The organism is Gelidibacter pelagius (genome assembly GCF_017581925.1).
Lineage (GTDB): Bacteria > Bacteroidota > Bacteroidia > Flavobacteriales > Flavobacteriaceae > Gelidibacter > Gelidibacter pelagius.
In genome coordinates, this window is the sequence record NZ_JAGEVG010000026.1 from 1 (window position 1) to 51855 (window position 51855).

Annotated in this window: 37 protein-coding genes; 13 read left to right on the forward strand and 24 right to left on the reverse strand. The window is 38.3% G+C overall.

Annotated elements, in window-relative coordinates; genetic code table 11:
* Positions 1-428: 428 nt before the first annotated feature.
* The 8 genes from rpe to rpsO all read right to left on the reverse strand — a co-directional run bounded on the left by rpe (position 429) and on the right by rpsO (position 9547).
* A complete protein-coding gene (gene rpe / locus J4051_RS17025) occupies positions 429-1091 on the reverse strand; it encodes a ribulose-phosphate 3-epimerase (RefSeq protein WP_208235084.1) in 663 nt (220 codons plus the stop codon).
* 624 nt (positions 1092-1715) lie between these two features.
* Positions 1716-2579, reverse strand: coding sequence for a sigma-70 family RNA polymerase sigma factor (locus J4051_RS17030; RefSeq protein ID WP_066433750.1), 864 nt, complete (start codon positions 2577-2579; stop codon positions 1716-1718).
* Positions 2580-2815: 236 nt separating this feature from the next.
* Positions 2816-3190 (reverse strand): hypothetical protein, encoded by a 375-nt coding sequence (locus J4051_RS17035; RefSeq protein ID WP_208235085.1) that lies wholly within the window; start codon positions 3188-3190, stop codon positions 2816-2818.
* 201 nt (positions 3191-3391) lie between these two features.
* A complete protein-coding gene (locus tag J4051_RS17040; RefSeq protein WP_208235086.1) occupies positions 3392-4591 on the reverse strand; it encodes a glutamate-5-semialdehyde dehydrogenase in 1200 nt (399 codons plus the stop codon).
* Positions 4592-4886: 295 nt separating this feature from the next.
* On the reverse strand, positions 4887-5657 hold the full coding sequence (gene proB / locus J4051_RS17045) for a glutamate 5-kinase (RefSeq protein ID WP_208235087.1): 771 nt from the start codon (positions 5655-5657) through the stop codon (positions 4887-4889).
* Between the two features lie 2 nt (positions 5658-5659).
* Positions 5660-6463: a pyrroline-5-carboxylate reductase gene (gene proC / locus J4051_RS17050; RefSeq protein ID WP_208235088.1), complete on the reverse strand. Its 804-nt coding sequence runs from the start codon at positions 6461-6463 to the stop codon at positions 5660-5662.
* A 303-nt stretch (positions 6464-6766) separates the two neighbouring features.
* The gene (locus tag J4051_RS17055; protein WP_208235089.1) at positions 6767-9031 is read right to left on the reverse strand and encodes a polyribonucleotide nucleotidyltransferase; all 2265 of its coding nucleotides are present in this window, start codon (positions 9029-9031) and stop codon (positions 6767-6769) included.
* Positions 9032-9277: 246 nt separating this feature from the next.
* Positions 9278-9547 (reverse strand): 30S ribosomal protein S15, encoded by a 270-nt coding sequence (gene rpsO, locus J4051_RS17060; RefSeq protein ID WP_208235090.1) that lies wholly within the window; start codon positions 9545-9547, stop codon positions 9278-9280.
* Positions 9548-9885: 338 nt separating this feature from the next.
* On the opposite strand from rpsO, the gene J4051_RS17065 reads away from it, so the two are divergent.
* Positions 9886-10980, forward strand: coding sequence for a sensor histidine kinase (locus J4051_RS17065; RefSeq protein ID WP_208235091.1), 1095 nt, complete (start codon positions 9886-9888; stop codon positions 10978-10980).
* Positions 10981-11127: 147 nt separating this feature from the next.
* Here J4051_RS17065 and accD read toward each other — a convergent pair whose 3' ends face one another.
* From accD to tamL, 3 genes are all read right to left on the reverse strand, one after another.
* Entirely contained in the window at positions 11128-11985 is an 858-nt protein-coding gene (gene accD, locus J4051_RS17070) for an acetyl-CoA carboxylase, carboxyltransferase subunit beta (RefSeq protein ID WP_208235092.1), read from the reverse strand.
* Positions 11986-12197: 212 nt separating this feature from the next.
* Positions 12198-13265, reverse strand: a complete 1068-nt coding sequence (gene fbaA, locus J4051_RS17075; RefSeq protein WP_208235093.1) for a class II fructose-bisphosphate aldolase — start codon at positions 13263-13265, stop codon at positions 12198-12200.
* Between the two features lie 203 nt (positions 13266-13468).
* A complete protein-coding gene (gene tamL / locus J4051_RS17080; RefSeq protein WP_236027572.1) occupies positions 13469-15982 on the reverse strand; it encodes a translocation and assembly module lipoprotein TamL in 2514 nt (837 codons plus the stop codon).
* Positions 15983-16132: 150 nt separating this feature from the next.
* On the opposite strand from tamL, the gene J4051_RS17085 reads away from it, so the two are divergent.
* Positions 16133-16858: a TrmH family RNA methyltransferase gene (locus tag J4051_RS17085; RefSeq protein ID WP_208235095.1), complete on the forward strand. Its 726-nt coding sequence runs from the start codon at positions 16133-16135 to the stop codon at positions 16856-16858.
* Between the two features lie 675 nt (positions 16859-17533).
* Here J4051_RS17085 and porT read toward each other — a convergent pair.
* On the reverse strand, positions 17534-18229 hold the full coding sequence (gene porT, locus J4051_RS17090; RefSeq protein ID WP_208235096.1) for a type IX secretion/gliding motility protein PorT/SprT: 696 nt from the start codon (positions 18227-18229) through the stop codon (positions 17534-17536).
* A 35-nt stretch (positions 18230-18264) separates the two neighbouring features.
* The gene (gene ubiE, locus J4051_RS17095) at positions 18265-18993 is read right to left on the reverse strand and encodes a bifunctional demethylmenaquinone methyltransferase/2-methoxy-6-polyprenyl-1,4-benzoquinol methylase UbiE (protein WP_208235097.1); all 729 of its coding nucleotides are present in this window, start codon (positions 18991-18993) and stop codon (positions 18265-18267) included.
* Positions 18994-19294: 301 nt separating this feature from the next.
* Here ubiE and trkA point away from each other — a divergent pair, with 301 nt between their 5' ends.
* Positions 19295-20644, forward strand: a complete 1350-nt coding sequence (gene trkA / locus J4051_RS17100) for a Trk system potassium transporter TrkA (RefSeq protein ID WP_208235098.1) — start codon at positions 19295-19297, stop codon at positions 20642-20644.
* Positions 20645-20732: 88 nt separating this feature from the next.
* Positions 20733-22226: a TrkH family potassium uptake protein gene (locus J4051_RS17105; RefSeq protein WP_208235099.1), complete on the forward strand. Its 1494-nt coding sequence runs from the start codon at positions 20733-20735 to the stop codon at positions 22224-22226.
* Here the strand turns inward: J4051_RS17105 and J4051_RS17110 are convergent, their stop codons facing one another.
* The 5 genes from J4051_RS17110 to J4051_RS17130 form a co-directional block, all read right to left on the reverse strand.
* Positions 22227-24863 carry a T9SS type B sorting domain-containing protein gene (locus J4051_RS17110; RefSeq protein WP_208235100.1) on the reverse strand — a complete coding sequence of 879 codons (2637 nt, stop codon included), beginning with the start codon at positions 24861-24863 and terminating at the stop codon, positions 22227-22229.
* Between the two features lie 781 nt (positions 24864-25644).
* Positions 25645-27180, reverse strand: a complete 1536-nt coding sequence (locus J4051_RS17115; protein ID WP_208235101.1) for a RagB/SusD family nutrient uptake outer membrane protein — start codon at positions 27178-27180, stop codon at positions 25645-25647.
* Between the two features lie 11 nt (positions 27181-27191).
* Positions 27192-30422 (reverse strand): SusC/RagA family TonB-linked outer membrane protein, encoded by a 3231-nt coding sequence (locus tag J4051_RS17120; protein WP_208235102.1) that lies wholly within the window; start codon positions 30420-30422, stop codon positions 27192-27194.
* Between the two features lie 930 nt (positions 30423-31352).
* The gene (locus J4051_RS17125; protein ID WP_208235103.1) at positions 31353-32537 is read right to left on the reverse strand and encodes a pyridoxal phosphate-dependent aminotransferase; all 1185 of its coding nucleotides are present in this window, start codon (positions 32535-32537) and stop codon (positions 31353-31355) included.
* A gap of 14 nt (positions 32538-32551) precedes the next feature.
* Positions 32552-33652 carry a fatty acid desaturase family protein gene (locus tag J4051_RS17130; protein WP_208235104.1) on the reverse strand — a complete coding sequence of 367 codons (1101 nt, stop codon included), beginning with the start codon at positions 33650-33652 and terminating at the stop codon, positions 32552-32554.
* Between the two features lie 145 nt (positions 33653-33797).
* Between J4051_RS17130 and rsmG the strand changes: the two genes are divergently transcribed.
* Positions 33798-34427 carry a 16S rRNA (guanine(527)-N(7))-methyltransferase RsmG gene (gene rsmG / locus J4051_RS17135; RefSeq protein ID WP_208235105.1) on the forward strand — a complete coding sequence of 210 codons (630 nt, stop codon included), beginning with the start codon at positions 33798-33800 and terminating at the stop codon, positions 34425-34427.
* Between the two features lie 41 nt (positions 34428-34468).
* On the opposite strand, the gene J4051_RS17140 is transcribed toward rsmG, so the two are convergent.
* The 4 genes from J4051_RS17140 to J4051_RS17155 all read right to left on the reverse strand — a co-directional run bounded on the left by J4051_RS17140 (position 34469) and on the right by J4051_RS17155 (position 40137).
* On the reverse strand, positions 34469-36133 hold the full coding sequence (locus tag J4051_RS17140; RefSeq protein ID WP_208235106.1) for a T9SS type A sorting domain-containing protein: 1665 nt from the start codon (positions 36131-36133) through the stop codon (positions 34469-34471).
* Between the two features lie 132 nt (positions 36134-36265).
* A complete protein-coding gene (pruA, locus tag J4051_RS17145) occupies positions 36266-37891 on the reverse strand; it encodes an L-glutamate gamma-semialdehyde dehydrogenase (protein WP_208235107.1) in 1626 nt (541 codons plus the stop codon).
* 416 nt (positions 37892-38307) lie between these two features.
* Positions 38308-38694 carry a Co2+/Mg2+ efflux protein ApaG gene (gene apaG, locus J4051_RS17150; protein WP_208235108.1) on the reverse strand — a complete coding sequence of 129 codons (387 nt, stop codon included), beginning with the start codon at positions 38692-38694 and terminating at the stop codon, positions 38308-38310.
* Between the two features lie 192 nt (positions 38695-38886).
* A complete protein-coding gene (locus tag J4051_RS17155) occupies positions 38887-40137 on the reverse strand; it encodes a type IX secretion system plug protein (RefSeq protein WP_208235109.1) in 1251 nt (416 codons plus the stop codon).
* Positions 40138-40315: 178 nt separating this feature from the next.
* On the opposite strand from J4051_RS17155, the gene J4051_RS17160 reads away from it, so the two are divergent.
* The 6 genes from J4051_RS17160 (at position 40316) to nqrF (ending at position 46444) form a co-directional block, all read left to right on the forward strand.
* Positions 40316-41671, forward strand: a complete 1356-nt coding sequence (locus J4051_RS17160; RefSeq protein ID WP_208235110.1) for a Na(+)-translocating NADH-quinone reductase subunit A — start codon at positions 40316-40318, stop codon at positions 41669-41671.
* 10 nt (positions 41672-41681) lie between these two features.
* Positions 41682-42908: an NADH:ubiquinone reductase (Na(+)-transporting) subunit B gene (locus J4051_RS17165; RefSeq protein ID WP_208235111.1), complete on the forward strand. Its 1227-nt coding sequence runs from the start codon at positions 41682-41684 to the stop codon at positions 42906-42908.
* A gap of 3 nt (positions 42909-42911) precedes the next feature.
* Positions 42912-43661, forward strand: coding sequence for a Na(+)-translocating NADH-quinone reductase subunit C (locus tag J4051_RS17170; RefSeq protein WP_208235112.1), 750 nt, complete (start codon positions 42912-42914; stop codon positions 43659-43661).
* 6 nt (positions 43662-43667) lie between these two features.
* On the forward strand, positions 43668-44312 hold the full coding sequence (locus J4051_RS17175) for an NADH:ubiquinone reductase (Na(+)-transporting) subunit D (protein WP_208235113.1): 645 nt from the start codon (positions 43668-43670) through the stop codon (positions 44310-44312).
* An 84-nt stretch (positions 44313-44396) separates the two neighbouring features.
* Positions 44397-45128, forward strand: a complete 732-nt coding sequence (gene nqrE, locus J4051_RS17180) for an NADH:ubiquinone reductase (Na(+)-transporting) subunit E (RefSeq protein WP_208235114.1) — start codon at positions 44397-44399, stop codon at positions 45126-45128.
* Positions 45129-45136: 8 nt separating this feature from the next.
* A complete protein-coding gene (nqrF, locus tag J4051_RS17185; RefSeq protein ID WP_208235115.1) occupies positions 45137-46444 on the forward strand; it encodes an NADH:ubiquinone reductase (Na(+)-transporting) subunit F in 1308 nt (435 codons plus the stop codon).
* 180 nt (positions 46445-46624) lie between these two features.
* Here nqrF and J4051_RS17190 read toward each other — a convergent pair whose 3' ends face one another.
* Together J4051_RS17190 and J4051_RS17195 are read right to left on the reverse strand one after the other, a co-directional pair.
* Complete coding sequence (locus J4051_RS17190; RefSeq protein WP_208235119.1) at positions 46625-47347, reverse strand: YggS family pyridoxal phosphate-dependent enzyme; 723 nt, start codon at positions 47345-47347, stop codon at positions 46625-46627.
* Between the two features lies 1 nt (position 47348).
* Positions 47349-48395, reverse strand: coding sequence for an AAA family ATPase (locus tag J4051_RS17195; RefSeq protein ID WP_208235116.1), 1047 nt, complete (start codon positions 48393-48395; stop codon positions 47349-47351).
* 435 nt (positions 48396-48830) lie between these two features.
* Here J4051_RS17195 and J4051_RS17200 point away from each other — a divergent pair, with 435 nt between their 5' ends.
* A complete protein-coding gene (locus J4051_RS17200; protein WP_208235117.1) occupies positions 48831-50606 on the forward strand; it encodes an OmpA family protein in 1776 nt (591 codons plus the stop codon).
* Positions 50607-50809: 203 nt separating this feature from the next.
* The gene (locus J4051_RS17205; RefSeq protein ID WP_208235118.1) at positions 50810-51733 is read left to right on the forward strand and encodes a hypothetical protein; all 924 of its coding nucleotides are present in this window, start codon (positions 50810-50812) and stop codon (positions 51731-51733) included.
* The last annotated feature ends 122 nt before the right edge of the window (positions 51734-51855 follow it).

Below are 51855 nucleotides of genomic sequence, written 5' to 3' on the forward strand. Positions count from 1 at the left end.
GTTCTGTTTTCAGTCTGTTCATATTTCATGATTCGTGCTTTAAAAACTTACAACCTTTTCCAATTGATGAGATTGCCGGGTCATTCGTTATTCATGACCACCTATCGTCGGGCAGGCTTGCAATGACACTTACAATGGGATTCGACTGTTTTTATGTCATTCAATGGGTTCACTTCAACAGGCTCAGTGGTCGGAGCCATAGATAGTGTTCAGTATTCGGTCTGTTCATATTTCATGATTCGTGCTTTAAAAACTTACAACCTTTTCCAATTGATGAGATTGCCGCGTCATTCGTTCCTCATGACTCGCAATGACGCTTATATTGGGATTCGACTATTCAACGGGTTCACTATGACAAGCTCAGTGACCGGTGTTTGTTGATTGGTATTTGTAAATAATAGGTCGTTGCTAGGATAGTATTAACCACTTTATGAATTGGCCAATTCCCGCAAGATTTTTATCGTTGCTGTTGGATTGTCGCTTCCAAAGACATGACTTCCGGCCACAAAAGTATCTGCGCCTGCTTCAACCAATTTCTGGATGTTTTTGTCCGTGACACCACCATCAATTTCAATCCGCGTGTCCAAGCCTTGCGCATCGATCATCTTGCGAAGGTTTTTTATGCGTTTGTAAGTGACGTCTTCAAATTTCTGACCGCCAAATCCGGGGTTAATGGACATTAACAAGACCATATAGCATTCTGGTAGGATATCTTCCAAAACAACAAGAGGGGTCGTTATATTAAGCACCACGCCCGCTTTACAGCCTGCATCTTTGATTTGTCTTAATGTTCTATGCAAATGAACTGTTGATTCATAATGCACCGTTATGATATCTGCTCCAACTTTCGCGAATTCTTCAATATAGCGCTCTGGTTTTTCAATCATTAAATGCACATCCAACGGTTTGGTGGCATGTTTCTTAATGGCTGAAATTACAGGCATTCCGTACGATATATTGGGTACAAAGTGACCGTCCATCACGTCAATATGAAACCAATCGGCGTCACTATTATTGACCATTTCGATATCTCGTTGAAGGTTGGCAAAATCTGCTGCTAAAATTGAAGGGGCGATAAGTTTTGAAGACATAGAATGTTGTTGTAAAGTTTTTGCAAAGATAGAGAAAATAAGTTGTCAGTTGGCAGTATTTAGTTGGCAGTCGTCAGTCGGCAGTTTGCAGTTTCCCGCCTCCTTGAAATACTTCAGAGGGGCAAGCTGGCAAGCGGACGGCAAGCAGGTTTTTGGATTCAACTGCAATTTCCCGCCTCCACTAAAGCTACGGACGGGCAAGCAACTTCAATTTCGATTTTGATTTCAACTTCAATTATCCTCCTCCGATTAATCTGCCCACGGACAGGATAGCAATTTCTTATCAGCGAAAATCTGCATGATTTGACGAAAGTTCATGAAAGCTAAATAGACCTCAGATCTAAAATGTTTCTCAATAAATTATAATAATTAGATGGGGCTGGTCCCTTCCCCTCGGGAAGGGATTTAGGGATGGGCCCCAAAAAACAAACCCCCGGTAATCAGCCGAGGGTTCTTTCATCAATCAAAAAACGAACAGCTTTAGTACCTGCGAAGGCAGGTATCTCATTTAAGAGAATATGCCGTTTGTTGCTGTTTAACCACAATTGTTAAGCGCTAAATTCCAAAACGTTTAGTTGCAATTTGGCTCTTTTCAATTGAAATTTTAATAATGGGAATTTAAACCTATCCTAGATAAGTTTTCAATATTTTGCTTCGCGAGGTGTGTTTCAACCTACGAATTGCTTTCTCTTTAATCTGACGGACACGTTCACGTGTTAAATCGAATGTTTCACCAATCTCTTCCAAGGTCATAGGGTGTTGATCTCCCAGGCCAAAGTACAAACGGATCACATCGGCTTCACGAGGCGTCAATGTTTCCAGCGCACGTTCGATTTCTGTACGCAAAGATTCGTGCAACAAATCCTTATCCGGATTTGGAGATTCCCCAGAGCGTAAAACGTCATAAAGGTTTGAATCTTCCCCTTCTACCAAAGGTGCATCCATGGATACGTGACGGCCAGAGTTTTTCATGGACTCTTTCACATCATTGATGGTCATGTCCAATTCTTTGGCAATCTCTTCTGCACTTGGTGGACGCTCATGACTTTGCTCTAAAAAAGCAAAAGTCTTGTTGATTTTGTTGATGGAGCCAATTTTATTCAGTGGCAATCGTACGATACGGGATTGCTCAGCTAAGGCTTGTAAAATGGATTGACGAATCCACCATACAGCATAGGAAATGAATTTGAACCCACGCGTTTCATCAAAACGTTGTGCCGCTTTAATAAGTCCTAAGTTACCTTCATTGATCAAATCTGGTAAGGTCAAGCCTTGATTTTGATATTGTTTTGCTACCGAAACAACAAAACGTAAATTGGCCTTGGTCAATTTCTCTAAAGCCAGTTGATCTCCAGCTTTGATACGTTGTGCCAACTCTACTTCTTCGTCTGCGGTAATTAAGTCAACTTTTCCAATTTCTTGGAGATACTTGTCTAGCGAAGCCGTTTCCCTATTGGTAACTTGCTTCGTAATTTTGAGTTGTCTCATTTAAATGTGCCTCTCTTATTAATAATAGTGAATAATCCTTTCGTAAGTAGTTATACGTAAAAGATACTCAAAATGTTACAAGAAAGTCGAAATATATTTTAATCTAAAGAATTTTCCGCTGGATTTAGTCGGTTGTGAGGATGCGATGGACCTCTATATCAGCCAAATTTGTATCCCTTTTGGCTGGGACAAAATAAAAATGGTTTTTAGCTGAGAAGCCAAAAACCATTTTTCGATTAAAGTTTAATCAATTTTTTATCTGTCAAATTGATGTCTTCAAGCATCTCATTTGTAAACTTGTAATGTCCGCGTGTTGTAATAATTTTAAAACGGGAAGCACTCATTGCACTTAGAGTGTTTAAGAACAACCATTTTGATTTTAATAATCGTGTTTTATCCGATTTTAAACTCAGTTCAAAATAGTGCTTTCTCCCTTCCTTTTCAGCTACAATATCAGGTGTAATGTTAATATCACTACCTCTTTTGAGATATGATTTTGGGGTTTCGTAACCCTCTGCGTCTGCTTTGATATTCTCAAAACCAATGTTCTCTAAGTACTCTAATGATGTACTTAAAACTTCCGAATATTTTTCTTTATCTGTATGAACCATAGGCAATAAGATAGTTTAATTTTTGACAAATACAAGTTTTTAGGACTCTTTAACTTTTTTAGTCGGCAGTCGGCAGTCGGCAGTCGGCAGTCGGCAGTCAGCAGTCAGCAGTCAGCAGTCGGCAGTCGGCAGTCAGCAGTCGGCAGTCGGCAGTTACTAATCCCTAATGCCTCATCCCTAATACCTCATCCCTCAAACCGTCTACACCCTCACATGTCCATCACCAAACACATAATACTTATTGGTGACCAATTGCTTTAATCCCAATGGGCCTCTGTGGTGCAATTTATCGGTGCTGATGGCCAGCTCTGCGCCAACACCCATTTGTCCACCGTCCGTAAAACGTGTGGATGCGTTATGGTAAACGGCCGCACTATCTACTTGCTCCATGAATTTCTTTGCCAGTTGATGGTCTTCGGTTAGAATGGAAGATGAATGTCCACCAGAATAGGTATTGATCATCTCAATAGCAATATCTTCATTCTCAGCTTCTGCAATTAGAAGCTTCATGGCCAAAAATTCTTCGTACCAAGTGTCCTCGTTTTCGATTTTGGCTTCGTCGGTTAGAATTTCCCCAACCTTGTCATCAACAAGCAGTTCGACGTCCAAATTGTGTAAAATGGCTTGAAGATCTTTCAGCTTCGTTTCGTAATTTGGAATGTTTTTGTCAATTAAGACTTTATCCAAAGCGTTACATCCTGAGATTTTATCAGTTTTCGCATTGACAATCACTTTGACAGTTTTTTCCCAATCCGCATCTTTGGCAACATATAGGAAGTTATTCCCTCTGCCGCTGATCAACACAGCACAAGTGGCATGGTCTTTTACGAATTTAATCAAACGTTCGCCACCTCTTGGGACGATCAAGTCAATCTTTTCTGTAGGATTCTTTAAAAACTCCTGTGTTTCTTCACGTTGAAGATGCAATAGCTTGATCCAATCTTTGGAAAGACCATTTTCCTCTAAAGCTTGGTGCCAGCATTTTTCGAGAATAAGATTACTGTTCAATGCCTCTTTCCCGCCTTTTAAAAGGATTTTATTGTTCGCTTTAAAGGCTAATACCGCAGCTTCAATAGTCACATCCGGTCGTGATTCATAAATGATCATGATGGTGCCAAAAGGAGCGGTCTTGTTAGTGATCTGCAATCCGCTATCTAAGGTTAGATCTGAGATCACCTGACCTACAGGATCTTCTTGAGCTTCTACTTCTGATATGGCAGTAATCATTCCGTCAATTTTGGAATCATCGACAACCAATCGGTCGTAAAGTGCTCGATCGCTTTTGCCAAAGGCATCCAAATCTTTTTGGTTTGCTTTTAAAATGTTGTTTCGCTCTTTATCAATAATTGTCATCATTGATTGTAGCACTTTATTTTTTATATCTGTTTTTAATAGTTTCATAATTTGTGTTTAATTTAAATAATATTACCTGTTTAAGGTTTGTTGCCAATCCATTTTCTTGGCTATTTAAAAGATTGCCAAAATTGGAAATCTTCCTGGGGTTAAAACTTGTAACCCTTCCGTCTTCATCCCGTTTCCGCGGGTAACCCTTCCGTCTTCATCCCGTCTCCGCGGGATGAAGCCACCTTCCCTTGAAAAAAGGGAAGGAATTTTTAATTTAGGCGTGTTTAATTTTTTTTTGAATTTTAAACTTCCCGCTTCCCGCTTCCCGCTTCAAGCTTCAAGCTTTCCGCATTTAATGAATAAATTTTGTACCCACCTCTTTATTGTCAATGATATCGACAATCACATTTTCCCGTTTTCCGTTCGCGATGTATGTTGGAATATCCTTTTCGGCTGTGCCCTTGGCAATCTTTAATTTAGAAGCCATGCCGCCGCGACCTTCGCCTTCTTTTTTTCCGGAAGCCATGACATATTGTTCTACGGCTTGATTCACTGAAACTTCCTTCAATTGTCTGGAATTTTCATCATCGGGATGACCAGTATATAAACCATTGGTGTCCGAGAGAATGATCAATCGGTCAACATCCAATAATTCTGCTACCAGACTTGCCAGTTCATCATTATCAGAGAACATGGACATCGTCAGTGATGTAGCATCATCCTCATTAGCGATAGGTGTAATTCCTTCTGACAGAAGACCTTCATAGCAGTTGATCATGTTTTCACGGTGTTTGCCAGGATCAAAATCACGTTTGGTGGCCAAAACCTGTGCGCATCGCATCCCGTAATCATGAAACAGACTATAATAATGGCGCATCATCCGTGGTTGTCCTACCGAAGAATACACTTGTCTTCTGATGGACGGGTCTTGGATACTTGTCTCGCCAAGGATTTCCTTGCCGGCAATGGCCGATCCGGAAGACACTAAAATCACCTCAATGTCTCTTTCGTTCAATACAGATATTTGTCTTACCAATTCCCTTAAAACGGGACCTAAAATTCTATTATCTTTATTGGTCAGTACGTTGGTACCAACTTTTACTACTATTCGTTTTGTTTTCATTATTATTTTTTTCCCAATTCAACGGCTCTGTCAAATGCTGCGTAGGCCGCGTCCTGAATGAGTTGTTTTACATTATTATCGTCCATGCAATCAATAGCTGCTTGCGTTGTACCTCCTTTTGAAGCTACTTTCTCAATCCATGATTTTGGTGATATATCATTCTGATTAAAGAGTTCAATAGCCCCTTCAAAGGTGTTGCTGACCAGAACCTTGGAATCATATTGTGAGAAACCCATTTTTAAGGCGGCGTCCAACATCGATTGCATAAAGTAGAACACATAAGCCGGTCCACTTCCAGAAATTCCTGTAGAGGCGTCAATAAAATTCTCAGTACTGACATGTATAGATGTTCCCGTGGTGTCCAATAGATTTCTCACCATGAGTAATTCTACCCTTGAAACCGATTTTGATGCTGTGTAAGAGGTGACACCTTTTCCAACTTGAGCTGGAAGATTCGGCATGGTTCTTACCACTTTACTTTTGTCCAATTGTTGCTGGATGGTTTCTATAGTCACACCCGCCATTAACGATACAAAAATCTGACCGTCGTTGAGCATAGGTTTCATGATCTTAAATAAATCCTCACTATGATAAGGTTTCACGGCTATAAATACGAGGTCTGATTTTGGCAGACAATCGTCAAGCGTGTCGTAAACATCAAACTGAGGTTGTTGTCTTAATGTTTCGATCTTTTTTGGATCCGTGTCAAAAATCCGGAGTTTATGTTTACTGAGCAAGGGTGAGTTGGCCATGCCTTCTGCATAGGTCAATCCCATATTTCCTGCTCCAATGACTAATACTTTCATTCTTTAAGTTATTGATTATCAATATTAATTTCAACTATAACTGCAAGGATTGTACGGAAGACCGGTTTTATTTGATCAATTTGGGAGATTCATCAATTTCATAATTTTCAATGGCGAGCGTCACGTTTTTCTGAATTAGAGAGGTTGAAGCTTGTCATATTCTCAATTGTTAAAATTTGGGAGGGTGACAGGTTGTCGGGATTTTGCAAGTTTGTCGGGTTTTAACTAAAATTAGGGCATAAAAAAACCTCACAGGTTTTGAAAACCTGTGAGGTTTGGTGTATCAAGAATATAAATCAGAAATTAATCCTCTTTTTTATTTTCTCTTGGTTTACGGTCATCACGACGATCATCACGACCTCTATTGTCGCGAGATCCACGATTATCGCGTCCTCCGCTTCTATTATCTCTATTATTATCTCTTGGTGGTCTTGCTACATAACCTTCTGGTTTATCCAACAATGCCTTACGAGATACTTTTTCCTTACGCGTCTTAGGATCGACTCCGAAGTATTTCACTTCAAAAACATCACCCATATTAACGACGTCCGAAACATTTTCTGTACGTTCCCAAGCCAATTCACTAACGTGCAATAACACTTCGTTTCCTGGAGCATCTTCATATTCTACAACCGCACCAAAATCAAGCATCTTAATGACTTTTACCAAGTAAGAGCCACCAACGCTTGGTTTGAACAATATCGAATCGATTTTTGCCAATACCGCATCAATCCCTTCTTGGTTGGTACCTAAAATCTCCACAATACCTTCTTCAGTAACAGGATCTTCGTTGATAACAATCGTAGTCTTGGTCTCTTTTTGCAACTCTTGAATGACTTTTCCACCAGGTCCAATCAACGCACCAATGAATTCGTTAGGAATCACACGGGTAACCATTTTTGGAGCATGAGCTTTAACATCAGCATTTGGTTCAGCAATAGTTTCTACCAATTTGTCAAGGATGTGCAAACGACCATCTCGTGCTTGCTTTAAGGCATTCACTAAAATTTCGTAAGATAAACCTTTAACCTTGATGTCCATTTGACAAGCAGTAATACCATCAGCAGTACCAGTCACTTTAAAGTCCATATCACCTAAGTGATCTTCATCACCAAGAATATCAGACAATACAGCATATTTTCCAGAATCTGAATCAGAAATCAAGCCCATAGCAATTCCAGATACAGGTTTCTTTAACTGAACCCCAGCATCCATCAAAGCCATAGTACCAGCACAAACCGTTGCCATAGAAGACGAACCGTTAGATTCCAATACTTCTGAAACAACACGTACTGTGTATGGACACTCATCAGGTACCATTCCTTTTAAGGCACGTTGTGCCAAGTTTCCGTGTCCTACTTCACGACGAGACGTTCCACGGATTGGACGTGCTTCACCAGTTGAAAAAGGAGGGAAGTTATAATGTAAATAGAAACGCTCTTCACCTTCAAAAGATGGCATGTCAATTTGGTTGGCTTCTCTTGAAGTTCCCAAAGTAACCGTTGCCAACGCTTGAGTTTCCCCACGCGTAAAAAGTGCAGAACCGTGTGTAGATGGTAGATAATCGATTTCACACCAAATTGGTCTGATCTCATCTGTTTTTCTTCCATCCAAACGCAAACCTTCATTTAAGGTGAGGTCACGGATAGCATCCTTTTCTGCTTTATAATAATAAGTAGATACCATGCCGCCATAATCTTCTAATTCTTCTTCAGAAAAACTAGCTTTTATGTCTTCTTTAATGGCATCAAATGCAGCACTTCTTTCATGTTTAGCCGATCCAGCTTTTGCTATTGCATACACTTTGTCGTATGCCATATCGTGAATTTTCTTCGCTAAATCTTCATCAGTTCTTTCTGGCTCATATTCACGAACCGCTTTCTTTCCAACGGCCTCGGCCAATCTTACCTGAGCAGCACATTGAACTTTAATCGCTTCGTGGGCAAATTTAATGGCTTCTGCCATTTCCTCTTCAGAAATTTCATCCATTTCACCTTCCACCATCATCACTGAATCCGCTGAAGCACCAATCATCATATCGATGTCAGATTCTTCTAATTGCGCGCGTGTAGGATTGATGATAAACTCACCATTGATACGACCGACTCTGGCTTCAGAGATGGCACATTCAAAAGGGAAATCAGATAATTGGATAGCAGCAGATGCGGCTAATCCAGCCATAGCATCAGGCATCACGTCTTCGTCATGAGACATCAATTGAATCATCACTTGAGTTTCAGCGTGGTAATCACTTGGGAATAATGGACGCAATACACGATCCACCAAACGCATGGTCAATACTTCGCCGTCACTTGGTCTTGCTTCTCTTTTGAAGAAACCACCAGGATAACGTCCTGCAGCAGCAAATTTCTCTCTATAGTCTACTGTTAACGGTAAAAAGTCAACATCACTTTGTTTGTAATTGGAAACAACCGTACATAATAACATACATTTTCCTGATTGCACAACAACCGAACCATGAGCTTGTTTAGCCAATTTTCCGGTTTCGATGGAGATTGTACGTCCATCACCAAGGTCAATGACCTCTTTAAAAACTTTTGGAATCATAAATTTTTTAATTCTAATTAAACAATGGTCTCCGCCTTACTGGACGGACAGTTGTGTTGTTGTGTAGTGTTGTGTGTTGACCAATGAAAAACTTTTTATCCCGTCCCGAGCTATCGGGATGATTTGGGATTTCGCTTCTTTTAATTTGAGCCTAAAAGGCTTTTTAATATTACAAGGTCGTTCAGACCTTGTAGGTAATATTGATTTAACAAAAAACCACGCTGAAAGGCGTGGTCTTTATAGTGATTATTTTCTTAATCCTAATTCTTTTACGATGGCACGATATCTTAAGACATCTTTTTTGGTTAGGTAATCGAGCAGTGCTCGACGCTTACCAACTAATTTTACCAAAGAACGCTCTGTGTTAAAATCTTTACGATTTTGTTTTAAGTGTCCTGTCAAATGATTGATTCTGTAAGTAAACAAAGCAATTTGCCCTTCTGCAGAACCTGTGTCTTTTGCACCTTTACCGTGTTTTGTAAAGATGGCTTCTTTTTCTTTTTGATCTAAATACATGCTAATATTATTGTAAATGATTGTTATGTACGAGACTCGATTTTCGAATCACGGTGCAAAGATAGTGATTAATATAACATGAATAATGCCGCAGATGAAAATTTCTTTAATTTCCACCACTGGGTTTTAATGCCGAGTCTTGTCTCGGTAAATAAGATGATTTTTTATTCATACCTCGTGGGCCCGCCTGCCCGTATTGGTCGGACGAGCCCCGAGATTATTGATTGATGTTTCGTTGTGATTAGGGTATAAATATTTGTTAATAGGTCAGCTTTTTGAACTGTTAACAGTTATTTTTGATATTCATTATTAGTTCAGTCAATCATTTAATTAATAGGATGCCAACACATTTAGTAAATATAAAAGATAAGCTTTTTGAAAATATATTCGAAAATGCTCCAAACGGAATTGCCATTGTAGGTTTAGATTACAGATGGGTTTTGGTCAATCATAGTATGACTGAGCTTTTAGGGTTTTCCGAGACCGAGTTTTCTGCGATGAAATTTTCTGATATCACCCACAAAGATGATTTAGATGAGGATATTGAGCAGCTCAACAAATTGTTGAATGGAGACATAGAAAGTTATCAAATTGAAAAACGCTATTTTCATAAAAATGGAAATGTTGTGTGGACCTTGTTATCGGTTTCCATGGAACGCCACCTCGATGGAAGTCCACTTTATTTCATCTCTCAAGTGGTGGACATCACCAAGCAAAAGGAGATGATTTGGGAAATGAATTCTATTAAAGAAATTGCAAAGAATCAAAATGACAAGTTGGTGAATTTCGCACATATTGCAACTCATGATATCAGAAGCCACATTGGTAATCTAGGCATGATCATAGATTTTATGGAAGAAGAGACTGAAGGGATCAAAGATGACGAGAATTTTAAGATGCTCAAAGAGTCATTGTCCCAGCTGGAAGTCACTATTTCCAATCTTAATGAGGTTAGGAGGGATGATTTTTATCAACATGGAAATCTGACTCCAAAAAAATTAAGTGCTTTTGTAGAGAATGCTATCTATAATATGAATGCCATAGCTAAAAACGAACAATGCAAGATCATCAATGAGGTTGATGATATCAATGTGATGGGAGTTTCTGTTTATTTAGACAGTATTATTCTCAACTTCCTGACCAATGCCATCAAATACAGTTCAAAAGATCGAGACTCCTATGTGCGGTTACGATCAGTAATTGAAGGTGATTTTGTTGTGTTGGAAATTAAAGACAATGGTTTGGGCATTGATTTGGCGGCGCATGAGAAAGATTTGTTTCAATTTAGAAAAACTTTCCACCAATTAAAAGATTCAAAAGGTGTGGGATTATTCATCACTAAAAACCATGTTGAAAGTATGGGAGGACGAATAGAGGTTGAAAGCGAAGTTGATGTTGGCTCCACCTTTAAGGTGTATTTTCAGAAAGCTTAATTCCTACCAGTAAGTTTTTTTAATACTTCGTTGGCTTGCCCGCCCGTGCCCCGAGGTTCTTGATTAGCTTCTTATCTTAATGTAAAATGCCACGAATGCACAGATATTTAATAAAATATCATGAATTCGTGGCAAGTTTATTTTTGATTATACTCTTAACGGTTGATTGGTAATCAAATCGATATAAAGATTGATCTTATTCTTTAAATCCTTGCGTTCTGTAATAAAATCCAAGAATCCGTGCTCCAATAAAAACTCGGCAGTTTGGAAATTTTCAGGTAATTCCTGTCCTGTGGTATCTCTAACGACGCGTGGTCCTGCAAACCCAATTAATGCGCCAGGTTCACTAATGTTGATATCGCCCAACATGGCAAAAGAGGCGGTTGTGCCTCCGGTTGTTGGATCTGTGCTTAGAGAAATATAAGGAATGCCTGCATCGGCCAACTGCGCTAATTTGGCAGCAGTTTTTGCCAATTGCATCAACGATAATGCAGCTTCCTGCATCCGTGCGCCTCCTGATTTAGAAATGATTACGAACGGCAGTTTTTTCTTTAAGGCATATTCTCCTGCCCGTGCAATCTTTTCGCCTACAACGCTACCCATGGAGCCACCAATAAAAGCAAAGTCCATACAGGCCACAACAATGTTCTTGCCTTTTGATTTTCCTACGGCACAGCGTACGGCATCTTTAAGTTTGGTTTTTTCTTCGGCAGCCTTCAAACGATCGGGATAGGTTTTGGTATCCACAAATTTTAAGGGGTCTTTTGAGGACAAATTCGCATCCAATTCCTTGAATTTGTTATCATCAAATAGAATCTGAAAATACTCCTTGCTGCCAATTCTTACGTGGTATCCGTCTTCGGGGCTGACAAAAAAGTTCTTCTCAAGTTCATCTGTATCAATAATTTTACCCGTTGGAGATTTATACCACAAACCTTTTGGCGTGTCTTTCTTCTCCTCTGTAGTAGTGGTGATACCTTTTGTTTTTCTTTTAAACCAAGACATATTGATTTTAGATTTATATTCCTGCGAAGGCAGGAATCTTGTGATTAAAAATTATCTTTTATTTATTTCGAATGATTATGAGAAATACATCCCAACCACATCCTCCGCAACCATATTCCTGCGATAGCTATCGGGAAGGAATCTTATGATTAAAATTATCTTATAATTATTTCGAGTTATCGGATAAAATAGCCCAACAACCGTCCGCAAAGTTATAAAGTATTTACATTATTTAAATCTTCAAACGCCTTTTTCAATCGTTCAACAAAGGTTTCCTCACCTTTTCTCAGCCACACACGTGGATCATAGTACTTTTTGTTAGGGGAATCCGCTCCGTCAGGACTTCCAATCTGAGATTGTAAATAAGCCTCTTTCTCTTTGAAATAATCACGAATACCACCCATAAAAGCATATTGCATATCGGTGTCAATATTCATTTTTATCACGCCATAACCAATAGCTTCTCTTATTTCTTCAACGCTTGATCCCGATCCGCCATGGAATACAAAATCGATATGGTTGTGTGGTAAATTATGTTTTTTGGATAAAAATTCTTGAGAGTTCTTAAGGATTTTTGGCGTTAATTTTACGTTTCCAGGCTTGTAAACCCCGTGCACGTTTCCGAAAGCTGCGGCGATTGTAAATTGATCGCTCACCTTGCTCAATTCCTCATAGGCATACGCTACTTCATCAGGCTGTGTATACAATTTAGAAACATCAACATCAGTGTTGTCAACACCATCTTCCTCACCACCGGTAATGCCCAACTCAATTTCTAAGGTCATTCCCATTTTGCTCATGCGCTCTAAGTAAGTCTTACAGATTTCGATATTTTCTTCAAGAGGCTCTTCAGAAAGATCAATCATGTGAGAGCTGTACAATGGCTTTCCAGTTTCTTTGAAATGCTGTTCACTAGCATCTAAAAGTCCGTCGATCCAAGGCAAAAGCTTTTTTGCAGCATGATCTGTATGTAAAATTACCGGTACACCGTAAGCTTCAGCCATTAGATGTACGTGTTTTGCACCAGCAATGGCACCTGCAATAGCTGCTTTCTGTCCATCATTACTCAATCCTTTCCCTGCATTAAAAACAGCACCACCATTAGAAAACTGGATGATTACTGGTGCGTTTAGTGCAGCTGCAGTTTCCAATACCCCATTGATGGTATTAGATCCAATAACATTGACTGCTGGTAATGCGAAGTTTTTTTCTTTTGCGAGTTTAAAAATAGCTTGCACCTCTTTGCCGGTAGCAACACCTGGTTTTATGTTGTGACTCATAATGATTTTATTGTTATAATTAGTTTCAAAAATAATGAAATTAAAGTAAAATTAAGGATTTGGCCATATTGTTTTTTGTGAACAGAGAATGTGCTTCCAACGATAACCTTGTAGTGTGGTGGCTTATTACAAATATCACCGAGAAACGAGATTAGCCTTTCAGTATAAAGAGTGATTCTTAAAAAGAATACCTAAACTTAGCCCTAAAAAGGGTAGTTAATACCAATATTGTAAACGGCATTTCCAAAGTTATAATCCTTAAACCATCGATTTCCTAAGTTGTAGGAGGGATCATAGGTTTTAAAGCCGACATCTAAACGAAGAACAAAAAAGCTAAAATCATATCGCAAACCAAACCCTGAACCCACCGCTATATCCTTTAGAGAGCTGAAGTTGTCAAAGGTTTGTTCGGGATCTGTAACATCATCAAACACGTTCCAAATATTTCCAGCATCCACAAAAAAGGCACCGTAAACCGATCCGAAAAGGTTAAAGCGTTGTTCTGCGCTAAAATGGAGCTTAAAGTTGGCTTCATTGAACTCATTGGTTGATTTGGTCCGTCCTGGGCCGAGATTGTACGCCGTCCAAGCACGATTGTCATTAGGTCCGCCACCAAAGAAACTTTTTGAAAATGGGATGTTGTCTGAATTACCGTAAGGCACGGCAATCCCGACATAGCTTCGAACCGCGAAAACACTCTTTTTTCCTAAATCCCAATATTTAACATAATCAACTTCTGCTTTGGAATATTGTGAATAAGCGACCCCGAAAATATCATAACGACCATTCGCATTTTTTTCTACCCCAGCTAATTTTGAAATACTGGCGAGAATATTTCCGGCGAATTCCACTCTAAATCGTATCGTTGAGAAATCATTATCAAAAATATTTTCCCTTCTTGTTTTGACATAGTTGAAACTTGAAGAAATGATGAGGTTGTTCTCTGTGAGTCGATCTTGACGTTGGGAGATGTTTCTAACGGTAGAAAGTTCGTTTTTAGAAAGGTTTAAACCAGAACCGGGATTTAGGGCATCGTCAATAAAAGCATCGGCACCACTTGGAATTATGAGGTTTCCGTTTTCGTCAAAGAAATCTTGATTTGTATTGTGGTCTTTAGCAATAGAATTCAGACTTTTATATGAATTTTGATACACCCCAAAATAATTATCCGAATTAAGGTTTTTTACGTATTGTGCGTTAAAGAGATCAAGTGTATTGGTCACTTTATTATTTGGGTACCAATTGTAGCTTAAGTTTCCCGTAAAGGTTTGCTTGTCCAAACCAATATTGCGCTGGCTTGTGGCGGCAGCACTAATCCTGGTACTTGGCGACATGTATTTTGGAATCACCTTGTCAGTGTTTAATGGGAAAAACAAACGTGGAATGGTAAGTTTGACCGTAGAGCCCACTTCAGTAATATCAAAAAATACATCATTCTTTCTTCCGGACTCTCTTGAAGAGCCAATAGCCGCAAGTCCCGAGACCTCCAATGTTTCGGCGCCCCTAAAAACATTCCTGATCAGTAGTCCACCACTAAATCCAAGCCCAATGGTTTGAATGTTGCTTTGTGAGACTTCAGTATTGAAATTCAGTCCGAATTTCTTCTTGGGAATTAAATAGATATTAGTGGTTAACGTGCTGTCTTGTTCGTTTTCCACATATTCAATATTTGGATATTTAAAAGTCTGTAATTCACTTAAATAACGATAGGTCCGGGTGCGATTGATATCTTTGAAGATATCCCCTTTCGTAATGAAAATAGCATCGGTTAAGGCTTTTGCCCTGTATTTGGATTTTCCGTAGCTATAAATATTAAAACCTTTATAATTTATGGTGTCTGTAGGCGTAAGGTTTATGTTTTGATAGGCGTCATCCGTAAAGATATTGACATCCTTGATGGTGTAGATCTTAAATGGTCTTACCTGAGTGGAATCGTCATATCTGATCATCCGATTTTGGATAATAAGATCGGTATTTACTTTTTTGTTGGTGCCAATGGTATCAATTTCAAAAGTAATATAATCTTGAGCGAAATGATATAGCCCTGAATTTCGCAATTCTGTTGTTAAACGCTCTCGCTCATTGGTTAGATTGGCTTCCTTGAATTGCTCTCCTTTGACGAGCAAGGAGTTCCTTTTTAAGGATTTGTAAAGCGTGTCTATAACCGGAGACGCTATTCTGGTCCTAATGGAATCCATGAAATAAGGGCTCCCAGTGGTTATATAATAGCTCATTTTTGCCCGTTGTGTGTCTATTGTGTCAATTTTGTAGGACGCATCAGCGTTAAACCAACCGTTTTTATAATAGTAAGTTTTAAGATTGGTTGCTGATTTTTGAGTCTTTAACGTATTGATAGTGACAGGCGGTTCCCCTGTCTTTTTTAGCCAAGTATTAAAGTTTTTTCTTGAGTTAATGAGTGCTTCATATTGTTTTAGGGAAATGAAATTTTTGAGACCGGTTTTCGGGTCTTCAGGATTTCTATATTTGGCGTTTAGGATAGAATCTATATTTGGTCTTGCCAGATTATAAATATGAAGTCTTATGGGTATTCCGAATAATGGAAACCTGCCATTTGGTTTTTGAAACAGTAAACTGTTGAGGGCGTCTGTGTTGTTCTTTTTATCGTTGACATAAACGGTATTGTCCATGAGCAAATGTTCATCTTTGCTAACACGTTTTACGGCATTACAAGACGCTAGCAATACGAATATTGCCATAATAAGTGATATTTTTGCTACCTTAACTTTCAAGAGGAAATTGACATAAGTATTGATGGGCTCAAATTTACTGTTTTTATGGGTGGTAAAACAAACATTACAAAAATCGTTGATAGGAATCCGTAACGTAACAAAAGTAAATAGATTTTGATGTTGACAAAGAATGAAATAAAATTAATTACAAGTTTAGGACAAAAGAAACAGCGATTAAAACATCGGCTATTTATCGTCGAAGGAAAAAAAACTGTGGATGAGTTTTTAAAGTCCCAGTTTAAGCTCCACCATATCTACGGCCTTAGTGACGATTATGATGGTGCTCCCGAAAAATTTAGTCGGATAACTGAAGCTGAACTCAAAAAAATTAGTGCTTTGACGACGCCCCAACAAGTTGTAGCTGTTTTTGAAATTCCGAATGCAGAAAAAGTAGCTACGGATAAATTGGTTCTCGCCTTGGATGCCGTACGTGATCCAGGAAATTTGGGGACTATAATCAGACTGTGCGACTGGTTTGGAATCGAGCATTTGGTATGTAGCGAGACCACGGTAGATTGCTACAACCCAAAGGTAGTTCAAGCTACCATGGGATCTTTGACACGGGTCAATGTCAGTTACCTGAACTTGGAAGCGTTTTTAAAAACATCAAAGGTTCAAAAGTTTGGAGCTTTTATGGACGGCAACAACATTTATGAAACTGCATTGCCAAAACAAGGTGTATTGATTATGGGCAATGAGGCTAACGGAATTTCTTCAGAAATTGAAGTTCTTATTGAGAATAGACTTGGCATTCCGCACTTTAGTAAACATCAAGAGACGGAAAGTTTGAACGTCGCAACAGCTACGGCTATTTTATTGAGTGAGTTTAAGAGGCGGACGTAGCGTAGGTATTAGGTATTAGGCATTAGGTATTAGGTATTAGGTATTAGGTATTAGGTGTTAGGTGAGTACAGAGTGGTGAGAGGTGAGTGGTGAGACGTGAGTTGGTGAGGCGTGAGAGGTGAGAGGTGAGTGGTGAGGCGTTGGTGAGGCGTGAGTGGTGAGTGGTGAGTGGTGAGAGGTGAGTGGTGAGACGTGAGTGGTGAGAATTAAGGAAATCCATTAATCTATATCAATTATTATTCTGCAAAATTCGCGAAATCTGTGGGAAACCATAAATCAGAAGTCTGGTCGAGTCAGTTGGTGACCTAAATAAAAGCTATTAAACAAAGGTAACACAAAGGGAGGCACACAGTTTCGCAAAGGTGATTATAAAAAGAGTTTTATCAATAATTCTCCGTGGATCTCCGTGTTAGCTCTGCGCAACTCTGAGTAATTGTTTCTCGCAGAGGCATAGGAGGCGCAGAGAGCAGGTGGGCCAGTGGCGTTTTAAGATAAAAGCTATTACCCAAAGGGTTGCGAAGTAGATGTGAAGTTGCTTGAAGAAGATTAATATAATTCATAATTCTGCGAAAATCTGCGAAATCTGCGAAATCTGCGGGGAAACTCGAAACAAGAAACTCGAAACCAGCCTGCCCGTCCGTTGCAAAGCGAAGGCGGGAAACTCGAAACCGGAATCTACTGAAACGTGAAATTTATAAAAACGCCACGTGTTTTCATGGATGCAATATTATCTGTCCATGGACTATTCGGTTCTCGATCTCTAACCAATTCATCATTAATGGCAAAAACACCTCTTATGGACGGCGTAAACTTAAACCACTCCAAGTAAAAGTCGATCCCAAAACCAACTTCATAAAAGAGCATGCTTTTTTTGGTTCGGAACTTTCCTGCGCTGTTGTCATCACCATCTTGGTTGCTGGACAAATTTAAGGCGGTTGAAAGACCTCCTACAATAAAAGGTTTAAAATTATTGATGCGTTTAGTGCTTGCTTTTAATAATAATGGAAAATGGATATAGGTGGAATTCACTTCTCGAAATAAATCAGAGGGATTAGTGGTGGCAAAATCATATTGTAGGTTTCTTTTGGAAATGTATAAACCCGGTTCAAGACGTAAATTGAAATAGTCGTTGATGCGTAAATCCCCAATTAGTCCAACGTTAAATCCGAGAGTTGTTTGCACCATGACATCTTTTAAATCCTCTTCGTATTCAAACTTAAAATCATAACTGTTAAAACCTAAAAAATAGCCCCAGGTCAAAAGGTCCTTATCAAAATTCTCTTGATTTTTAACTCTTTCTTTAGTGAATAATTGTGCTGATGCAGAATTGCAGATCAGTAAAAGTAGAATGATGATACCAGTTCTTTTCATTGTATTGAGGTTCTAGGTCAATTAATTTGGGATTATTACTTGGTTGCCGTATAAATGGTAGCCACGCCAAAGGTTTGAGGCAAATCCTTAACATTGTTAAACCCAATTTGTCTTAAAATATTGTTTAAGGCTTCACCATAAGGAAAAACAGATGCCGATTCGCTTAAATAAGAATAGGCTACTCGATCTTTTGAAAACACCTTTCCAATGGTTGGTAAAATATACTTTGAATAGAATTTGTAACCTTGCTTAAACGGTGTTTTGATTGGGACAGATGTTTCCAAAATCACAAAAGTTCCGTTGGGTTTTAAGACACGAAAAATCTCGGAAAGGCCTTTCTCTAAATCCTCAAAGTTCCGAACGCCGAAAGCGACGGTAATCGCATCAAAACTGTTGTCGTCAAAAGGGAGGTTTTCAGAATCGCCAAGCGTCATCTTTATCTTGTCGTTCAGTTTTTTCTCTGCAATTTTTTTCCGGCCTACTTCAAGCATGCCATCGCTTATGTCCAACCCGATAATTTCTTGTGCATCAGTTTGTGCGAGGTTTATGGCTAAGTCACCAGTTCCAGTGGCAATATCAAGAATGCGTTTGGGGTGGGTTTTTGCAATGATGTCCACTACTTTTTTACGCCATTTTATATCGATCCCAAAGGAAATCACGCGGTTTAGGCCATCATATTCCTTTGAGATAGTATCGAACATTTTGGTCACTTGTTCCTTCTTGTTCTCTTGACTATCCTTGTATGGTTTTACTTTTTCTGACATTGCAATATTTTTGGCAAAACTACATATTTTTTCATTGCCAATTTGTCAATATGAGTTGAAAAGCTGAAAAATGTTAATGATTCTGAATGATGTAAGGTGGTGCTAAATAGATTATTCCCACCCGTGGGTTTTAATAGCCAAGACATGTCTCGATTGAAAAGATAAAATCTTATATCTCTCGAGGGCCTGCCCCGAGATTCTTGATTTTTTAATTCATCGAATACCATTATATACTTTCTAAATTAAATAGGAAACTTTTAAATATCTTATATTTGTAGCTCTTTTTGAACAGATGTATTAAATGAAAATAATCATTTCAGGTGCTGGTGAAGTCGGATTTCATTTGGCAAAATTATTATCCTATGAATCCCAAGAAATCACTTTAATCGACACAAAAAAGGAAAGTTTGGTCTATGCCATTGACCATTTGGATATTCGAGTGATTAAAGGTGACGCCACTTCCATTGCCGTCTTAAAAGATGCCCGAGTTGAAAACTCAGACTTGTTTATCGCAGTAACTTCTTCAGAAACTACCAATATTACCGCATGTGTGCTGGCGAAACAACTTGGAGCCAGACGAACCATTGCAAGAATTTCTAATACAGAATTTATTGATCAGAAAGATGAGGTTGGTTTTTCAAAATTTGGGATTGACGAGCTAATTTCGCCGGAGTCTTTAGCTGCCGCGGAGATAGAACTGCTTTTAAATCAATATGGTTTTGATGACGGCTATGAATTTGAGCAAGGGGCTTTGACCATGTTGAGCTTAAGATTGTCCAAAACTGCAGCCTTTGTGGGGAAAACGGTTCAGCAAGCAGCAGAGGTATTTCCTCAGCTTCATTTTGTACCTATCGCCATTCAACGTTTTGGAACGCAATACACGATTATTCCTCGTGGAGATACTGAGTTTAAGGAAGGTGATAAGGTGATTTTTGTAACCTCAAAAGGAGGGAGCGAGGAATTGTTCAAGCTTTCAGGAAAAATGCGGTTGGATGTTAAGAATGTGATGATTCTTGGCGGTAGTAAGATTGGTCATAAAACGGCCAAAGATTTATGTATGGCCAACTTCAACGTCAAGTTGGTTGAAAGTGATAAGGATGTTGCTTTTGAATTGGCTGACGATATGCCTAAGGTGTTAATCATAAATGGTGATGGGCGGAACGCGGACCTTTTGGAGGAGGAAAACATTGGTAATATGGATGCTTTTATTGCAGTCACGGGGAATTCGGAAACCAACATCATGTCCTGTTTGGTGGCCAAATCAAAAGGCGTTAAAAAAACCATTGCTTTAGTAGAAAATATGGATTATTATCAGATTTCTGAATCTATTGGAATTGATACTTTAATTAATAAAAAGCTCTTAGCTGCCAATAATATTTTCAGATATATCCGTAAAGGTGAGGTGGTGGCAATGACCAAACTCAATAATATGAATGCTGAATTATTAGAGTTTGTAGTTAAAAACCGATCTAAGGTCACAGAGAAAATTATAAAAGATATAGAATTTCCCCGTTCAGCCATTATTGGCGGCGTCATAAGACATGGCAAAGGGATTATCCCGTTGGGAGATTTTAGAGTACAGGGCGGAGATAGAGTGGTGGTTTGCTGTCTGCCAAAGGCGATCACCGAAGTTGAGAAACTATTCTTTTAATAAGATTTAATGTTCTAAAATAACGATGAATGATCAGAAGCAGCGGAGAAAACAGCTTTTGAATCTTCATGAGTTGGCGTGAAAAGATATGAAAATCAACTACGAAATCATCTTTTATTTTTTTGGATTGTTATTGTTATTCAATGGCGGGTTTATGCTATTGGCAACTTTAATCAGTCTTATTTATGATGATGGCGTTACTTTAAATCTTTTTCTTTCTGGAATTGCGGTCGTATTGTTTGGAATTATTTTGATGGTGTCTACCAAAAAGCACAGCAAGGAAATGAACAAGCGAGAAGGCTATATGGTGGTCACCTTCGGATGGGTTGTCATGGCTATTTCTGGTGCCTTGCCTTATATGGTCACGGAGGTCATTCCGAGTTTTACAAGTGCTTTTTTTGAGACCATGTCCGGATATACCACTACTGGTGCTACTATCATAAATGATATTGAGGCGGTGCCAAAAGGGATTTTGTTTTGGAGAAGTACAACCCATTGGATCGGGGGGATGGGTATTATTGTTTTGGCTATAGCCATCCTGCCCTTGTTGGGCATTGGCGGAATGCAGTTGTTTGCCGCAGAAGCTCCAGGGCCAAGTGCAGATAAATTGCACCCGCGCATCACGGATACAGCAAAGCGTTTATGGTTAATTTACTTTGGCTACACCGTTGCAGAAACGGTGTTGTTAAAAGCCGCTGGAATGTCCTTTTTTGATGCTATAAATCACGCCATGAGTACGTTGTCCACAGGGGGTTTTTCTACAAAAAATGCGAGTGTTGCCTATTGGAATGATAAGCCTCTTATTCAATATATAATCATCACCTTTATGTTCTTGGCAGGAACAAATTTTGTGTTGAGCTATTATGCCTTCAAAGGAAAGATTCAAAAAGCTTTGAGAGATGAAGAGTTGCATTGGTATTTCAGATTTATTGCGTCTTTTACGATTATCGCAGCATTGATCATCTATTTTAGAGCAGATTTGTCGTTATCTACACTTGACCATCCTATGGTTTGGGGTGAGGCTGAAAGTGCTTTCAGACATGCATTATTTCAGGTAGTGACCGTCATTACCACCACAGGATTTATTACTGCCGATTATACCTTATGGACACCATTCTTGATGGTCTTGTTTTTTGGGATTATGTTTCTGGGGGGTTCGGCTGGAAGTACATCAGGAGGTGTAAAAGTGATGCGTCATCTGATATTGATTAAAAATGGATTTTTAGAATTCAAGCGGGCTATACATCCGAATGCTGTTTTGCCAGTACGCTATAATACAAAAGCCATAACAGGGGTTGTCGTTTATAATATTTTAGGATTTTTTATTTTATATATGATTTCCTTCATAGTGGGCGCTTTGGTGTTTTCAATGTTTGAGATTGACTTTAAATCGGCTATTGGATTATCGGCCTCTAGTTTAGGTAATATTGGTCCAGCCTTAGGGGCTTTTGGTCCAGTAAACAACTATGCCGCACTACCACCATTAGCGCAGTGGTGGGCTTCTTTTTTAATGCTCATTGGTCGTTTGGAGCTGTTTACTGTATTGATTTTATTGACGCCTTTCTTTTGGAGAAATAGATAATTATAAGATAAGACTGAAATGACCACTTTGTGTGGTGGCTTTGTTTTCGAGATCGACTAAAGTCGCTGTAAACCAATAATCTGTGGACCTTAAAACTTCACCTTTGAAGGTCCCATCCCATCCCAAATCATTGTTTTTCAAATCCATGGAGTGCAAAAGTTTGCCGTACCTGTCATAAATTTCAATGTGGGCTGAACTATAATAATCAGATGAAATGCCATGAATCTTCCATATATCATTATAACCATCATTATTAGGGGTAAAATACTTTGGGAATCCTATAAACGAAACTTCAGTTTTAATTGGGGGTTCACAATTATTCACGTCCCTAACATATATGGTATGAATTCCTGGTTGGATATTAAAAAAGGTATAAGAGGTGCTTTGCCCATAAAAATAGGTGTTATCCAATGAAAATTCATAGAGACTATCGCCAATAATTGAGGCTGAAATTTCATAATCTCCGGCAGTTACTTCATCAAAAACTGGAGGGGTGATATCATTAACGACGAACTCCTCTGTTCGCGAGCAAATCATCCCATTTTGCCTTTTGTAAACCGTTACCGAGTAATTTCCAATTTCTGTAAGTTGGAATATCCGATTCGTGGAGATGATGTTCCCAGTGGCGTCCTTCCATTCCCATCGATCGTTCGAGGTGTTCCCATCCAAACTGATAACAGATTGTAAGCATGGATCACAAATAGTATAAGTTTTTATAATATCTAAAGATAATTCTGGATTTACGAACAAGTCTATGCTCCCAATTCCATTGCACCCTAATTCTGGATTATCAATCCTTACCCAAATGGTCGTAGTTGCAGTGCTATGATAAAGTTGAAGTGGATCAGTTTTGGTTTCAGCATCTAAAAACGTGGCATAGAATGTTAGAATTGATGTTTTGTCAATACTAAATTGAGTTCTAATTTCATTTTCTTTTGTATCCAAATCAAAAGTGGCCTCGCCATTATCAGGAATTTTGTCTGAATCTTCGCAAGCGTAAATAGGGCTAATGTTTGGCAATTCAATATGGATGGTCTCGATAAAGAAATTACTAATAGTTTCACATCCTTCTGGACTAATGATTTTTACGAAGAGCTCCTGTGGATTGCTGAGGTTTTCATAGACTTCAGGGTTTTCTATGGTCAGATCATTTTCTAAATCAGTAGCAGTTTCGTAAAAAATTAGTTCATAATCAGGATTTGGGTTGTTTGTCTTTTCGTTAATGGTGTTCAGGTTAAAAAAAGAAAAGCCGTCATTGTCCAAATCACATTGCAGCAATCTTTCATTGGCATTTATGGAAGGTAGTTCATAGGCTTCAACCGTTTTGTAAAGATCTGTTTGAGCATTGTTTATAGTGATGGTGGCTTTCACCACGTACTCTCCAGCCGTATTGTATTGATGGGTTGGCTCCAAGAGTGTGGAGGTGTTGCCGTCACCAAAGTCCCATAAAACAGCCTCAACAGGCGCGTACGTGTCCATTGAAAACTCGAATGGTATGTTGACGCATACATTCTCAGTGATAATCCTATTTCTGAAATACGATTGTATGAAATTTGGCAAACCTTTGTTCGATTGACCAGTCTCCAGCCCTAATGCTAAGGGTTGAAATCCACTGTCACCTTCAAAGTTTTCAGCTTCCGTAATGACTCCAATTCGGTTTGAGGAGGTTAAGGGATTGTCTTGCTCAAAATTTGCCACGTAAATATTTCCGTTTCTGGCCAATTGCAAGCTTCCAAATTCATAAGTTCTGGAATAAGCAACTGTTAATGTTTGATTGACTCCTGTAGTACTCTCTATGATATGTTTCCTTAAAAAACTAGTGTTATAAAGATCTTTGACCGTAAAATATATAACTTTTGAATCTTGTGAAAATTCTATGCCATAGGGCATATAATCTCCGAAACCTGGAATAGAATTTATAATAGAGTGGTGATTTAATGTGACATTGTCATTGTCAAAATTGTATATCTGGATATAATTGGAACCATAATCAGCAATGGCAAGGTATTGTCCATTCGGTGAAATTTTCATTGCGCCAGCTGCAGAGATCGTCCGTCTTTGTGTGGAAACAATAGGTCGTCTGGACACGCCATTCTCTGTAACGTTAAATATTATAAAGTCTTGATTTGGAGCACTAGTGATACCTGAAAGGTTGCCAAAAGCTATAACTCTTATGGTATTGCTTTCTGAATGGTGTATTGCCGTTAAACGTTCCGTTACAGAAATTGCAATCCTGAAGTTTTTTACAACAACAGTGCCTAATGGGTGTTGGGCTGAGAATTGGACCTCTGAATAAAATAATCCATTGAGTAGTGTTGGTGATGTTGTTGTTCTGTTTTGCCGTGTTGCAAAGATGTAATAGGTATTTGGGTCATTTGGTTTTGGGATAATAATTGAAGATTGGGTGCTGCTAATTTCGCCGGCCAAGTCAGTGCCATTGTCCATGACCTCATGATTCTGATTCCAAACAGTTTGACCATTGGTATAAAATCGTAATTGTCCGTTGCTGTCTGATATGGTTGCGCAACCAGCTGGTGTTGCCATGGCGCCATCCGTTAAGACAGCTAAGGAGCTATTGCTAAAATTAAGTCCAGCGTGATCCCCAAAATACCAATTATTGGTTTCGTTTTGGCTCATGGACATTGTGCCACATAACAATAGAAGAATTAAGCTAACAAGTTTGCTAATCGGAGTATGCTTAATGTGATTTGGCAACGAGTTGTACAACAAAATGCGACTTAAATATTTTAAAGTTAAAGATGCTAAAGTTAGGTAAAATTAAAGAATGTTTTAGGGTGATTATGGAGTGAGTCACTTTACAAGAATGTCCTTGAAAGTTCTTTCTCTTTCTTTGGTATTAGAAAATCTACATGACAGAATGAACTACAACAAAAAAGCTCGTGGTAGCAGACATTCAGGGAAAGCAATGTTTCAAAGCTCTATGATTGGGAGATTTTCATTGTGCATGCTGCATTATTGGTAGTTTCGATGAAGGGTCAAATAAAAGTCGAGTTGAATTTGACCATTGCCCGATGGATATTAGGCTATGGTTCTTTAGTCAAGGACTTTACGAGCCTGTGCAAATTCCCTGAGGAGAGAAGGAGCTGATTTTTCCGAACTTTATCGTGTCATAAGGATCCTCAAAGGCTGGCTCCTGGAGATGCATCATCACATTCGGGGTTGTGGATCCGTATGGCTATAGGTTCAATTGCAGCTTCATAAACAAGGGCATATTTGACAACCTTATGTTTCGAATGGTAAAGGTCTCGGCATGTTTAAAACAAAAAAATTAGCAAAGAAACCCCTAAGGCAATAATTAAAAAAGGAGTTAAGAAAATGATTTCTTAACTCCTTTTTAAAATTGTTATTCTTGATTGTGAATAACTGTAACGTTACTTAGAACTTAACGGATTATGGATTAATCAATCAAATCATTATTGTCAGTTTCTCTTTGTGGCGTTTTCCAGGTCCATTTATTTTTTTCGCTCGGGCCAATTGTTACTGCTAGAGATGGCAAGTAGTTCCCTCCATCCGCTACACCATTTCTTTCTATAGGATCATTCCAGCGTTTATAGTCAAACCAGTCAAAACCTTCGCCCCATAATTCTATAGCACGGTATTTTTTTATCTCTGCTAACAAATCATTTCCTGTAGCAGTAACCGTATAGTTTGGATCTCTACCAGAGCCCGCAGTCAATTCTTCTAGCAGCTCAGCAATTTTTGGATCTTGAGAATTTATAAAATATCGTGCTTCTGCTTCTATTAAGTACATCTCTGATGAGCGGAAGTGATTTAGATTTCCTACCCCTGGCATATCATTTGCATCAACTTTAAATTGCATATGTGCAAATACAGTGGCGTTACTTTGAAGTGCTGGATAGCGCGTGCGAGCATTGCTAATTAAGTCAGCACCAGCGGCTCCAGTTGCAGTGTTATAGGAAAAGCCTTCTGGGTTAAGAAATAAGTCTTTACGAATATCCGTATCTGGTATTTGATCATATAATTCTTTGCTTATACGTTTTGGGTAAGTTCTAACTGCGCTCGCTGAAGAGTTATAGGCGATATATGCAAAATAAGAATAGAAATATAATGTTTCATCCAAAGCACCATAGCTACTCCAAATCCATTCCCTGTTTGGATTAGAAAAGCCAGCTTTATAATCTGACACACTCATTAATGCATGATTAGCTCTAGCAGCTTCGGCATGAGACATGGCATTTGGATAATCTGCTCTCGTTATTGCTGCACGGGCATAAACTGCATGAGCAACACTCTTGTCGATTTCAAAATTGGTGCCTGCAGGTCGGGTATAACCTGAAGTGTCAAATAATGAGATTGCACTATTTAAATCTTCATAAATCTGAGTATATACATCTCCTAAGGAAGCAAGAGGCATAGGGTCATTTGTAGGTTCTAAACGAAGAACAAGAGCTTTAGTTGAGCCATTATTTGAATCGCTCCAACGATTACCGTAGATCTGAGATAACATTGTATAGCTGTAAGCTCTATAGGTAAGTGCTTGTGCTTTTATATAATCTCTCTCACTTTGAGGGCCAGCAGCACCATCTATATTGTGAATTATTTCATTGGCATTCGCAATTAACTTATAGTAATAATGCCATGGATAGTAGTTGTATATGCTCGTAACATTCTCATGAAAATCACTATTGATTATTGAAGCCCAACCTGGAAGTGCCACAACAAAATGATTGCCAGGGTAATTGCCATAGTACATTTTTATTGTTCCTTCCCCATTAAAACCTTGAGAGCCTAAATGTTGGTTTGTCATGATTCTCGCTATCCCGTTGATGGCGAGTTTTGCATTTGCTGTCGATTCGAAGACCGTTTCAACTCCAGTGGAGTCAGTTGGTGCAGTCTCAAGGTAATCACTACTACATGATGTTAATAGCAATACTCCTGATAAGGTGATATATTTTAATATATTAAGTTTCATAAATGTATATTTTATAGTCCAACATTAACTCCAAAAGTGAATATTCTCGGGGTAACAAAAGCGTTCACGCTACTTCCTGCGAAGGATTGTTGAGGGTTCATGCCTTTGAGTTTTGTAAAGGTTGCTAAATTTTCTACTCCTAAAGAAAAATTCATTGATTTCAAACTCATTCTATCTACAATTTGTCTTGATAGTTTATAGTTCAAATTGATGTTTTTGACAACTAAATAAGAACCATCTTGTAAAAATCTATCAGAAGTAGCATTATTATATGAGCTTCTTGAAAAGTCAACTACTGGTGTCCCATTAGGGTTAATTCTATTTGGAGAGGTGTTTGTCATACCTTCTGGTACACCATCCCATGATTTAAGAATATCAGCATGCAACGCACTTGGTGCGCCAGATATAGCCATTAAAGAGGAATAGGAACTATCATAAGTCTTGCCTCCTAAGCTATATGTAAACACTCCACTTAATGTAAAGTTATTCCATCCTATTTCAGTATTGAAACTTCCATACACCTTCGGTATAGCACTACCAGACCAATCTCTCTTACCATAGGTTGTGTTAGTGGTATAGTATTGTCCATTAATCTCTGTTAAAAAGGCAGCAGGAATTAATTCGGCATCTGGATTAGATCCATTTACGTTGTAAGTCTCTGAATCAGGTTCGTAAAGTGCGTTTCCTGTCATTTGGTCTACCCCGACAAACTGATACGTATAGAAATCATAGATACTACGACCTTCCATGCGTTTGTAATTGCCACTAATCAATCCATTCTCACGATTCTCCTCTGGTAATCTCACAATTTTATTTTTCATGAAAGTTGCATTTGCACCTACTTTCCAACGCCAATCTTGGTTACGGATTACATCTACATCTAAGGTAAGTTCCAAACCACTATTAGAGATTGTTCCAATATTTTTGGTAATGGTAGATGTTGCTGATCCCGTGGACGTAGAGCCTGAAGAGAGCGGCAGGTTAATATCAAACAATAAGTTGTCTGAGCGTTTGTCAAAATACTCAATTGTAAAGTTTAATCTATCAAATGCACGACCTTCTAATGCAGCGCCAATTGAGGAAGAAGTTTCCCACATTAAATCTTCCGCTCCATTTTGTTCTTTGTAAAGTGCGGCTAAATTTGAGTTTTGTGCGATGGTATATAGTGCATGATAAGCATAATTTCCTGCGCCCATATCGCTACCAACCTGACCATAGGAAGCTCTGAATTTAAGATTATCAATAGACTCTACGTTAAAGAAATCTTCTTTAGATATAATCCAGCTACCACCAACAGACCAAAAGTTACCCCAGCGCTTTTGCTTAGAGAATTTTGAAGAACCATCACGTCTAAATGAAGCTTCTCCGAAATACTTATGTTTAAAGTTATATTTAGCCCTACTAAAATAACCTTCTGTAGTATAGGTTACTCCGTAATCATATAAGTTGGTAATTTCTGTGAAGTTTATTAAATCCTCTTTTCCAGCAAAAGTCTCGGTAGTTTTATAACCATATAAATAGTTATAGTTGTCATAGAAATTTTCATGGCCAAAGATTGCTTCAACATTATGATCGCCAAAACTTCGGTTCCAATTCAATATTTGCTGTGCGGTGTAGTTTTTATATCTATAAATAGATCTTGAGGCTCTACCGCCATTTCCGGCACCGTCGCCAATAATAGCATTATTGTAGCTTTGATTCTCAGAGTTTCGTACGTTTAAGTCGCCACGAATTGTAAAAGTAAAGTCATTTAAAAAATTAAAATCAGCAAATACCTGTCCATGGAGTGTGTTTCTAAAAGAACGTTGACTGTTCAATTCATTCTCCCAAACCGTATGTCTACCAACATATTGACCTCTTGTTGTTTCTCCACCATCATATCGTCTGTTTCCTTCATCATCTAAAACATACTCGCCTGTCAGTGGATCGTGCAAATGCACAGGGTATATTGGTGCAATGTTTCTAGCGTACATAAATGGGTTTACAAATGATGCTGAGCTGCCAGTCGTAGCGGAAAGAGAGCTTGACTTTTGATGAGATCCATCTATGCTTAAACCATAGCGCAACCAATCATTTGCTCTATAATCAGCATTCATTCTCGCAGTAAAACGATTGAAGTCCGATTTTTTTATGTAGCCATTTTCACTTAAGTATCCCGCAGAATAATATACACCGCCTTTATCGTTAGAATTTCTTGCGTTAACATTATATTCTTGACGATATCCAACGCGTTCAATGCCATCATACCAATTTAGGTCATCGGCATAGCCCGGAAGTATTTGAGCGTTTGGATTTAATTTCCCATCAGCAGTATAGAGCTGATTATTAGGGACATTGTAGATGTTTAGCTTTAAGCTTTCATCAAAAAGATTGCCCGAAGCTAAAGCATTAGCTTCTGCGATTGTTAAGGTTGGTCTATCTGTCAAAAGTGCATTTCTATAGCCTTTCCACATTGTTTCCATAAAATCATTTGGGCCTATTCGATCATACTCAGCGATTCCACGATTAAAGAAACCTTGCTTTACAGATAAATTCATGCTCCCTTCTCCTTTTCCGCTTTTGGTTTGGATCATTACCACCCCGTTGGAGGCACGGTTACCATAAAGTGTTGAAGCAGAAGCATCTTTTAAAACAGAGATACTTTCGATATCGGATGGGTTTATGTCCGATAAATTGCCTCCAAAAGGTACACCATCAACAACGATTAGAGGGGAATTACTTCCATTGATTGTTGTAAAACCACGGATACGAATGGATACGCCATCGCCTGGCTGTCCAGAAGTGTTGTTAACTTGTATCCCTGCTGCCGAGCCTTCTAAAGCGGCTGCGGCGTTACTAACAGGTCTTATTGCTATTGCATCAGAATTAACCGATGTAATAGAGCCAGTAATAGATTCTTTACTAGCTGTTCCATAAGCAACCACCACTACTTCATCTAAAATTGAAGCATCTTCCGCCATGGTCACATCTATAGTGTTTGATGCTCCCACGGTCATTTCTTGAGATGTTAATCCTAGATAAGTGAATGAAATAATATCACCCGCTTTTGCATTAATAGAATACTTACCGTCAAAATCGGTTTGTGTTCCCGTGGTTGTTCCTTTGACCAAAACGTTAACTCCGGCCAATGGTACACCAGATTCATCAGAAACTGTTCCTGATATGGATTTTTGTTGCGCAAATGTTATCTGCGCAACCAACACTAAACAGAGTGTTAGAATTAAACTGAATTTTGTTTTCATTTATAGAATAGTTAGAATTAAGCCGACAAATGAAATGAATTATTATATATAAAACAATAGTGAATGTTAAATATTTATAAATATGATAATAAAAGCGTTAATTATTCTTAACATCCGCAATTTTATGCATCTATAATGATATGTAAAATATTGACAATAAGGCACTTGTCATTATTTATGAATTAAAATTTAACATAATTTTGAAAATGTTAATTGTTCTATACTTGGTATGTTGAAGGGGTCCAATTGTATGTAAATAAGGTATGTGAGTTGAATTTTGAAAGTTCTTGCTTTTTGGATTGCTTTACGTTTTTTAGTTAATTAGTAGTTATATCTCATTATTCGCAATTGTGTTATTTCTATGTTTTTATAATAATTTTCATGGATAATAGATTAAGAATGTACGATTGTATAGGTAGGAAACGTGATATTGAAGATTAGGTTTTTTATATATTGAGGATAATTGTTTGCAAATAATATCACAATAATATTAAGTTTTGGTCTTGATTTTCAATAATCATCATTCATTATCATTGACTGGAAGTGGTGGATGTTCTTAAACGGAATTTGAAAGTGCTCCATAAACAAAATGGTCCTGAGAATATTGGGAGATTAGGGTCAAGGTAAAAAAGGGGGAGTAGATCCTTTTCGAGGCTTATGGATTTGGGTTTTAAGGTTTAATCCCTTGAGTTTCTGCTTTGATATAAAAATTTCATCATGAATACATCGGCAAAGGATATTTGCTTAAATCTTAAAACGAGGCTCGAAATAAGTATGGCGTGGTATCTTGTTTTTGAATGAAGAAGTTGTTTGGGTTGTTGGCAAGGACAATTTGGTGATCTAAAACGACCTATTTGATACTTATGATATAACAAAAAAAAGCCACTAACTAAAGTGGCCTTTTATGATTTATGATATTTGTAGAGCGTGCTAACTAACTGCCGCTTTAATCCTGGCCATAGCTTCTTTAATCTGTTCTTGCGAAGCGGCATAAGAAAGCCTGATGCATTCTGGATTACCAAAAGCACCACCGTCAACCGTGGCTACAAGTGCTTCTTCAAGTAAATATAATGAGAAATCAGCAGCGTCATTAATAGTTTTTCCTCTTAATGTCTTCCCGAAATAATAAGATATATTTGGGAACACGTAAAATGCACCTTCAGGGATATTGGTTTGAAAGCCTTCAATGTCTTTGAGCAGATCGAGAACCAAATCACGACGAATTTTAAATTCGTCAATCATGAATTGAACTCTTGATGGCGATTCTTCCAAGGCGGTAATAACAGCACGTTGGGCAATACAATTAGCGCCACTGGTTATTTGTCCTTGCATTTTGTTGCAGGCACGTGCGATTTTTTCAGGGCCTCCAATATAGCCAATACGCCATCCGGTCATGGCAAACGCTTTTGAAACGCCGTTAATGGTCACTGTTCGGTCGTACATGTCTTCGAACTGCGCCATACTCGCATGTTTGCCTTCAAAATTGATGTGCTCATAAATTTCGTCAGAAACAACAATGATGTTTGGATGTTTTTGGAGTACATCTGCAAGTCCGCGCAGTTCTTCTTGACTATATACAGAGCCGCTCGGGTTGCACGGAGAACTGTACCAAAGCATTTTTGTCTTAGGTGTAATGGCAGCCTCCAATTGCTCGGGTGTCATTTTGAAGTCAGTCGCAATTGTTGTTGGCACTTCAACAGGAATCCCGTCATTAAGTTTTACCAAATCGGCGTAGCTCACCCAATATGGACAAGGTATGATCACCTCGTCACCTTTGTTGATGATGACCGCCGCAAGATTGGCAAGCGATTGTTTGGCGCCAGTGGACACTACAATTTGACTTCGATTATAGGTTAAGCCATTATCACGTTTAAACTTTTTGATGATGGCATCTTTGAGCTCTACATAGCCGTCCACGGGAGTGTAAGAGCTGTAGTTGTCATTGATGGCTTGTATGGCAGCCTCTTTAATATAGTCTGGTGTGTTGAAATCTGGTTCGCCTAAGCTTAAACCAATGATGTCTTTTCCTTCTGCTCTTAATTCTCTGGCTTTAGCGGCCATTTCTAAAGTGGCAGAGGTAGACATGTTTAAAATTCTATCTGAAAGTAAGTTCATTTAAAAATAATAGATTAAGCTTGTAATGCTGGTTTTAAGCCCATTTCTTTTAAATGTCTGAAATGTGCTATAATTGCTTTGCGCGTAGTTTCGTACTCTTTGTACGGAAGATTAAATTCTAATGCAGTCTCTTTGACTATTTTGGAAATTTTAGAATAGTGAACGTGACTGATGTGCGGAAAAATATGGTGTTCTACTTGATGGTTTAATCCACCAGTAAACCAGTTTACAATTTTATTGTTGGTTCCAAAATTGACCGTAGTCAATAATTGATGGATGGCCCAAGTGTTTTTCATAGTGCCATTTTCTGCTGGCAGTGGCATTTCAGCATCTTCCATGACGTGCGCAAGTTGAAACACAACACTTAAAATAAGCCCAGCCACATAGTGCATGACAAAAAATCCAAGCAATACTTTCCACCAAGCAATGTCCGTTAATACCAAAGGCAGAACAATCCAAATGGAAACATAAATTATTTTTGAAATTACCAATTTGCTCCATTCCGTTGCTGGATTAGGGAATTTACCATAAGATAATTTACGCTTCATATAGCGTTTCATCTGAAGGAAATCAGTGGTAATGGCCCAGTTTATAGTCAATAAACCATAAAGCAATACGGAGTAATAATGTTGAAATTTATGATGTTTATGCCATTTGGCATGCTTTGAAAAACGTAAGATTCTCCCAGCTTCCAAATCTTCATCATGTCCGTGAATGTTGGTGTAGGTATGATGGAGTACATTATGTTGTACCTTCCAATTGTAAACGTTTCCAGCCAAAATGTAAATACTACTTCCCATTAAACGGTTGATCCATTCTTTGTTTGAAAACGCACCGTGATTGCCATCATGCATCACATTCATGCCAACTCCAGCCATTCCAATACCCATAACTATGGTTAACAGTAACATTGACCAACCTGGTAAGTCAAGAGTAAGGATTAAAAAATATGGGGTTAAAAACAAGGTAAACATCACCACCGTTTTCACCCAGATCTTCCAGTTTCCAGTTCTCCTTATATTGTTGTCCTTGAAGTAATCATTGACGCGTTTATTGAGTGTTCTGAAAAATTTTGTGGAGTCATTTCTAGAAAAGGATAGGGTTTGTTGTGTCATGGCATTATATTTTACTATGATAACGTCAAAAATCACGCCACCATATTAATTGTGCAAAGATAATCAATTAATGTTTTGTTCGTGATACGAATTTGGTAAATATATCTGTGTAAAAATGATTAATTTTGCTGGAAATTTAAAAATAATGCAACTTATACAAAATTATTTTCCAGATTTATCTGAAATTCAACTCCAGCAGTTTGAGCAGTTGGAAGCGCTTTATAAAGATTGGAACCTTAAAATAAACGTGGTGTCACGTAGGGATATTGACGAATTATATTTACGCCATGTACTTCATTCTTTGGCTATTGCAAAGTTGATTTCATTTAAGCCGGGATCTCAAGTGATGGACGTTGGTACAGGTGGTGGTTTCCCTGGGATACCTTTGGCCATTATGTTTCCAGAAACTAATTTTCATTTGGTAGATAGTATTGCCAAAAAACTAAAAGTTGTCAATGAGGTTGTTGATGGCTTGGAATTGACCAATGTAAAAACCTCCCACAGCAGAGTGGAAGATGTAAGTGGTACTTATGATTTTATTGTGAGTAGAGCTGTGGCTGCAATGCCAACTTTTGTACATTGGGTAAAAGGAAAAGTGGCCAAAAAGCAAAAACATGAGCTTAAAAATGGCATCATTTATTTAAAAGGTGGCGATTTAGCAGAAGAACTGCAGGACTTTCCAAAGGCTACGGTGTATGAGCTTTCTGATTTTTACAAGGAAGCGTTTTTTGAAACAAAGAAATTGGTGCATTTGCCCCTAAAATATAAAGGCTGAATTAAAATTCAGCCTTTGGTTTTTAATAAGTGATTAAGGAATTATTTTACAAGAAGCTTTGTGTTGAAAATAAAGCCATTCTCGGTTTGAATATTCAGTAAATATAAACCCGACTCCAAGTTGAAAGGAATTGTTGTGCTTTTAGAAAGTGAAGTACGTGTATTCAAAACCAATTTACCGGTCAGGTCAATAATTGAAATTCTTGCATTTGCAATATCGGTACTACTCAGTAAAGTCATAGAATTATAAACTGGGTTTTGTTGCAGTTTGATTTTATGAGTATTTAAGAAATCTGTGGTTCCAAGCGTGCCTTGAAGGATTTCGGTCACTACAAACGCTACGTTGCCATCAGTTAAGGTGACGTGGGGTTCATTATCTGTTGGGATATAGGTATTGGCGAAAGGCGAATCGTTGATGTCTGGATTTGCATACCAATTGGGCTGGTTGACTATTGCCAGTCCGCTTAAGGTTGGAATAAAACTAAAATACTGAGCGTTCAAATTGCTGAAAAAATCTGTAATTAAAGGGTTTGACCCATCATCAAAAGAAAATAAATCAAATTGACCTCCGGGTGCGCTGTCCAAGCCATCTGAAGTTGCAGGTGATTGCGCGGATGCGTCAAATTGAAGTAAGCTTGTCCATGGGCCAAAAGGGAGTAATCTTATCTGTCCTGTAAAATTTGAGACGTCAATTGTTTCATTGGCAACTGGTGCAAAATTTGAAACTATCTGGGCTTGTGAATAAAATGTTATTCCTGCAATTTGTACTGTTCCAGTATTAAAGGTGTGGTTGATGAGCTCCATCCCTGGAGTGCCTGTCATTTGTCCAACACCGCTACCGTTGGTAATGGCGACATTTCTTGCGTTCTGAGGAAAGCCCATAGCGTCGAGTTCAGTTTGAAATGCATCTCTAAAATCTGGAGCGCCTTTAGGTGTATGGACGGAAGCATCTTGATTGACGCCATTGGCATTTACATGGCCTAAATAATGATCAATCAGCATTTGTTTAGCTGCAGGACTATTCAATAGGCCGTTTACCAATGGTTCGGCTTCGGTTATCCCGGGTGCACCATTGACCATATAGTTAAAGAGGTACTGCATGCCAATTGGCACGTTGGCGCCTCTGTGTGGAACGTCAAAAGAGATGTGCAATCGTGTGTCATGATCCATGGTGTTTTGTTCCATATATCGCAGAGCATATCTGGAGATGAGTCCACCCATACTTGGGCCGATCACTACGTTTTGTTCAGAACCCACTTTCATACTGTTAACGGTATTTATAAGTTCTATCAATGTAAAGGCGTTGCGTTGTATGTAATCGGCACCTCCCATAAGCATCGTGCCATCTGTAGGACTTTGGTAGCTGGCTTCAAAATTAAGAACCACTAAGTCATATCCTTCGTCTCTAATTAAATCACCCAAATTCAATCCGGAATTACCGTAATTTAATAGGGCGTACACCGCTGGGATGTCTCTCGAATCGTTGGGGTCAAAACCATCAATCAGGAAAATGGGTTTGTCCAGCACACCATCAACATTGTCATAATAGATTTTATACTGGGCAGAACCCAATAGAGGAGTAGTTTCATCATGTCCTTGATAAGGAATGGTCGCGTCAACAGTCATAACAGCGCTTTCACTGCCGGGAGTTTGGGCAAATAAGAAAGCACTGGACAATAATAGTAGTAGTAAGTAGTTTTTTTTCATTTGAGATTTGTTTTATAGTTGACTTAAAGATACAAAGTTTTGACTTTCTGGGCTTAAGTAGAAGAACTTTTATCCAAACGAAAAAAAAATCCCCAAACGATTGTTTGAGGATTTAAGTTGAATATAAAATGATTATCCTAAAAATGGATAGCGGTAATCTGTTGGTGTGACAAACGTTTCTTTAACCAATCTCGGAGAGATCCAACGTAAAAGGTTTTGTAAACTACCAGCTTTGTCATTGGTTCCGGATGCTCTTGCACCACCAAAAGGTTGTTGGCCAACTACGGCGCCCGTTGGTTTGTCATTGATATAGAAGTTTCCGGCCGAATTTTGAAGGGCTTTGGTTGCTTCATCTATCGCGTATCTATCCGTTGCAATAATAGCGCCCGTTAAAGCGTATTCACTGGTCTCATCCACTAATTTTAAGGTTTTGCTGAAATCTTTGTCCTCGTAAACATAAATAGTCATCACAGGGCCAAATAGTTCTGTGCACATCGTTGAATATTTCGGATCGGTGGTTTCTATAACTGTTGGTTCAATAAAATAACCTTTGCTCTTATCGTAATTTCCACCTGCAATAATTGTAGCGTTCTTGTCTTTTTTGGCTTGGTCAATATAGCTTGCCAATTTATCAAAGGAACCTTCATGGATTACTGCGGTAACAAAATTGCTCATGTCTTCAGGAGATCCCATTTTTACCGTTTTTAGATCTTCAATAACATACTTCTTGACATCGCTCCAAATGCTTTTTGCAATATAGCCTCTGGAAGCTGCGCTACATTTTTGACCTTGGAATTCAAATGCACCCCTAACAATTGCTGTGGCTACTTGTCTGGCATCGGCAGTTTTATGGGCAACGATAAAGTCTTTCCCTCCAGTTTCTCCTACGATTCGTGGATAGGTTTTATAATTTGCAATATTGTTTCCAATTTTTTTCCATAAGCTCTGAAAAACGGGGGTTGATCCTGTATAGTGTAATCCAGAAAAATCAGGACTGGCCATAAGCGTGTCGGTGATCATAGCAGCATCACCAAAAACAACATTGATAACCCCAGCAGGAACTCCAGCTTCTTCAAAGACATCCATGATTACTTTTGCAGAATATACTTGATGGTTACTTGGTTTCCAAATGACCACATTCCCCATTAAAGCCATACATGATGGCAAGTTGCCTGCAATAGCGGTGAAGTTAAACGGCGTTACGGCGTAAGTAAAGCCTTCTAAAGGTCTGTATTCAACCCTGTTCCATGCATCACTTGTACTTTGTGGTTGATCATGGTATATTTCAGTCATAAACTGAACGTTAAATCTCAAGAAATCAATCAGCTCACACGCCGAATCAATTTCAGCTTGATGGATTGTTTTTGACTGCGCAATCATGGTTGCTGCATTGATTTTGGCTCTGTATGGTCCAGCAAGCAATTCGGCAGCTTTTAGAAAAATGCCTGCGCGATGTTCCCATGGCATTTGAGACCATGACTTTCTCGCTTCAAGTGCTGTCGCAATGGCATCCTCAACATGATTTTTATCGGCCAAATGATAGGTTCCAACCACATGCTTATGATCATGGGGCGGGGACATGGTTTTGGTGTTTTTAGTTGTGACATATTTACCATTGATATAAAGAGGCACATCAACTTTACTTCTGTACATTTTCGAATATTCCGCTATCACTGCCTCACGTTCTGGAGATCCTGGAGCGTAAGTTTTGACAGGTTCATTGACGGCAACCGGTACCTTGAAAAATCCTTTTCCCATGATTATTTTAATTTTGAATGTTTAAAAATTTAAGATGCGAAGATACGAAATTTTGAATCCTTTTTCATGTGATTATGTCCTAAAACCACGTTAAATGTCAGGTCTTTTTTTTGTAAAACCTTATCGGTCAATCGTAGTTGAGTGGCAGAGGAAGTAGATGTTGGGTTTTTAGAAGCATTTTGACTGTCTGAGGATCAAGAATCCAATTTTAATTCTTGGTTGAATTAAATAGAGAATTTTTGGGAAAAGGGAAGCATATTGATTTAAAGAACAGCTTTTGATGCTTCTAGTAAACTGATTAAAGAATATGATATGGAAGTAAATCTGCTCAGGAGGTCCTGGGCCATTATAATTTTATAGGTATAAGTAAAATGAAAACACGAGCGATGGTGATGATAAATAGATCCTGATCTGGTTTAATTCAATGCAAAAGGAGCACTCAATTTAAACGACGGAATGTACACCTTGAATTTATTGGTGTTTGTAAAATTGACCATATTGTAATGTCCTTGCATCGCGCCAAATGGTGATGACAGCAAACATCCTGAAGTATATGTATGCGACTCTCCTGGTTTTAAGACAGGCTTTTTGCCGATGACACCTTCACCTTCAATGATTTCAATATTATTTAGAGCATCATAAATTTTCCAATGGCGAGAGTTTAATTGCACAGCACCTTTGCTCTGGTTTTCGATGGTTATTTTATATCCGAAAGCGAAATGGACTTTATAGTTTTTATAAAAAGTACCCTCAAAAGTGGTCTGTACGCTTATCTTAATGCCACTTGTAACTTGCTGGACCATAATATTAGAATGTTTAGATTAATGCTAAAATAGCACAATTTAAAAGACTTTAATAATTTATTTGATTCAAGATTTGACGCAATCCCTATTTTGGCTATGATTTAGTCGTAAAAAATAGGTTATAACTTTGAATATTAGTTGGGCAGAGGCTCTTTGAATAACCTTAAGTTGCCCATTTTAATGAACAGAAACTTAATTCGAAATATTGACAGAAGACCCTTCGCCCATGCCAATTAATCTGTCATAACGCGCACCCAAATCCCTATAATATACCAATACCTTGTAATTGTTTTCGGTTTGGTAGAAGTCACCGCTAATTGCACCTTCGTTTAATATGCCGTTTTTATCCGTGATCACATACTTGTAATTGTAAAACCCTTGTTTTAAACGAAAAGCACATTCATATAGCCCAGTTTCTGCATTAAATCGAAGTTCGTTATCTGGTTCAAGAGCGTAATTGTTGAAATTTCCATAGACATAAATTGAGCTGCCATCTGTCAGTTCTGGATATTGTAATGCAAAATGGATCATGGTGTAATCGGCTTCAATGGAAACGTCATTCGCATCTATAGCGGTGATCAAAAAATTACCATTGATGTCTGGGTTGTAGGTATAAAGTTGATTCGCTCTTGCGGTATTGACAAAAAGATAATTGTGATAAATCTCTTTTAAATCAATAAACTGCACCCCAACATTGGCAGCTCGAACATCTTTGTTTTCGAAATAGAGATATTCGTTGCCACCAAAAAAACTGGTTTCTGAAGTGTATTTGTAGATCAACTGATTCCCTAATGTGTATTGTGGCTTTACGTTTGAAATTGCCGTATTGAGGTTGTTGTTTTGGATGATCAAGCTTTTGACATTTTCCAAGGGGTTGTTGAAGTTTATATTTCTGCTATTGATAACAATGTCCACCGATTGTTTTTTATCGATATCCTTGACATCTCTTGAGCGCTTGATGGCCACGCCAACATTGACAAGGTCTTCATATATCATGAATTTCCTTGAGAACACCAATTCATCATCGTCATTGAATATGCTCATGAGGTAATTGCCCGTTACCAATAAACCTCTGGTCTGTTCATTGGGAATTCGAAGCATATAATGCGAATAAATTTGATAGGTATTGAATGAATTTTTATAGTCCTGGATGCGTTGGTTGTCAAAGCCTCTCAAGTACTCCGATTTCACTAAATTGGATGGGGTCCAGTCATAATTAAAATGCTCAATCACATAATAAAAATCTGGTTCAGTTCCGGTAAGCGCATCAAACTCCAGGAGCAACGGTTCCCCTAATTTCAAGATGGGCAATTGGCTTTCATTGGTATTGCCTTTAAATCCGATTGTTTTAATATAGCTGGGCGGACTGACTTCTTCAATTTGCGAAAATGCAAAAGCCGTAAATAAAAATAGTAGGAGAAAATGTTTAAAGTGTGAAGTCATCTACATGCAGTTTGAAGGGTAAAGATAAACAAAAATTATACCGCATGATTTACGCAATCGTTAACGTATAAATTTTATAACAATAATTATGTAATCTGCATAAATAATTCGTAAATTTGCACCGATTTTTACTGTGTAAAATCACATCATTGTAACTATTAACCAATAGACTTATAATATGTCAAACGACATTAAGATTAAAAAAGGTCTCGACATCAAACTTAAGGGTGAAGCTGAAAAAACTACCGAAAAGGCGGTTGTAAGCAACTTTTATACGTTAAGACCAGACGACTTCCACGCTGTTACTCCAAGGTTGATTTATAAAGAAGGTGCAAAGGTGAAAGCTGGAGAGCCTATCTTTCATGACAAAACCAATGAGGCGGTGAAATTTGTATCCCCAGTTTCAGGAGAGATCATTGAGATTGAACGAGGGGCGAAAAGACGCATTGTTGGTATTAAAATTCAAGCAGATAAAGAACAGACCTACCAAGATTATGGAAAGTTGGATGTTAATGCTGTAGATGCTGACATTATAAAAGCGCATTTGATGGCCTCTGGCTGTTGGACGTTTATCAAACAACGTCCTTATGACATTATCGCAAAAGCTGACCAATCGCCTAAAGCAATTTTTATTTCTGGATATGACAGTGCGCCTTTGGCTGCTGATCTTGACTATGTGCTTCAGGGCAAAGAAGCCGAATTGCAAGCTGCTATTACTGCATTAGGTAAATTAACTGACGGCAAAGTGCACGTGAGTGTTGGTGCAAAATCAAATTCGCCTTTAGCTGGACTTTCCGGAGTCACCTTACATAAAGTATCAGGACCACACCCTTGTGGCAACGTAGGTACACAAATCAATAAAATCGATCCAGTCAATAAAGGAGAAACCGTTTGGACCATTAATCCACAAGATTTAGTGATCATTGGAGAGCTATTGCTTACCGGTAAGTTCAATGCTGAGCGCATTGTTGCGCTTGTTGGATCTTCAGTTAAAAAGCCACGTTACTTTAAGACTAAAATAGCAAGCGAAGTAGCTACCATGGTTTATGACAATGGCGTTGACCAAAACGGAAACGATCGTATCATTTCCGGCAATGTGTTAAGTGGAAAACAGATTGGCCCTGATGGCTATTTGGGTTATTACAGTAACCTCATCACAATTATTCCTGAAGGTGATGATTATGAGTTTTTTGGTTGGAACAAGCCCATTTTTGATAAAATCTCTAATTCTAGAGCTTTAACTTTTTCGTGGCTGACTCCAAATAAAACTTATGACTTAGATACCAATATGAATGGTGAACACCGAAACTTTGTGCTTACTGGCAATTACGAGGAGGTTTTTCCATTAGATATATATCCAATGCAAATCCTGAAATCATGTTTGTATGAAGATTTGGACGAAATGGAGGCTTTGGGAATGTATGAAGTAGCTCCAGAAGATTTTGCCTTAACAGAATTTATTTGTGTGTCTAAACAACCACATCAGCAAATTATTAGAGCAGGCTTGGATTTAATGATAGAAGAAATCGGTTAATATAGAGACAATGGGTTTAAAACAGAACTTACATAATTTAAGAGAAAAATATAAAGGGACTAAAATGGCACCTGCCTTTAATGCCTTGCATACTTTTCTATATACACCTAACTATACCGCACAAGGTGGAACGCACATTAAAGTAGCAGACGATTTAAAGCGTACCATGAATACGGTCATTATGGCTTTAATTCCGTGTTTGATTTTCGGAATGTTTAATGCTGGGTATCAGCATTATTTAGCTGTAGGAGAAATTCAAGCAGTAACAAACGGATTTTTCAGCAGTGAATTTTGGAACTTGCAAAACTTTATATTGGGCTTTTGGAAAATTCTACCTTTAGTAATCATCTCTTATGGTGTTGGATTAGGGATTGAATTTTTATTTGCCGTTATAAAAGGTCATGAAGTTGAAGAAGGTTATTTGGTGACGGGAATGCTCGTTCCTTTAATTGTACCAATTGATATTCCTTGGTGGATGTTAATTGTTGCTGTAGCTTTTGGTGTCGTTATCGGTAAAGAAGTATTTGGTGGTACAGGAATGAATATTCTTAACCCCGCTTTGACCATTAGGGCTTTTTTATTCTTTGCTTATCCTACATGGATGAGTGGTGATAAAGTATGGGTCCACGGCGCAGTGGAAAGGACTAAGGAAATTGCAAACGGCTCAACTGCCGATGCCATTTCTGGTGAAACCATTTTGGGGAGTTTGGCGCAATCGCATCCTGTTGATTATTCCGTAATGGATATGTTTTATGGATTTATCCCAGGTTCGGTTGGTGAAACATCAACCCTTTTAATTCTCTTGGGCGGTTTATTCCTCATCTTTACTAAGATAGGTAGCTGGAGAATTATGGTAAGTGCCGTTCTTGGTGCTTTGGTCATGGGATATATTTTTAACGTGGTTGTTGATGCAGGATGGATTACCGAAACCAGTAAGTTTTATGGATTAATGAGTACGGAGTTCTGGCATCATTTGATCATTGGTGGAATGGCATTCGGTATTGTATATATGGCAACGGACCCAGTCACGGGTTCTCAAACCAATAAAGGAAAGTGGATTTACGGTTTCTTAATTGGGTTTATATCCATTATGATTCGCGTATTTAACCCAGCTTATCCGGAAGGAGTGATGTTAGCTATATTGTTAATGAATGTATTTGCACCAACTATAGATCACTATGTAGTTCAGGGCAATGTGAAGAAGAGATTAAAACGAGGAAAATTAAAAACAGCTTAAATTATGGCGATCGATACAGATAAAAATAGTTATACCGTTATTTTCGCAATTGTGATGGTTTTGGTAGTCGGTTCTATTCTTGCAGGACTTGCTCAAGGCTTAAAACCATTGGTAAAAGCGAATGAGCGTTTTGAAAAGCAGCAAAACATATTGTACGCCATGGGCATTAATGCCAATGAAGGACCAAGTGATGTTGAGTTTATTTCTACAGATAAAGTAGAGGATGTGTTTAATAGCACCATTACAAAGCAATATATAATTGAAGGAGATAAAGTTACCGAGGATTCTGAAGCCTATTTGCTTGATGTGAAAAAGGAAGAAGCTCTGGCCAAAGACCCAAATTATGTGCGTAAATTACCCCTGTTTGAAGGAGTGAAAGATGGTAACCCTATTTATGTTATTCCTATTAGAGGAAAGGGATTATGGGATGCTATCTGGGGATTTGTAGCTGTAGATAAAGAGATGGTTGTTCAAGGTGTGTTTTTTGATCATGCTGGGGAAACACCTGGTTTAGGTAGTGAAATTAAACAACGTTATTTTATGGATGATTTTGAAGGAGAACATCTCTTCAATGAATCCGGTGCTTTTGAGGGAATAACTGTTGCCAAAGGTAATGCAGATCCTAAAAATGAAAGAAAAACTGACAATGCTGTAGATGCAATTGCAGGAGCCACCATTACAGGAGACGGAGTTACCGCGATGATTAAAAAGGATTTGAGAATGTACGTGCCTTATTTCAAGACATTAAAATAAAATTGTATGAGACTTTTATCAAAAAAAGATAGTAAACTAATCATGGATCCCTTGGCGGATAACAATCCAATTACCATTCAGGTTTTGGGAATTTGTTCTGCCTTGGCAATTACAGCACAGCTAAAACCATCTATAGTAATGGCTGTTTCTGTGATATTTGTTATGGGAGCAGGTAACGTGGTCATTTCATTGATGCGAAATATCATTCCTTCAAAAATTAGAATTATAGTACAACTGGTTGTCGTTGCAACCTTGGTAATTATTGTTGACCAGGTGTTAAAAGCTTATGCTTATAGTTTAAGTAAAGAGCTCTCCGTTTTCATCGGATTAATTATTACCAACTGTATCATTATGGGACGTTTTGAAGCCTTTGCTTTGGCAAACGGTCCTTGGAGATCCTTTTTAGATGGTATTGGAAACGCTTTAGGTTATGGAGTTATCCTTATTATTGTCGGCTTTTTTAGAGAGCTCTTGGGATCAGGGACATTGTTTGGCTTTAAAGTACTTGGAGACTCGGTAGAGAAAACGGGATTGTACGCTATTGGATACGAAAACAACGGTTTTATGGTATTGCCTCCAATGGCATTGATTGTGGTAGGAATTATCATTTGGGTACAACGTAGTAGAAACAAAGAATTAATAGAAGACTAATTTAAATAGTCTGCAGTAAGCAGTCATCAGTAAGCAGTCAAGTGCTACTGAAGACTGTGGACTGAGGACTGAAGACTATAAAAAATGGAACATTTAGAGTTATTTTTTAAATCGATATTTGTAGACAACATGGTTTTTGCATACTTCTTGGGTATGTGTTCTTACTTGGCGGTGTCTAAAAAAGTAGCGACTGCCGTTGGACTTGGTGCAGCGGTAATATTTGTATTGGCAATTACGGTGCCTTTAAACTGGTTGTTGGATCAGTACCTACTACAAGAAGGCGCTTTGAGTTGGTTGGGGCCAGAATATGCTGATTATGACTTAAGCTTCTTATCCTTTATTATGTTTATTGCGACCATCGCAACAATGGTGCAACTCGTTGAAATTATTGTAGAGAAGTTTTCACCGGGATTGTATAATTCATTAGGTATCTTTTTACCATTGATTGCTGTAAACTGTGCAATTTTGGGAGGTTCGTTATTTATGCAATCTCGTGAAATTGAAACTTTAGGTTTAGCACTTAATTACGGAATAGGCTCAGGAATAGGTTGGTTTTTAGCTATTATTGCCATTGCTGCCATTAGAGAAAAAATAAGATATAGTAATGTACCTGCACCGCTGAGAGGTTTAGGGATTACATTTATAATTACAGGTTTAATGGCAATTGGCTTTATGAGTTTTGGTGGTATGCTTACTGGGGGTGATGAAGTGGCAGAGGATAATGTACAAACCGTAGATGGCATGGTTACAGCCCAAAAGGAACATAAGATTACTGATCTTGTGATAGAAGAAATAAACGATACGGATAATAAATAATTAAGATTATGATATTAGCAGCAAGCACATTAGGAACAGTCATTGCTACGGTTGTCGCGTTTTTAGTGGTTACCTTATTATTGGTAACACTTTTACTTGTAGTGAAGCAAAAACTGTCTCCATCAGGTCCGGTAACGCTCACCATTAATGGTGAACGAAAGATAGAAGTAAGTTCAGGAAGCACCTTGTTAAATACGTTATCAGCTCAGAAAATATTCTTACCATCCGCTTGTGGTGGTGGTGGAACGTGTATTCAGTGTGAGTGCCACGTGCTTTCAGGCGGAGGCGAAGCCTTACCTACCGAGACACCTCACTTCAGTAGAAGAGAGATTCAAGAAGGCATACGCTTATCTTGTCAGGTAAGGGTAAAACAGGATATGGAAATTACCATTCCTGAAGAAATATTTGGTGTCAAGAAATGGGAAGCTACAGTTGTTAGAAATTATAACGTGGCGTCATTTATTAAGGAGTTTGTTGTTGAAGTTCCAGAAGATATGGGCTATAAGGCCGGTGGTTATATTCAAATTGAAATTCCAGAGTGTGAAATTAAGTTTGAGGATATGGATATCACTGCGCATCCGGAAGAGCATGAAACACCAGATAAATTTCAGGCAGAATGGGACAAATTTAAGCTTTGGCCTTTAGTGATGAAAAATGACGAAATTGTAGAGCGTGCTTATTCCATGGCTTCTTATCCTGCAGAAGGACGAGAAATTATGCTGAACGTTCGTATTGCAACACCGCCATTTGATCGTGCTAAAAACGGTTGGATGGATGTCAATCCAGGTATTGCATCATCTTATATATTTGCTCAGAAACCTGGTGATAAAGTTATTATTTCTGGACCTTTCGGAGAATTCTTCATCAATGAGTCGGACAGTGAAATGTTGTATGTTGGAGGTGGAGCTGGAATGGCGCCAATGCGTTCTCACTTGTATCAACTCTTCAAAACTTTAAAAACAGGCCGTAAAGTATCATATTGGTATGGTGGTCGTTCTAAGCGTGAATTATTCTATATTGAACACTTCCGTGCTTTAGAGCGTGATTTCCCTAACTTTAAGTTCTATATGGCATTATCAGAACCAATGGAAGAGGATAATTGGAAAGTAAAGGAAAATATTGACGCTCCAGGAGATGGTTTCGTCGGATTTATCCATAATTGTGTGATTGATCACTATTTGAATCATCATGACGCTCCAGAAGATATCGAATTGTATTTCTGTGGTCCACCATTGATGAACCAAGCGGTTCAAAAGATGGGCGAGGATTTCGGAATTCCTGATGAGAGTATCAGATTTGACGACTTTGGCGGATAACCAATCCCTGAGAAATCAGGAATCTTAAATCGTAAAATAAATTTCTGCCCCGGTAGAAAACTAAAAACCCAGTACTTTTGTATTGGGTTTTTTTCGTTCTAAAAACATTTATATAAATTCATTCCAACTTTTGATTCTTTATTCTAAAAGCGAAGCGGTCTTGGTTCTAAATTATAAAACCTATTTACCTTCATTCCAGTAATAACTATCCGGATGTTCACGTTTCCCAAATACAGCGGTGCCAACCCTGACCATCGTTGCACCTTCTTCAATGGCAATTTCCAAGTCTCCACTCATTCCCATCGATAATTCATTCACGGAAATATCTTTATCAAGGAGTTGTTTTTGTATGTTTTTTAATAGTTTGAAGCACTTCCGAACCTGCTCATCTTCTGCAGAAAATAGACCAATCGTCATCAGTCCTTTGATGTTGATCCGGTCAAACTGCTGGACTTCCAAAGCGAATTTCACGGCATTTTCAGGAACCATTCCAAATTTGCTATCTTCATAAGACGTATTGAATTGTAAATAGGCATCCATCGTTCTATCTTCATATTCCAACCTGTTTTGTAATTTCTCTGCCAATCTGAGCCGATCTAAGGACTGAATACAGTCGACATCATATCTTATCAATTCCTTGACTTTATTGGTTTGGAGATGGCCTATAAAGTGTTTTTGGTGGACGAAGGGCTTTAGGCTTTCATACTTTTCTTTAATCTCTTGAATCTTGTTTTCACCAATTAAGGTTTGATGTTTGCTAAAAGCAATTTTAATATTTTCTGCTGAGACGGTTTTTGTGGCCAATAGCAATTTTACGTCATCAGGATTTCGGTTGGCGTTTTTACAAGCGTTTTCAATTCTACCAAGGATAGTTGCGATATTGTTCTGAATCGTGGTTTCCATATTAAAATGCATTACTTTCAACATAAACCCAGACTTCTACACCAGCGTCGGTGGTTGCCAAAATTCTGTTGGAATTTGGAGCTGCCATTTTATCTGTCTCTACAAGTTCTTCACCAGTGATTTCAAACACCATTCCTTTTAATGTATCGCTCTTTTCTTTAGATTTTATGGCAATTTGAGGCGTGGTTGTATGACTATGCTCAGTCATAGAAACATCATTAATTGTTGAATCTTTTAATGTATATCCAGATAAAGCGCCATCTATTCCTTCGAGCTTTCTGCCATAATGTTGAATCTGTAAATCTGGCGACCTTAATGTGTCATAAGAAAATAACAAGTGTTTTTTCTGCTTTTCAAATCGGATGACATTGGCTTTAATTTGTTGGTGGATGCTATCTTTTGCCTCTGCGTAAGATATGCCGTAGCTTCTTTTTATGGTATTGAGATTTTTAGGAAAACCTGATAATATACTATCGTAATATTTGTTGAGATCTTCTTTAGTAGGTAATGTGTACCCTAATCTGATCTGAAACCGTCTTAATAAGGCAGTATCGATAATTCCTAAATGGTTCGTAGCACAAATCAATAAGGCGTTATCTGGCAAATTATCTATGAGCTGAAGTAGGGTATTCACCAAACGCTTCATTTCCCCAGAATCTTTTTCATCATAATCTCTTAGTTTACCGATAAAATCGAATTCATCTATAAATAAAATTGCATCATCATTCGATGCTTTTTTGAAGAGCTCAGATAAATTTTTTGCTGTTTCTCCTAATTTTGACGATACAAATCCGCTTAAATTAATGGCAATCACCTTTTTGTTTAAGGCCTGTCCTATGGCGTAGGCAGTAGCAGTTTTTCCACATCCGGTATGGCCATATAGTAAGATTTTATTGTCAACAGGAATATTCAGGCTGTTGAGCGCATTGATATAGGTGAATTCTTCCAATAACTGATTGATGCGCGCCCTGATGTCTTCATTGAGATGAAGCTGGTCAAGTGGGATGACCTTGTGTTTTGGGTTCAAATAGGTGCTGTGATGTGCCATAGGATAGATCTTCTGAGGATTATAATTTCTGTTTTAAGTGAACAAATGGGATTAATAGCGCCAAATAATAAAACCATATATGCATTTTATTCCCACCAGCGGTTTAATACCATAGGTTCTTGATTAAAACGCTCAAATTTACTCAAATAGCACGACTTTCCTTATTGAAAACTCTTGCATTTTACATCTATTCAGTCGGACTTCATATCATGTCGATATAATGAGATGTTTAAAATGGTTCATTACAATTGGCCTTTATGGCACACTCCATCTTAGCAGATCTAGAGTCGTTTATATCAAAAATTTAGTTCCATATACTCTATGAACTACAAGGGGGCTTGACATAAATACACAAAATTTTTCCAAATATGGGGTAACAAATTTGAGGCAGTCTTTATATAAGTGTAAGTAACATAATTAAAAACACTTTTTAAGATGAAGAATTTAATAAAATTATTAGGAATGTTAGTTGTGTTTGCGAGCACATTCTCAACTATGGCCCAAGAAGAGCCTTTAGATCGAAATTATTTTCAGCTGAGCCCAAGAGTTGGTTATGATTTTCCTACTTATAACAACAATACGCCCCATATAGATTATAAAGGCGGGATGGACTTAGGTCTATCTTTAGATTATTACTGGAATTGGTTTGGAGTAGGTGCAGATGTGGACTACATAAAAAACAAACCGAAAAGCACCTATCCAACTGCTGATCTTTATGAAGCCGATTGGATGACACCGATCGATTCCTTTGATTTAACTGAAGATAAGATTACACGTTTTTTCTATGGAATTGGTCCAAACTTCCAATTTAGAAATAAAATGGGAACGTTTACAGCTGAGCTTAATACGCGTTTTGGACTCGCTTCAATAAAAGGAGGTCGGACCTATCTGGAAGGCAGTTCAGCCACTCCCAATACCTATCCATTAAATTTCCACGCAGGCTATGACGATTCACAAGTGCTCACGGCTAAGGGACAGTTACGCTTTACCTATCTCTTGAATAAAAATTGGGGCATCAATGCCGGAGCCTACTATATGAGGCACTTCAATGTTGAAGAATTGAGTGAATCTGGAGTATCGGCAATGTACCAGCCTTTTACCTCTTACTCGGAAAATGTTGACAGGCCAATGATTTTGTTGGATGGAGAACCAACGTTCCGTGAAGAGCCATGCGATTGTGATATATCTTCAGTGGGATTATTTGCTGGCATCACCTATAAGTTCACAAAAAGCAAAAAAGAAAATACCTGTCCTGTTTGTGAAGAAGATCATTTTCCACATTGCTGTGCAACTTGCGGGTGTGGTGTGACCGTGACGGCTAAAGACAAGTTTACGGGAGAAATACTTCCAGATACTGACGTTGTTCTAACCGATCTTAACGGAAACATTGTACAAAGTGGAACGACAAACTCCTATGGTGTCGTGGTTTTTAATGAGGTGGTTGAAGGTGACTATATCATTAAAGGTAAACTCTATAATGTCAGTTTAGAAGAAGAGAGCATCACAAAAGATGAGTTCAAAAACTGTCAGAAGGAAAGCTCAGGAATTCAAAAAGTTATTCTTTATGGTGATAAAAACTTTATACTAAAAGGAAATGTAGTCGAGTGTAATAGTGATGAAGGCATACAGAGTGTTGATATTTTGCTTAAAGACAACATCAACCCAGGAGAGAAGCACACCTTGTCCGATGTTGACGGCAATTTTATGTTCCATCTCAAACAAGCTTCCAATTACACATTAAACGGTAAAAAGCAAGGTTACTATTCTAATGATGTCGAGATTTTAACAAGCTCATATAATAGAGATAACACTCTGTTTATAGATTTTGAAATGTGTGTGGATCCTTGTGGAAAAGCAATAAAGTTAGACAATATTAATTTTAATTTGGACAAAGCTGACATCTTGCCTGAAGCCATTGCAGATCTCCAACGCATAGTAAAACTCATGCAGGATAATCCAAATATTCAAGTAGAAATGTCATCTCATACCGACAGCCAAGGTTCGGATGAGTATAACAGAAAACTATCACAACGTCGTGCAGATGCAACCGTTGACTATATCGTCAATCAAGGGATTTCTAAAAGTCGCTTAATTGCAAGAGGTGCAGGTGAAAGTGAACTCAAGAATACCAAGTGTGGCAATAATGTCCCGTGTTCAGATGATGAGCATCGCATCAACCGCAGAACAGAATTTAAAGTCGTATGCTTTTAATACCATTTGATTTAGTCTGCTATTAATCAATTACCCAATCAAGGCAGTCGTTAGTTGCTGCCTTGATTTATTTTCCAACAGTAGGTTTTAATACCCCGAGGTTTGCCTCGATCGAAAAGACAATTCATTATTCATACCTCATGGGCTTGCCTGCCCGTGCCAGTCGGACGGGTTCTGAGGTTCTTGATTTCAAAACGAAAAACATGAAAACAATATATAAAACAAACCAAACCCAAACACATAAGATGAGTTCTAACCTTTTAAAGCTGATGTTCTTAGTCTTTGTTTTCCTACAATTTTCTTGTAGTAATGATGATTTATGCGAATACAACCAAATTCTGGATTGCCAAGACCTACAATTTAACATTGGCGATGCCTGCGATTCCAATGGCGATGGTGATGCTGATGGCACTGTAAATGATGTGTGTGAGTGCATCCCAAAATACCCAATCATCAGCTCTTGTCCTGGATTTATACAAAATGGAGATTTTGAAATTGTAACCGGAGATCCCAATGCTGTTGTAGATCAGGATATAGATTTGGCCACGCATTGGAAACCGTTATGGCAATCGGGTAGCCTTGCCGATTTGTTCAACGACACAACAACTAATTACGGAGCCGGTTGTTTTGTAGGCCCGACACCAACGTCTGGCGTTTTTGCCGGCATGTGGATTGAAAACACAACCAATCCTGCAGGTAATGCCACCTATAGAGAAGGGATGTTTAATGAACTGACCACCTCAATACATCAAAATACAGGAGTATATAATTTGTCTTTTGATTACGCCAATATGAGCGAAAATTGCGCAAGTTCTCGAGATGTGAAGATTGGGATTTATGGGGTCTATCACCCGACTTCAGACCCTTTGCCAGCAAATCCAACAGGAATTGCCACACCTTCCAACATCGATTTGTTTGGTGTTTCAAATACGGTGTTTTTAGGAGAAATAGTCGTTACGTCAAGTACAACAAATGCTTGGATGACTACAAGTATTTCTATTGACACAAGCACATTGACATTTCCTGCTAATGGAATCAATCATATCATGGTGACAAACTCGCACCTTCCATTTGCCGATTATGGGAAAATGTTTTTAGGCTTTGATAATTTTTGTTTAATTAATTAGTTATCAAACCTTTCAGTCCCGATAGCTATCGCATGAGCGTCAACCTAATTTTTAAAAAAGAGCACTAATTATATTTTAAAATACTGATTGTCAGAAGAGTATTTATCTTTACATAAATTAAT

Coding starts and splice junctions, on each gene's coding strand:
- rpe (WP_208235084.1), bottom strand. CDS start 1,091: ATGTCTTCAAAACTTATCGCCCCTTCAATTTTAGCAGCAGATTTTGCC.
- J4051_RS17030 (WP_066433750.1), bottom strand. CDS start 2,579: ATGAGACAACTCAAAATTACGAAGCAAGTTACCAATAGGGAAACGGCT.
- J4051_RS17035 (WP_208235085.1), bottom strand. CDS start 3,190: ATGGTTCATACAGATAAAGAAAAATATTCGGAAGTTTTAAGTACATCA.
- J4051_RS17040 (WP_208235086.1), bottom strand. CDS start 4,591: ATGAAACTATTAAAAACAGATATAAAAAATAAAGTGCTACAATCAATG.
- proB (WP_208235087.1), bottom strand. CDS start 5,657: ATGAAAACAAAACGAATAGTAGTAAAAGTTGGTACCAACGTACTGACC.
- proC (WP_208235088.1), bottom strand. CDS start 6,463: ATGAAAGTATTAGTCATTGGAGCAGGAAATATGGGATTGACCTATGCA.
- J4051_RS17055 (WP_208235089.1), bottom strand. CDS start 9,031: ATGATTCCAAAAGTTTTTAAAGAGGTCATTGACCTTGGTGATGGACGT.
- rpsO (WP_208235090.1), bottom strand. CDS start 9,547: ATGTATTTAGATCAAAAAGAAAAAGAAGCCATCTTTACAAAACACGGT.
- J4051_RS17065 (WP_208235091.1), top strand. CDS start 9,886: ATGCCAACACATTTAGTAAATATAAAAGATAAGCTTTTTGAAAATATA.
- accD (WP_208235092.1), bottom strand. CDS start 11,985: ATGTCTTGGTTTAAAAGAAAAACAAAAGGTATCACCACTACTACAGAG.
- fbaA (WP_208235093.1), bottom strand. CDS start 13,265: ATGAGTCACAACATAAAACCAGGTGTTGCTACCGGCAAAGAGGTGCAA.
- tamL (WP_236027572.1), bottom strand. CDS start 15,982: ATGGCAATATTCGTATTGCTAGCGTCTTGTAATGCCGTAAAACGTGTT.
- J4051_RS17085 (WP_208235095.1), top strand. CDS start 16,133: ATGTTGACAAAGAATGAAATAAAATTAATTACAAGTTTAGGACAAAAG.
- porT (WP_208235096.1), bottom strand. CDS start 18,229: ATGAAAAGAACTGGTATCATCATTCTACTTTTACTGATCTGCAATTCT.
- ubiE (WP_208235097.1), bottom strand. CDS start 18,993: ATGTCAGAAAAAGTAAAACCATACAAGGATAGTCAAGAGAACAAGAAG.
- trkA (WP_208235098.1), top strand. CDS start 19,295: ATGAAAATAATCATTTCAGGTGCTGGTGAAGTCGGATTTCATTTGGCA.
- J4051_RS17105 (WP_208235099.1), top strand. CDS start 20,733: ATGAAAATCAACTACGAAATCATCTTTTATTTTTTTGGATTGTTATTG.
- J4051_RS17110 (WP_208235100.1), bottom strand. CDS start 24,863: ATGAGCCAAAACGAAACCAATAATTGGTATTTTGGGGATCACGCTGGA.
- J4051_RS17115 (WP_208235101.1), bottom strand. CDS start 27,180: ATGAAACTTAATATATTAAAATATATCACCTTATCAGGAGTATTGCTA.
- J4051_RS17120 (WP_208235102.1), bottom strand. CDS start 30,422: ATGAAAACAAAATTCAGTTTAATTCTAACACTCTGTTTAGTGTTGGTT.
- J4051_RS17125 (WP_208235103.1), bottom strand. CDS start 32,537: ATGAACTTACTTTCAGATAGAATTTTAAACATGTCTACCTCTGCCACT.
- J4051_RS17130 (WP_208235104.1), bottom strand. CDS start 33,652: ATGACACAACAAACCCTATCCTTTTCTAGAAATGACTCCACAAAATTT.
- rsmG (WP_208235105.1), top strand. CDS start 33,798: ATGCAACTTATACAAAATTATTTTCCAGATTTATCTGAAATTCAACTC.
- J4051_RS17140 (WP_208235106.1), bottom strand. CDS start 36,133: ATGAAAAAAAACTACTTACTACTACTATTATTGTCCAGTGCTTTCTTA.
- pruA (WP_208235107.1), bottom strand. CDS start 37,891: ATGGGAAAAGGATTTTTCAAGGTACCGGTTGCCGTCAATGAACCTGTC.
- apaG (WP_208235108.1), bottom strand. CDS start 38,694: ATGGTCCAGCAAGTTACAAGTGGCATTAAGATAAGCGTACAGACCACT.
- J4051_RS17155 (WP_208235109.1), bottom strand. CDS start 40,137: ATGACTTCACACTTTAAACATTTTCTCCTACTATTTTTATTTACGGCT.
- J4051_RS17160 (WP_208235110.1), top strand. CDS start 40,316: ATGTCAAACGACATTAAGATTAAAAAAGGTCTCGACATCAAACTTAAG.
- J4051_RS17165 (WP_208235111.1), top strand. CDS start 41,682: ATGGGTTTAAAACAGAACTTACATAATTTAAGAGAAAAATATAAAGGG.
- J4051_RS17170 (WP_208235112.1), top strand. CDS start 42,912: ATGGCGATCGATACAGATAAAAATAGTTATACCGTTATTTTCGCAATT.
- J4051_RS17175 (WP_208235113.1), top strand. CDS start 43,668: ATGAGACTTTTATCAAAAAAAGATAGTAAACTAATCATGGATCCCTTG.
- nqrE (WP_208235114.1), top strand. CDS start 44,397: ATGGAACATTTAGAGTTATTTTTTAAATCGATATTTGTAGACAACATG.
- nqrF (WP_208235115.1), top strand. CDS start 45,137: ATGATATTAGCAGCAAGCACATTAGGAACAGTCATTGCTACGGTTGTC.
- J4051_RS17190 (WP_208235119.1), bottom strand. CDS start 47,347: ATGGAAACCACGATTCAGAACAATATCGCAACTATCCTTGGTAGAATT.
- J4051_RS17195 (WP_208235116.1), bottom strand. CDS start 48,395: ATGGCACATCACAGCACCTATTTGAACCCAAAACACAAGGTCATCCCA.
- J4051_RS17200 (WP_208235117.1), top strand. CDS start 48,831: ATGAAGAATTTAATAAAATTATTAGGAATGTTAGTTGTGTTTGCGAGC.
- J4051_RS17205 (WP_208235118.1), top strand. CDS start 50,810: ATGAAAACAATATATAAAACAAACCAAACCCAAACACATAAGATGAGT.